Origin of the sequence: Lelliottia sp. RWM.1 (genome assembly GCF_016859735.1) — a bacterium.
Taxonomy (GTDB): Bacteria; Pseudomonadota; Gammaproteobacteria; order Enterobacterales; family Enterobacteriaceae; genus Enterobacter.
The window spans coordinates 1-57,671 of the sequence record NZ_WLVC01000020.1; the positions used below are offsets into that span (position 1 = coordinate 1).

General features: G+C 52.6%; 52 protein-coding genes and 4 tRNA genes (1 of these 56 running past the window's edge). 25 read left to right on the top strand and 31 right to left on the bottom strand.

What is annotated here, in order from left to right:
* Positions 1–143: 143 nt before the first annotated feature.
* Complete coding sequence (gene udp, locus GF617_RS14975; RefSeq protein ID WP_181621353.1) at positions 144–905, bottom strand: uridine phosphorylase; 762 nt, start codon at positions 903–905, stop codon at positions 144–146.
* A gap of 255 nt (positions 906–1,160) precedes the next feature.
* On the opposite strand from udp, the gene GF617_RS14980 reads away from it, so the two are divergent.
* The 9 genes from GF617_RS14980 to GF617_RS15020 all read left to right on the top strand — a co-directional run bounded on the left by GF617_RS14980 (position 1,161) and on the right by GF617_RS15020 (position 10,398).
* Complete coding sequence (locus GF617_RS14980; protein WP_181621354.1) at positions 1,161–1,964, top strand: dienelactone hydrolase family protein; 804 nt, start codon at positions 1,161–1,163, stop codon at positions 1,962–1,964.
* A 250-nt stretch (positions 1,965–2,214) separates the two neighbouring features.
* Entirely contained in the window at positions 2,215–2,883 is a 669-nt protein-coding gene (locus GF617_RS14985) for a cysteine hydrolase family protein (RefSeq protein ID WP_203452000.1), read from the top strand.
* Between the two features lie 56 nt (positions 2,884–2,939).
* Positions 2,940–3,737 (top strand): DUF2877 domain-containing protein, encoded by a 798-nt coding sequence (locus GF617_RS14990; protein ID WP_239006486.1) that lies wholly within the window; start codon positions 2,940–2,942, stop codon positions 3,735–3,737.
* Positions 3,738–3,825: 88 nt separating this feature from the next.
* Positions 3,826–5,385, top strand: a complete 1,560-nt coding sequence (gene fdrA / locus GF617_RS14995; RefSeq protein ID WP_203452002.1) for an acyl-CoA synthetase FdrA — start codon at positions 3,826–3,828, stop codon at positions 5,383–5,385.
* Complete coding sequence (locus GF617_RS15000) at positions 5,382–6,803, top strand: DUF1116 domain-containing protein (protein ID WP_203452003.1); 1,422 nt, start codon at positions 5,382–5,384, stop codon at positions 6,801–6,803. Before fdrA ends, GF617_RS15000 begins: the two co-directional genes overlap by 4 nt.
* Complete coding sequence (locus tag GF617_RS15005) at positions 6,800–7,759, top strand: carbamate kinase (RefSeq protein ID WP_181621361.1); 960 nt, start codon at positions 6,800–6,802, stop codon at positions 7,757–7,759. The genes GF617_RS15000 and GF617_RS15005 overlap by 4 nt, the downstream gene beginning before the upstream one ends.
* 18 nt (positions 7,760–7,777) lie before the next feature.
* Positions 7,778–8,167: a glutamyl-tRNA amidotransferase gene (locus GF617_RS15010; protein ID WP_181621363.1), complete on the top strand. Its 390-nt coding sequence runs from the start codon at positions 7,778–7,780 to the stop codon at positions 8,165–8,167.
* A 24-nt stretch (positions 8,168–8,191) separates the two neighbouring features.
* A complete protein-coding gene (locus GF617_RS15015; protein ID WP_181621365.1) occupies positions 8,192–9,415 on the top strand; it encodes a cytosine permease in 1,224 nt (407 codons plus the stop codon).
* Positions 9,416–9,492: 77 nt separating this feature from the next.
* The gene (locus tag GF617_RS15020) at positions 9,493–10,398 is read left to right on the top strand and encodes a LysR substrate-binding domain-containing protein (protein ID WP_181621367.1); all 906 of its coding nucleotides are present in this window, start codon (positions 9,493–9,495) and stop codon (positions 10,396–10,398) included.
* A gap of 34 nt (positions 10,399–10,432) precedes the next feature.
* Here GF617_RS15020 and metE read toward each other — a convergent pair whose 3' ends face one another.
* Positions 10,433–12,694, bottom strand: coding sequence for a 5-methyltetrahydropteroyltriglutamate--homocysteine S-methyltransferase (gene metE, locus GF617_RS15025; RefSeq protein ID WP_181621369.1), 2,262 nt, complete (start codon positions 12,692–12,694; stop codon positions 10,433–10,435).
* Between the two features lie 237 nt (positions 12,695–12,931).
* Between metE and metR the strand changes: the two genes are divergently transcribed.
* Positions 12,932–13,885, top strand: coding sequence for an HTH-type transcriptional regulator MetR (metR, locus tag GF617_RS15030; protein WP_181621371.1), 954 nt, complete (start codon positions 12,932–12,934; stop codon positions 13,883–13,885).
* Here metR and GF617_RS15035 read toward each other — a convergent pair.
* From GF617_RS15035 to pldB, 3 genes are all read right to left on the bottom strand, one after another.
* Positions 13,773–14,672 carry a carboxylate/amino acid/amine transporter gene (locus tag GF617_RS15035; protein WP_181621372.1) on the bottom strand — a complete coding sequence of 300 codons (900 nt, stop codon included), beginning with the start codon at positions 14,670–14,672 and terminating at the stop codon, positions 13,773–13,775. The genes metR and GF617_RS15035 overlap by 113 nt on opposite strands.
* A gap of 82 nt (positions 14,673–14,754) precedes the next feature.
* Positions 14,755–15,555, bottom strand: coding sequence for a sugar/pyridoxal phosphate phosphatase YigL (gene yigL / locus GF617_RS15040; RefSeq protein WP_181621374.1), 801 nt, complete (start codon positions 15,553–15,555; stop codon positions 14,755–14,757).
* A gap of 25 nt (positions 15,556–15,580) precedes the next feature.
* Positions 15,581–16,573, bottom strand: a complete 993-nt coding sequence (gene pldB, locus GF617_RS15045) for a lysophospholipase L2 (RefSeq protein WP_203452004.1) — start codon at positions 16,571–16,573, stop codon at positions 15,581–15,583.
* Positions 16,574–16,682: 109 nt separating this feature from the next.
* On the opposite strand from pldB, the gene rhtB reads away from it, so the two are divergent.
* The 7 genes from rhtB (at position 16,683) to GF617_RS15080 (ending at position 25,176) form a co-directional block, all read left to right on the top strand.
* Positions 16,683–17,303, top strand: a complete 621-nt coding sequence (rhtB, locus tag GF617_RS15050) for a homoserine/homoserine lactone efflux protein (protein WP_181621376.1) — start codon at positions 16,683–16,685, stop codon at positions 17,301–17,303.
* Between the two features lie 501 nt (positions 17,304–17,804).
* Positions 17,805–18,287 carry a hypothetical protein gene (locus GF617_RS15055; RefSeq protein WP_203452005.1) on the top strand — a complete coding sequence of 161 codons (483 nt, stop codon included), beginning with the start codon at positions 17,805–17,807 and terminating at the stop codon, positions 18,285–18,287.
* A gap of 103 nt (positions 18,288–18,390) precedes the next feature.
* Positions 18,391–19,065: a hypothetical protein gene (locus tag GF617_RS15060; RefSeq protein WP_203452006.1), complete on the top strand. Its 675-nt coding sequence runs from the start codon at positions 18,391–18,393 to the stop codon at positions 19,063–19,065.
* 57 nt (positions 19,066–19,122) lie between these two features.
* Entirely contained in the window at positions 19,123–22,323 is a 3,201-nt protein-coding gene (locus GF617_RS15065) for an ESPR-type extended signal peptide-containing protein (protein WP_203452007.1), read from the top strand.
* A 36-nt stretch (positions 22,324–22,359) separates the two neighbouring features.
* Complete coding sequence (locus tag GF617_RS27140) at positions 22,360–23,307, top strand: YadA family autotransporter adhesin (RefSeq protein ID WP_203452008.1); 948 nt, start codon at positions 22,360–22,362, stop codon at positions 23,305–23,307.
* A gap of 58 nt (positions 23,308–23,365) precedes the next feature.
* Positions 23,366–24,193 (top strand): OmpA family protein, encoded by an 828-nt coding sequence (locus GF617_RS15075; RefSeq protein ID WP_203452009.1) that lies wholly within the window; start codon positions 23,366–23,368, stop codon positions 24,191–24,193.
* A 5-nt stretch (positions 24,194–24,198) separates the two neighbouring features.
* Positions 24,199–25,176 carry a hypothetical protein gene (locus GF617_RS15080; protein ID WP_181621382.1) on the top strand — a complete coding sequence of 326 codons (978 nt, stop codon included), beginning with the start codon at positions 24,199–24,201 and terminating at the stop codon, positions 25,174–25,176.
* A 40-nt stretch (positions 25,177–25,216) separates the two neighbouring features.
* Here the strand turns inward: GF617_RS15080 and rhtC are convergent, their stop codons facing one another.
* The 3 genes from rhtC to pldA all read right to left on the bottom strand — a co-directional run bounded on the left by rhtC (position 25,217) and on the right by pldA (position 28,688).
* Entirely contained in the window at positions 25,217–25,837 is a 621-nt protein-coding gene (rhtC, locus tag GF617_RS15085) for a threonine export protein RhtC (protein ID WP_181621383.1), read from the bottom strand.
* A gap of 61 nt (positions 25,838–25,898) precedes the next feature.
* On the bottom strand, positions 25,899–27,728 hold the full coding sequence (gene recQ / locus GF617_RS15090; RefSeq protein ID WP_203452010.1) for an ATP-dependent DNA helicase RecQ: 1,830 nt from the start codon (positions 27,726–27,728) through the stop codon (positions 25,899–25,901).
* Positions 27,729–27,818: 90 nt separating this feature from the next.
* Complete coding sequence (pldA, locus tag GF617_RS15095) at positions 27,819–28,688, bottom strand: phospholipase A (protein WP_181621386.1); 870 nt, start codon at positions 28,686–28,688, stop codon at positions 27,819–27,821.
* A 164-nt stretch (positions 28,689–28,852) separates the two neighbouring features.
* Here pldA and yigI point away from each other — a divergent pair, with 164 nt between their 5' ends.
* Both yigI and rarD read left to right on the top strand, forming a co-directional pair.
* The gene (gene yigI / locus GF617_RS15100) at positions 28,853–29,320 is read left to right on the top strand and encodes an acyl-CoA thioesterase YigI (protein ID WP_181621388.1); all 468 of its coding nucleotides are present in this window, start codon (positions 28,853–28,855) and stop codon (positions 29,318–29,320) included.
* Between the two features lie 52 nt (positions 29,321–29,372).
* The gene (gene rarD / locus GF617_RS15105; RefSeq protein ID WP_181621389.1) at positions 29,373–30,269 is read left to right on the top strand and encodes an EamA family transporter RarD; all 897 of its coding nucleotides are present in this window, start codon (positions 29,373–29,375) and stop codon (positions 30,267–30,269) included.
* A 43-nt stretch (positions 30,270–30,312) separates the two neighbouring features.
* Here the strand turns inward: rarD and corA are convergent, their stop codons facing one another.
* The 8 genes from corA to GF617_RS15140 all read right to left on the bottom strand — a co-directional run bounded on the left by corA (position 30,313) and on the right by GF617_RS15140 (position 37,241).
* Positions 30,313–31,263 (bottom strand): magnesium/cobalt transporter CorA, encoded by a 951-nt coding sequence (gene corA, locus GF617_RS15110; RefSeq protein WP_181621390.1) that lies wholly within the window; start codon positions 31,261–31,263, stop codon positions 30,313–30,315.
* A gap of 149 nt (positions 31,264–31,412) precedes the next feature.
* Complete coding sequence (gene ysgD / locus GF617_RS27530) at positions 31,413–31,658, bottom strand: YsgD/CorL family protein (RefSeq protein WP_375290399.1); 246 nt, start codon at positions 31,656–31,658, stop codon at positions 31,413–31,415.
* A complete protein-coding gene (uvrD, locus tag GF617_RS15115; protein ID WP_181621392.1) occupies positions 31,619–33,781 on the bottom strand; it encodes a DNA helicase II in 2,163 nt (720 codons plus the stop codon). The genes ysgD and uvrD overlap by 40 nt, the downstream gene beginning before the upstream one ends.
* Before the next feature lie 78 nt (positions 33,782–33,859).
* Positions 33,860–34,576: a 5-amino-6-(5-phospho-D-ribitylamino)uracil phosphatase YigB gene (gene yigB, locus GF617_RS15120; protein WP_181621393.1), complete on the bottom strand. Its 717-nt coding sequence runs from the start codon at positions 34,574–34,576 to the stop codon at positions 33,860–33,862.
* On the bottom strand, positions 34,576–35,478 hold the full coding sequence (xerC, locus tag GF617_RS15125) for a tyrosine recombinase XerC (protein ID WP_181621394.1): 903 nt from the start codon (positions 35,476–35,478) through the stop codon (positions 34,576–34,578). The genes yigB and xerC overlap by 1 nt, the downstream gene beginning before the upstream one ends.
* Entirely contained in the window at positions 35,475–36,182 is a 708-nt protein-coding gene (locus tag GF617_RS15130; protein WP_181621395.1) for a DUF484 domain-containing protein, read from the bottom strand. Before GF617_RS15130 ends, xerC begins: the two co-directional genes overlap by 4 nt.
* A complete protein-coding gene (dapF, locus tag GF617_RS15135) occupies positions 36,179–37,003 on the bottom strand; it encodes a diaminopimelate epimerase (protein WP_203452011.1) in 825 nt (274 codons plus the stop codon). The genes GF617_RS15130 and dapF overlap by 4 nt, the downstream gene beginning before the upstream one ends.
* 34 nt (positions 37,004–37,037) lie before the next feature.
* Positions 37,038–37,241, bottom strand: coding sequence for a lipoprotein (locus tag GF617_RS15140; RefSeq protein ID WP_181621396.1), 204 nt, complete (start codon positions 37,239–37,241; stop codon positions 37,038–37,040).
* A gap of 138 nt (positions 37,242–37,379) precedes the next feature.
* Between GF617_RS15140 and cyaY the strand changes: the two genes are divergently transcribed.
* Positions 37,380–37,700: an iron donor protein CyaY gene (gene cyaY, locus GF617_RS15145; protein WP_181621397.1), complete on the top strand. Its 321-nt coding sequence runs from the start codon at positions 37,380–37,382 to the stop codon at positions 37,698–37,700.
* A gap of 91 nt (positions 37,701–37,791) precedes the next feature.
* Here the strand turns inward: cyaY and cyaA are convergent, their stop codons facing one another.
* Entirely contained in the window at positions 37,792–40,335 is a 2,544-nt protein-coding gene (cyaA, locus tag GF617_RS15150; protein ID WP_203452012.1) for a class I adenylate cyclase, read from the bottom strand.
* Positions 40,336–40,682: 347 nt separating this feature from the next.
* On the opposite strand from cyaA, the gene hemC reads away from it, so the two are divergent.
* From hemC to GF617_RS15175, 5 genes are all read left to right on the top strand, one after another.
* Positions 40,683–41,624: a hydroxymethylbilane synthase gene (gene hemC, locus GF617_RS15155; protein WP_181621399.1), complete on the top strand. Its 942-nt coding sequence runs from the start codon at positions 40,683–40,685 to the stop codon at positions 41,622–41,624.
* A complete protein-coding gene (hemD, locus tag GF617_RS15160) occupies positions 41,621–42,361 on the top strand; it encodes a uroporphyrinogen-III synthase (RefSeq protein ID WP_181621401.1) in 741 nt (246 codons plus the stop codon). The genes hemC and hemD overlap by 4 nt, the downstream gene beginning before the upstream one ends.
* A gap of 21 nt (positions 42,362–42,382) precedes the next feature.
* A complete protein-coding gene (gene hemX / locus GF617_RS15165; protein ID WP_181621403.1) occupies positions 42,383–43,573 on the top strand; it encodes a uroporphyrinogen-III C-methyltransferase in 1,191 nt (396 codons plus the stop codon).
* A 2-nt stretch (positions 43,574–43,575) separates the two neighbouring features.
* Positions 43,576–44,775 carry a protoheme IX biogenesis protein HemY gene (gene hemY / locus GF617_RS15170; protein ID WP_181621405.1) on the top strand — a complete coding sequence of 400 codons (1,200 nt, stop codon included), beginning with the start codon at positions 43,576–43,578 and terminating at the stop codon, positions 44,773–44,775.
* Positions 44,776–44,946: 171 nt separating this feature from the next.
* Complete coding sequence (locus tag GF617_RS15175) at positions 44,947–46,155, top strand: MFS transporter (protein WP_203452013.1); 1,209 nt, start codon at positions 44,947–44,949, stop codon at positions 46,153–46,155.
* A gap of 506 nt (positions 46,156–46,661) precedes the next feature.
* On the opposite strand, the gene GF617_RS15180 is transcribed toward GF617_RS15175, so the two are convergent.
* The 14 genes from GF617_RS15180 to wzzE all read right to left on the bottom strand — a co-directional run.
* Positions 46,662–46,738, bottom strand: a tRNA-Pro gene (locus GF617_RS15180).
* Positions 46,739–46,781: 43 nt separating this feature from the next.
* Positions 46,782–46,868: transfer RNA gene (locus tag GF617_RS15185), tRNA-Leu, on the bottom strand.
* A 20-nt stretch (positions 46,869–46,888) separates the two neighbouring features.
* A tRNA-His gene (locus tag GF617_RS15190) sits at positions 46,889–46,964 on the bottom strand.
* A 64-nt stretch (positions 46,965–47,028) separates the two neighbouring features.
* A tRNA-Arg gene (locus tag GF617_RS15195) sits at positions 47,029–47,105 on the bottom strand.
* Between the two features lie 102 nt (positions 47,106–47,207).
* On the bottom strand, positions 47,208–48,593 hold the full coding sequence (locus GF617_RS15200) for an amino acid permease (protein WP_181621408.1): 1,386 nt from the start codon (positions 48,591–48,593) through the stop codon (positions 47,208–47,210).
* A gap of 193 nt (positions 48,594–48,786) precedes the next feature.
* Positions 48,787–49,527 carry a lipopolysaccharide N-acetylmannosaminouronosyltransferase gene (gene wecG, locus GF617_RS15205; RefSeq protein ID WP_181621410.1) on the bottom strand — a complete coding sequence of 247 codons (741 nt, stop codon included), beginning with the start codon at positions 49,525–49,527 and terminating at the stop codon, positions 48,787–48,789.
* A 12-nt stretch (positions 49,528–49,539) separates the two neighbouring features.
* The gene (gene wzyE / locus GF617_RS15210) at positions 49,540–50,892 is read right to left on the bottom strand and encodes an ECA oligosaccharide polymerase (RefSeq protein WP_203452014.1); all 1,353 of its coding nucleotides are present in this window, start codon (positions 50,890–50,892) and stop codon (positions 49,540–49,542) included.
* Positions 50,889–51,968, bottom strand: coding sequence for a TDP-N-acetylfucosamine:lipid II N-acetylfucosaminyltransferase (locus tag GF617_RS15215; protein WP_203452015.1), 1,080 nt, complete (start codon positions 51,966–51,968; stop codon positions 50,889–50,891). Before GF617_RS15215 ends, wzyE begins: the two co-directional genes overlap by 4 nt.
* Positions 51,965–53,215, bottom strand: coding sequence for a lipid III flippase WzxE (gene wzxE / locus GF617_RS15220; RefSeq protein WP_203452016.1), 1,251 nt, complete (start codon positions 53,213–53,215; stop codon positions 51,965–51,967). The genes GF617_RS15215 and wzxE overlap by 4 nt, the downstream gene beginning before the upstream one ends.
* Position 53,216: 1 nt before the next feature.
* The gene (gene rffA, locus GF617_RS15225) at positions 53,217–54,347 is read right to left on the bottom strand and encodes a dTDP-4-amino-4,6-dideoxygalactose transaminase (protein WP_181621416.1); all 1,131 of its coding nucleotides are present in this window, start codon (positions 54,345–54,347) and stop codon (positions 53,217–53,219) included.
* Positions 54,348–54,351: 4 nt separating this feature from the next.
* Positions 54,352–55,029 (bottom strand): dTDP-4-amino-4,6-dideoxy-D-galactose acyltransferase, encoded by a 678-nt coding sequence (gene rffC / locus GF617_RS15230; protein WP_203452017.1) that lies wholly within the window; start codon positions 55,027–55,029, stop codon positions 54,352–54,354.
* Positions 55,026–56,288, bottom strand: a complete 1,263-nt coding sequence (gene wecC / locus GF617_RS15235; RefSeq protein WP_181621418.1) for a UDP-N-acetyl-D-mannosamine dehydrogenase — start codon at positions 56,286–56,288, stop codon at positions 55,026–55,028. The genes rffC and wecC overlap by 4 nt, the downstream gene beginning before the upstream one ends.
* On the bottom strand, positions 56,285–57,415 hold the full coding sequence (gene wecB, locus GF617_RS15240) for a non-hydrolyzing UDP-N-acetylglucosamine 2-epimerase (protein WP_181621419.1): 1,131 nt from the start codon (positions 57,413–57,415) through the stop codon (positions 56,285–56,287). Before wecB ends, wecC begins: the two co-directional genes overlap by 4 nt.
* A 57-nt stretch (positions 57,416–57,472) precedes the next feature.
* Positions 57,473–57,671 carry the final stretch of an ECA polysaccharide chain length modulation protein gene (gene wzzE / locus GF617_RS15245; protein WP_181621420.1) on the bottom strand. The gene runs 848 nt beyond the window's last position, so only the last 199 of its 1,047 coding nucleotides appear in the window; its start codon lies off the right edge, out of view — the gene reads right to left on this strand; it ends in the stop codon at positions 57,473–57,475.

The following is a 57,671-nucleotide window of genomic DNA, read 5'->3' on the forward strand; positions in this document are numbered from 1 at the left end:
TTGTGGTGAGTAAGCAGAGATATTCCGGCATGGGCATTCTTCAGGCTATAGCCTTACAGGAGCAATCACCACCTCCCCAGGAGGTGGTTTAAGGGTGACAATAAAAGGCCGAACATGTCGGCCTTTTATCTCAGAAATGCGAATTAGATCAGACGACGAGCCGCTTCAACCACAATTTTCACTGCATGGCTTTCAGTTTGTTTCATGGTTTCTGCATTCGGGATCTCCTGCTGAGTACGGTTGACGATAACGCCCGCCACCATACCGGCACGCAGACCCTGGCTCGCACACATCGTCAACAGCGTTGCAGATTCCATTTCGTAGTTCATCACGCCCATAGACTGCCACTCTTCCATTGAGCCTTTGAAACGGCTCACCACACGGCCAGAGAAGGTGTCGTAACGCTCCTGGCCTGGGTAGAAGGTATCAGAAGAGGCGGTGACGCCAATGTGGGTCGTTGCACCAATCGCTTTCGCTGCATCAACCAGTGCAGTTGTGCATTCGAAGTCAGCAACAGCCGGGAATTCCATTGGTGCAAAGTGCAGGCTTGCCCCGTCCAGACGCACAGATGCCGTCGTCACCAGTACGTCACCGACGTTAATGTGCGGCTGGATAGCCCCGGTCGTCCCAATGCGCAGGAAGGTGCGAATGCCCAGTTGTGCCAGCTCTTCCACTGCGATAGAGGTGGATGGGCCGCCAATACCGGTTGAACATACGATCACGGCTTTACCGTCCAGCTCTGCACGCCAGGTGGTGAACTCGCGATGGGATGCCAGCTTAACCGGCTTATCCATCAGCGCGGCGATCTTTTCCACACGCTCAGGGTCACCAGGGACGATAGCGAGCGTGGCCCCTTGTAAATCATTTTTAGTGAGGCCGAGATGAAAAACATCAGACTTAGACATAGGTGACTCCTCTGTGGGTCGGTTAGTCAGAAGAAGTAAAACGGTACTTTACAGAAGCACCAGGCTTAATTTCGTGACTGACATCACCATGAATGAAAATTCTTGCAGTTAATTTCCATAAAATAGTGATTTACATCACATTAACAAGTTATATCGTAAGGTGTTGCACAAAAGATAGACCGTTTCGGGCACTGTGAGTTGTTACCCTGGTGTCTATATTTACCTTTGCGTTAACTCATTGGTACGGAGAATGCCATGACTGAAAAAACACGTTTTGCACCTGCAGCGGCCCCGCATGCTTCAACAATCATCTCAACCCCGGAAGATGCCATCAGCGCAGGTGAAACATCTATACCCTCGCAGGGTGACAATATGCCTGCTTACCACGCACGCCCGAAATCAGCCGAGGGGCCTCTTCCTATCGTGATCGTGGTTCAGGAAATTTTTGGAGTCCACGAACATATTCGCGATCTGTGCCGTCGACTGGCGCAGGAAGGTTATCTTGCCGTTGCGCCGGAACTCTATTTCCGCCAGGGCGATCCCAATGATTACGGTGATATCCCGACGCTGTTCAATAATCTGGTAAGCAAAGTACCAGACGCACAGGTGTTGGCCGATCTGGACCATGTTGCCAACTGGGCTGCCCGTAATGGCGGCGATCCCCATCGTTTGATGGTAACGGGTTTCTGCTGGGGTGGACGCATCAGCTGGCTCTACGCCGCGCACAATCCACAGCTTAAAGCAGCCGTGGCGTGGTACGGGAAACTGGTGGGAGAGAAAACGCTCAACTCACCTAAGCAACCAGTTGATGTCGCCATTGATTTAAACGCCCCTGTGCTGGGCTTGTACGGCGGCGAGGATACCAGTATTCCCGTTGATACCATTGAGACGATGCGCCATGCACTCCGTGCTGCAAACGCGAAGGCGGAAATCGTAGTGTATCCGGAAGCAGGTCACGCGTTTAACGCGGACTATCGCGCGAGCTATCACGAAGAGTCGGCAAAAGATGGCTGGCAAAGAATGCTGGCGTGGTTTGCTCAGTACGGGATTAAAAAGTAGCCGCCCTGAAACAGGTGTGTTTGCTCACACTATTTCAACAATTTTTTTAATTCAAAAAACGTACAGCATCGATTTTTTTGCTGCTGTACGTGAAGTTATGACCCTCTTCACAGTCATTTACCTCCCCCTGTCCGAATGCAAAATTTTCGTTGCTATGCGCCAAACTTTTTTCCTGTTTAACCCCTCTTTTCTCCTGGATACTCAGTAGCAGAACGAACGGAACGGTTGATTTTCAAACAGGAGATTTATCATGACGCAATCCGCATTTCACGCTCAACCTTTTGCTTTACCTTTTGATCTTAATGCCACTGCACTCGTTATGATCGACATGCAGCGCGACTTTGTCGAAGCTGGCGGCTTTGGTGAAGCGCTGGGTAATGATGTCTCGCTAGTCCGAAGCGCAATTGAACCTTGCAAAAAGGTTCTGGCAGCAGCGCGCAGCATGGGGTTGATGGTGATCCATACACGTGAAGGACACCGTGCAGACCTCAGTGATTGTCCATCGGCCAAGCTTACGCGCGGCGGTAAAACCTTTATCGGTGAAGCAGGTCCGATGGGGCGTATTCTGGTTCGTGGCGAAGCAGGTCATGACATCATTCCTGAGCTTTACCCTATTTCTGGCGAGCCGATCATCGACAAACCCGGTAAGGGCGCGTTTTATCAGACCGACCTGCATCTGATTCTACAAAACCACAGTATCAAAACGCTGATTGTGTGTGGCGTGACGACCGAAGTCTGTGTAACGACCACCGTACGCGAAGCCAATGACCGCGGCTATGAGTGCATCATCCCTGAAGATTGCGTGGGCTCCTACTTCCCGGAATTCCAGAAATACGCACTGGAAATGATCAAAGCTCAGGGCGCAATTTTCGGGTGGGTGAGTGACGCAAATGCCATTATTGAAGGGCTGAAAGGGTAATCCCGATGCTTCCTGCGTGCTCGCTAGGGTATCTCTTTCCGGCCAAAGCAACAGCAATGCTTAAGGTTCACAGCGTATTTCAGCACGCACTGAATCTGCGTTCAGAAGAGGGAGAGCTCCTAACCCTCTTGTGCGCAAAGAGATACCAGAATCTGGCCGATGCCGCACGCGTCGCCCTGCCGGAACATTGGGACTGGCGTCAGGAAATTACGCATTCTGCGCCCGTTTTCTTAACCGGCGGTATTCTGCAGGCTCAACGTTTTGCGGTGGATCTGAAAGCGGCAATCGTATGGCAGTCCAACGTCCAGAAGCGTTGCCTGGACTCCGAAGCCGGGACATGGCTCCAGCACCACTATCCGCTTCTGAATGCTCAGCTACGACAGTTTTGCCTGAAACATCAAATCGACAGTGCTTTGCAGTGGCAGGAGAGCGCGATGTATCAGGGGCTAAAGCCGCAGGAATCAGCGGAACAGCTTGAACAACAGGTTCCCCGGTTGATCGGCTACGGTAAAGGATTAACGCCAGATGGTGATGATTACTTACTGGGCTATCTGGCGGCGCTGCGGCCCTGGCATCTCCCTCCCGATGTTGAAGCGCACCGCAACAGGTTGCAGCAATCTATTGAGCAGAATTTGCCGCGTACAACAGACATTAGCCAGCACTACTTGAGGCGTGCGGTACAGGGGCATTTCTCACAACCGGTTTGCGACCTGCTGAGGCAACTTAGTACGCATACGCCGTTGAAAACTTTTATCGCCTGTACAGAAAACGTCATGCAATTTGGCGCAACATCCGGCGCTGACTGTTTGGCCGGATTACTCCACGGCTTAAGAACACTGAACACATACTCCTGAGTGAATGGAATTTTCTCGTGGCACTGGCTGCCACGTGGATTCGCTGTATCTAAATCCAGCAATCAGGCAAAAAAACGGACATAACACAATGAAAGTTAAGCATAAAGTTTTCAGGAATCTTTATCAGGACTCCGTCTCCCTGATGCAGATTTCTGCGCAACTAAGCACATTGCCCGGCATACAGCAGGCCTCCGTCATCATGGGAACACCCACGAACCTGGAACAACTTAACGATGCAGGACTCGGCCACATGATTGAAGCGGAGCCGAACGACCTGGTGATTGCCGTCATGGGGGAAGATGCCCGGTGTACTGAAGCACTTACCCTCGCTGAGCAACGGCTGACCAGTAAACCAGAAGAAGGTAACAGCGATGGCGTAAAAACCCCTGAGCTGGTGAGCATCGAGATGGCGCTGGAAAAAGAGCCAGCCGTTAATCTGGCACTCATTTCAGTCCCTGGCGATTATGCCGCTGCCGAAGCCATCAAGGCGCTAAATCTCGGCATGAATGTGATGATGTTCAGCGATAACGTCAGCATTATGCAGGAAAAGTCGATAAAAATGCTCGCTCGTGAACGTAACCTCCTGGTTATGGGCCCTGATTGTGGCACAGCCATTATTAACGGGATACCGCTGGGTTTTGCTAATGTCGTTAAACGCGGTGAAATTGGCGTCGTTGGTGCATCGGGTACGGGTTTGCAGGAAATAACCTGCCGAATTGACCATCTTGGCGCAGGGATCTCCCAGGCACTTGGTACGGGCGGACACGATCTCAGTGAGGATATCGGCGGGATCTCCATGCTGTTTGGCCTGCAGACATTAATGGATGATGACGCCACTCGCGTGATAGTGCTGATTTCCAAACCACCATCCCCTGTGGTGACAGAGCGCATCCTGACGCTGGCGCAATCAGCCACTAAACCCGTTGTGGTGAATTTCCTCAGTGCCGACCCACACGCAATAACGCGTCCAAATGTGACTGCCGCGACCACACTTGCCAGCGCAGCCGATCTCGCGGTTGCGTTACTGAGTGAGCTGCCGCTACCAGAAACACATAGCGAATCGTCAGCGCAGGACCTGGCGATGTTGCAACAGGCCAGCGAGCGTCTGCCCCTTGCTCGTCAGATGATCCGTGGTGTCTTTGCGGGGGGAACGTTTTGCTATGAAGCACAGCTGATCTGCCAGCAAAACGGTTTTACGGCCTCTTCTAATACACCTGTGTCCGGTAATCATCCACTTACCGACCTCTGGCAAAGCCATCAACACACCCTCATCGACATGGGGGATGATGATTTTACCCGTGGCAGACCTCATCCAATGATTGACCCAACGCTGCGAAATCAGCGTCTGCTCACTGAAATGAACAATCCACATACCGCCGTCGTCCTGTTCGATCTGGTTCTGGGCTACGGCGCATCTGAAGCCCCGGCGGCAGAGTTACTGACCTTACTGGCCCGGACAGAGATGTCGCGAGCGCCTGTACTGATTGCCCATGTTTGCGGAACCGAGAACGACCCTCAGCAACGGAGTTATCAGGTCAATGCATTGCGCCAGGCAGGTGTCATTGTCGCCAACAGTAATGCACAGGCTGCTCATTGGGCCAGCATCGTGGCGCAGATCCAGCTTCAGAAGAAGGAACTCACTGCATGAATACCTTATTTAATCAGCCGCTAAAAGTGGTGAATGCCGGGCTACAAAGTTTCGCCAGTAATATCCAGAAAGTCGGTGGTGACGTAATCGCTCTGGCCTGGCAGCCCCCGGCCCTTGGCAATATTAACGCAGGCATGGACCTGGCTTCTCTGCTTCGTCATCCATTGGTTGAGCAGGCGAACAACATTGCGATGGAACGTTACCTCAACGCTCAACCCGTACTGGTTGATGTGATGTACGCCAGCGAAGCCATTCCTGAAATGTCTGAGCGTAAATGTATCCTCCACTCGGGTCCTCCCATTAGCTGGGAAAACATGTGTGGCCCTGTAAAAGGGGCGATTGTTGGCGCAATGCTGTTCGAAGGCTGGGCCACCAGTCATGAAGAGGCTGAGTGTAAGGTACTGACAGGTGAGATTCACCTTGAACCCTGCCATCACTACCATGCCGTCGGCCCCATGGCGGGGATCATTAGCCCATCAATGCCGCTGTGGGTTATCGAAAATAAAACCAACGGTCAGCGTTCATTCAGCAACTTCAACGAAGGATTGGGCAAGGTTTTACGCTTTGGCGCTAATAACGAAGAAGTTCTCAACCGCCTCTTCTGGATGCGCGATGAGCTCGCACCCGCCCTGAAAGCAGCGGTACGCCAGCTTGGCGAACTGGAGTTAAAACCCTTGATGGCTCAGGCTCTGCATATGGGGGATGAAGTCCACAATCGCAATGCGGCCGCAACCGGACTGCTGACCAAACGCCTGTTGCCTGCACTGCTGGCCTGTCATTTGCCGCTGGAAAATGTACAACGGGTAGTCGCATTCATTACGGGAAATGACCACTTCTTTCTCAACCTGTCGATGGCTGCCTGTAAAGCCATGATGGATGCGGCCGCCAACGTCCCTTTCAGCTCTATAGTCACTGTCATGGCACGCAATGGCGTGAACTTTGGTATCCGGCTTTCCGGTACAGGTGAGCGCTGGTTCCAGGCCCCCGCCAATGCCGTTGAAGGGCTATTTTTCCCAAGTTATGGCGTAGATGATGCCGCAGCCGATCTTGGTGACAGTGCAATCACTGAAACCGCGGGTGTCGGTGGTTTTGCCATGGCGTCTTCTCCGGCAATCGTGAAATTTGTTGGTGGCACTCCAGCCGATGCCACCAACAACAGCCGTCGCATGCAATCCATTACGGTCGGTCGCAACCCGGCATTTACGCTGCCAGCTCTGAATTTTGCGCCAACAGCGGCAGGAATTGATGTCCGCAAGGTGGTCGATCGCGGCATTTTACCGGTCATTAATACAGGTATCGCTCATAAGCAGGCTGGTGTCGGTCAGATTGGTGCGGGGATAACGACAGCACCGATGCCTTGTTTTGTCGATGCAATCACCGCACTGGCAGAGGCGGTTAGTAAGGGAGAGAAACAATGAGCAAACCTTTAGCCGTGGTTGCCGTCGGCGGCAACGCATTGATCCTTGACGATCGCCGTAACAGCATTCCCGATCAATACGAAGCCGTTAGGGAAAGTGTTAAACACATTACCGACATGATAGAGGCAGGTTGGGATCTGGTTCTCACCCACGGAAACGGCCCGCAGGTAGGTTTTATTTTACGTCGTTCAGAACTGGCAAGCAGTGAAGTCTCCCCGATACCACTGGATTATGCCGTCGGTGATACTCAGGGGGCTATTGGATATATGTTCCAGAAAGCGTTGCATAACGAACTCATGCGACGTGGCATTCAAAAACCGATCATCACGCTCGTCACCCAGACGCGGGTCAGCCAGCAAGATGAGGCGTTTATTCATCCGAGTAAGCCTGTCGGTGCATTTCTCGATGAAGCTACTGCGCAAGAACGCCAACAACAGTTGGGCTGGACGCTCATGGAAGATGCCGGTCGCGGCTGGCGGCGCACCGTTCCCTCCCCAGCCCCACTGGAAATTATCGAACGCGACACCATCGCTCACCTGGTGCAACAGGGTTATATCGTCATTGCCTGTGGCGGCGGCGGGATCCCGGTCGTACGCGATAAGCAGCAACAATTACAGGGTGTTGAAGCCGTCATTGACAAAGATCTTGCCTCTGCACTCCTTGCCAGCCAGTTAGGCGCTGATTTGCTGGTCATCCCCACTGGGGTTGAGAAAGTGGCAATCAATTTCGGTACTCCACACCAGCAATGGCTGGACACGCTGACTGTTACCCAGGCACGGAAGTTCTTACGGGAAGGACAGTTCGGCATTGGCAGCATGCAGCCGAAAGTCGAAGCCATTCTCAATTTTGTAGATAGCAGCCTTGAGCAAGGCAAGAAAGCCAGGGGGTTGATCACCACCCCGCAGGCCATCAAATCTGCGTTGGCTCATCAAAGCGGCACATGGATCACCCTTTAGTCTTTTTGGAGAAAAACGATGGAAACCACCTTATTAGCCGTGAACGGTACGCTGATGCGCGGCCTGGAGCTGAACAAAAACATGCAACAAGCAGGCGGCGTGTTCATTCGTGAAGACCGTACCGACGCCCATTATCGCTTGTGGAGTATCAACGATCGCCATCCGGGAATGATCCGTGTGACAGAAGGCGGAACACATGTCGCGCTGGAAATCTGGTCGCTGCCTCTGGCAAGTTTTGCTGACCTGCTTATGAGTGAACCCGCAGGATTGGCAATAGGAAAAGTGAAACTGGAGGACGGCAGCGAAGTGCTTGGCGTGCTGGCCGAAAACTGGCTTACGGAAGGCCAACGAGAAATCACTGAACTGGGAAGCTGGCGTCACTACACCGGACATGTCCATACGGCTTAACACGCGCTTCAGAGGGAACAAGATATGCGTAAAACGGAAGAGAAACTTAACACCGCATCTGGATTTCACATTGCCATGATCCTGCTGGGTATCGCAGTGACGCCAGTCCTGCTGTCATCCTCCAGTCTCGGCAACCAACTTTCCAGTAGCAGTCTGATTAGCGTGGTGCTGCTGGGGGGACTGATCCTGACCATCCTTTCTGCCATCACCATAAGCGTAGGCGAAAAGGCACGGCTACCTACCTACGGAATTGTGAAATACGCCTTTGGCGAGAAAGGGGCAGTCGCCATTAATATTCTGATGGCGATCAGCCTGTTCGGCTGGATTGCCGTGACCGCCAATATGTTTGGTCACTCTGTGCATGATTTACTGGCACAGCACGGCCTTGAACTTCCCCTCCCGCTATTAGTCGCCGCAGGTTGTGTCATTTTTGTCGCTTCGACGGCTTTTGGTTTTGCCGTTCTGGGAAAGGTGGCACAAATTGCCGTACCTGTGATCGCTCTGGTCTTGTGCTACATCCTTTATGTGTCCACACATGCCGGAGTGACGGTTCCCGCAACGATCACCAGTATGAACACCGGCGTTGCTGTCTCTACCGTGGTAGGAACTATTATCGTCCTGGTCGCAACATTGCCTGATTTCGGCAGTTTTGTGCATAACCGCAAACATGCCCTTATTGCAGCCTGCACGACGTTTCTTATCGCTTACCCGCTGCTTTATTGGGCAGGAGCAACACCGAGCGCGCTCAGTGGGCAAGGGTCATTACTGGGTGCAATGGCGGTATTTAGCGCAGTATTACCTGCTGCATTATTGCTGATTTTTGCCTGTGTAACGGGAAATGCCGGAAATATGTTTCAGGGAACACTGGTTGTTTCCACCCTGCTGACGCGCTTTCCAAAATGGCAGATAACCGTCGCACTCGGCGTATTGTCTGCTGTTGTCGGCAGCCTGGACATTATGGCCTGGTTTATCCCTTTCCTGTTGTTTTTGGGGATCGCCACACCGCCCGTTGCCGGGATTTATATTGCCGACTTTTTCCTGTATCGCCGTAATGGCTATCAGGAATCCGTCCTGACACGTGAACCCCCGGTTAAAGTGTTGACTTTTGTGGCATGGATCTTTGGCGCAACGGTTGGTTTTATGACGGTGAAAGGTCTGTTTACCCTGACCACCATTCCGTCAGTAGATTCCATTGTTGTGGCCTGCATCGCGTATGCCGTACTCAGCCGACTGAGCCAACGCCATTAATTCCCCGGTATAATTGGCACAGTCATCGCGGCTGAACTCGTAAGAGTTCGGCCGTTTTCTGCCAACAGGGACGCCTTATGTTCATCTCCGACGAAACCCTTCGAGTTATCCATCTGGTCGCCCGACACCAGAGCATCACCGTTGCCGCTGAGCAGTTAAACAAAGTGCCGTCAGCCATTAGCTACACCATAAAAAAAGCAGAAGAAAGTCTGGGCGTTGCGCTGTTCGAGCGTAAAGGCCGGTACATTGAAATCACCCCTGCCGGACGCTATTTTGTCGAGCACAGCAAAACCATTCTCGGTGATATGGAGGCGCTCAAACGCAATACCGTTCTGATCCACGACGGCGTTGAACGAGAACTGACAATTGCGGTAAATAACATTATCCCCTCATCCCTGCTGGTTACGTTCATCCGTGATTTTGAACACCAGTTTTCCTCAACCACGTTGACGGTCTGCCTGGAAGTTTACAACGGCTGCTGGGATGCACTTTACAGCAGACGAGCCGACCTGGTGATTGGTGCGCCGCATGCTGTCCCCAGCACCGAAGGCGTGATTAGCGAGCCTTTTGGGCAACTGGAATGGGATTTTGTCGTTAGCCCACAGCACCCTCTGGCGACAGAGCGTCACCCGCTGGAAAATGCTGAGCTGCGTCAGTACCCGGCAATATGTATCCGGGATACGTCGGTAAACTTTACCCCGCTACAGGCGTGGCTGCTTGAAGGTCAAAAGCCCCTGTTTGTACCGGACTTCACCACGGCTATCGCCCTTATCGAACAAAATGTCGGAATTGGCTATATCCCACATCATTTAGCCCTTCCTTTACTCAATAGCGGCAAGCTACTCAAAAAACCGATGCGTGAACACAAGCATGCAACCAAATTATTCCTGGCTGCACGATCGGACGGAATGGGGAAAGTGTGTCAGTGGTGTATTGAATATTTGAAAGGACCGTCACTCAGTGCAGCTGTAAACCCACACTAAGCAAAAACGGAGGCTTTCGCCTCCGTTACAGATGTTATGCCTGACGCAGATTTTGCGCGGCTTTCACCATGTTCGCCAGTGCTGCGCGGGTTTCCGGCCAGCCACGGGTTTTCAGGCCGCAGTCCGGGTTCACCCACAGGCGCTCTGCCGGGATACGCTGAGCGGCTTTCTGCAACAGGGCTTCAATCCACTCCACACTTGGTACGTTCGGGGAGTGGATGTCGTAAACACCCGGCCCAATTTCGTTCGGGTAGTCGAACTCTTCAAACGACTCCAGCAATTCCATGTCTGAACGTGATGTCTCAATGGTGATCACGTCGGCATCCAGTGCCGCGATGGAATCCATGATGTCGTTAAATTCGCAGTAACACATGTGAGTGTGGATTTGAGTGTCGTCCTTTGCCACCGCGGCATTGATACGGAAGGCTTCTACGCCCCATTGCAGGTAGGCATCCCAGTCGCTACGGCGCAGCGGCAAACCTTCTCGCAGTGCCGGTTCGTCAATCTGAATAATGCCGATACCCGCCGCTTCCAGATCCGCCACTTCATCACGTAACGCCAGCGCGATCTGTTTGGCGATGGTTTCACGCGTCACATCTTCACGCGGGAATGACCAGCAGAGGATTGTTACCGGTCCTGTCAGCATGCCTTTAACGGGTTTGTCGGTCAGAGACTGGGCGTACTTCGCCCACTCAACGGTGATGGCTTCGGGACGGCTGACGTCACCGATCACAACCGGGGGCTTCACACAACGGGAACCGTAGCTCTGCACCCAACCGTTTTGCGTAAAGACGAAGCCATCCAGATGCTCACCGAAATATTCCACCATGTCGTTACGTTCAGCTTCACCATGAACCAGCACGTCCAGACCTAAACGTTCTTGCTCAATAATCGCCTGCTTAATGTGTTCGGCGATACCCGTGCGGTAGTGATTCGCATCAAGGTTGCCCTTTTTGAAATCCAGACGCAGGCCGCGGATTTCTGTGGTCTGTGGGAACGAACCGATAGTCGTTGTTGGCCACGCTGGGAGATTGAAGCGGGCACGCTGGGCTTCAGCACGCACTTCATAGGCGTTCTGACGCTGGCTGTCCTGGGCGGTGATGGCCGCCAGACGTTTTTCTACTGCCGGGTTATGAACGCGAGCCGAGTGACGACGCGCCTGAATCGGTGCGCTCCAGTCAGTGATGGCCGCCGTATCGCCGCTATTCAGTGCGTCACGCAGCAGGGCCAGCTCTTCACATTTTTGCAGAGCGAACGCAAACCAGCTTTTCACTTCCGCATCCAGACGCGTTTCCACACTGAGGTCAATTGGGCTGTGCAGCAAGGAGCAAGATGACGCGACCCACAGATCGCGTTTGCCTACGATATCTTTAATCTGCGCATACTTCTCAGTCAGATCGGCACGCCAGACGTTACGACCATTCACCAGACCCGCAGAGAGCAGCCAGCCCGCTGGCAGGCGTTTGTGCAGGTCGGCAACATTATCTTTCCCGTGAACCAGGTCAACGTGCAGACCTTGCACCGGCAGTGCAGCGATAGTGTCGAGATTAGGCGTCACGCCTTCGAAATACGTCGTCAGTAGCAGCTTAACCTGACCCGCAAGAGCGTCATAAGCCGGTTTAAAGGCATTCAGCCATTCCTGCGGCAACTCCAGCACCAGAGCAGGTTCGTCGATTTGGACCCATTCAATACCGCGTTTTGCCAGTTCAGCCAGCACTTGCTTATACACTGGCAGAATGTCGTTGAGCAGACTCAGACGATCAAACTGCTCGCCCTTTACTTTACCCAGCCACAGGTAGGTTACCGGGCCAAGCAAAACAGGTTTGATCTTGTGACCCAGAGCCAGCGCTTCATCGACTTCATCCAGGATCTGCGTCCAGGTCAGACTGAACTGCTGACCTTTCACGAACTCCGGAACCATATAGTGGTAATTCGTGTTAAACCACTTAGTCATTTCCGCTGCTGCCGCTGGCTCTCCTGTTGGTGCGCGGCCACGGCCGATGCGGAACAGGGTATCGATATCTACCGATCCATCGTTGTTCTGATGACGAGCCGGCACATTGCCAAGCAGCAGGCTAGTGGTCAGAACATGGTCGTACCAGGCGAAATCGCCCACTGGCAGCAGGTCAATGCCCGCTTGTTTTTGCTGGTCCCAGTGACGAGCACGCAACTCGCGGCCCACTGCCAGCAGGTCTTCACGGGTGGAGTTACCCGCCCAGTAGCTTTCTTGCGCTTTTTTCAGCTCACGACGCAAGCCAACGCGAGGGAAACCGAGTGTGTGATTGCGGATTGTCATATTTTCTTCCTCTCATTAATTGTAAATCCTTTGGATTTTGAATTTAGGGAAGGCAGCAAGTTTGCTCATCTCCCGGATGCCTACAGCAGTAAGTGACCGGAGTGAATAAACGCAGCCAACGCGCTATAAATTTAAAAGACGAAGGATTTTAGCCGTCCAGATGTTTACACATCCATAATTGGCGGTTACTGTATATTCCTCAAGCGCAAAATGTTCATGGCGAAGTGAAGGACTTTCATGATCGAGATAAAACACCTGAAAACGCTACAAGCGTTGCGGAACTGCGGTTCTCTCGCGGCGGCTGCGGCCACGCTGCATCAGACTCAGTCTGCCCTTTCACACCAGTTCAGCGATCTGGAACAACGCCTTGGCTTTCGTCTGTTCGTGCGTAAGAGCCAGCCGCTGCGCTTTACACCGCAGGGCGAAATTTTGCTGCAACTGGCGAATCAGGTGCTGCCACAGATCGCCAGCGCCTTGCAGTCCTGCAACGAGCCGCAGCAGACCCGGCTGCGTATTGCCATTGAATGCCATAGCTGTATTCAGTGGCTGACGCCTGCACTTGAGAACTTCCACCAGAAATGGCCACAGGTGGAGATGGACTTTAAATCTGGCGTGACCTTTGATCCGCAGCCCTCTCTTCAGCAGGGTGAACTGGATTTAGTGATGACCTCGGACATTCTTCCGCGCAGTGGTCTGCACTACTCTCCGATGTTTGATTTTGAAGTACGCCTGGTATTGGCGCCGGATCATCCGCTGGCGAGCAAAACGCGCATCACTCCGGAGGATCTGGCGACCGAAACATTGCTGATTTATCCGGTGCAACGCAGTCGACTGGATATCTGGCGTCACTTCCTCCAGCCCGCCGGTATCAGTCCTAATCTGAAAAGCGTGGATAACACGTTGCTTTTAATTCAAATGGTGGCGGCAAAAATGGGCATCGCCGCCCTGCCGCACTGGGTAGTGGAGAGTTTTGAACGCCAGGGCCTGGTTGTGACCAAAACCCTGGGTGAAGGACTGTGGAGCCGACTGTACGCCGCCGTTCGGGATGGCGAGCAGCGTCAGCCGGTTACGGAAGCATTTATTCGCTCAGCGCGGAATCACGCCTGCGACCATCTGCCGTTTGTGCGGAGCGCGGAGCGACCCAACGGCGATGGACCCACAGCGAAGCCAGGATCACCGTTCCCCCAATAATGAAGCTCGGCCAGTGCGGTTGCTCCTGCCATATGGCCAGATTCACCAGCAAGCCAGCGGGCACATGAACGTTGTTCATGATGCCCAGCGTCCCGGCATCGACTTGAGTCGCACCGTAGTTCCACATGAAGTAACCCAGCCCGGATGCCACCACGCCCAGCCAGACCAGAATGCCCCACTGCACTGACGTGGTGGGCAGTTTCTGCGGATTCCCCAGCATAAACCACGCCGCGACCGCAACGATAGCCGCCCCCATATAGAACCAGGCAAAGGCGTTATGCTGCGGCATTGGACGGGTTTCCATCAGGCGCTTGTAGCCCACCATACCGATGGCAAAGCTGATATTTGCCAACTGGACAAACATCAGGCCAGTCCAGAAGTGATCGCTCACTTTGTCATAGCGAATAATGGCTGCACCGATAACAGCAAGCGCCGCACTCAGCAGGTATCCCCAGCGCAGCCTGCGCTTACTCAGCAGATCATAAATCAGCGTGATATAGAGCGGCGTGAGCACGGTGAACAGCAGGAATTCCGAGACGGAGAGGTAAACGTAAGCCCTGAAGCTGAAGAGATACATAATGCCAAGCTGCATCGCCCCGACCAGCATGTACAGCAAAAGGGTTTTTAACGTTTGCCCACGCGTACGCAGGAATGGCAAGAAGACCAGCGCCGCCAGCCCCACGCGCATCAGCACGGAGAAGTAGCTGTCGACGTGCCCGGCAAGGTATTCACCAATCAGGCTAAATGAAAATGCCCACAGAATAGTGGTGACAATGAGTAGCGCCACAATGCATGTCTCTCTGAATGAAGGACAGGCATTGTAGCGAACTCTTTAGTTGACAACTGAACGATATATGACCAAATGAAGATTATTCAAGGAACAGCTTGCGCAGGTAGTTAGGTACGGCGTTATCGGCATTTGTCCCAATGACTTCCAGCTCTGGGTGCAGATCTTTCAGTCTCTGGTGCGCATTCTCCATAATGCAGCCTTTACCGGCCATGGACAGCATTTCAGCATCATTCATGCCGTCGCCAAAGGCGATGCAGTCTTTCAGCTCGTAACCCATGCGTTTCGCCACCGCTTCCAGTGCATGACCTTTAGAGACGCCACCCGCCATCACTTCCAGACAGGTGAGCGTGGAGAAACTGACGTTCACGCGGTCGCCCCAACGCGCGTTAATCGCCTGCTCAAGCGGCAGCAACGCGTCATGGCTTTCACAGGTAAAGAAGACTTTGCTGACCCCTTCAGGCTCCAGCAAACCTGGCTCATATAGTGTGTAGTTAAATACTGCTTCTTTAAAGAAACGCATCTCATCCGGACGATGGCGGTTCATAAACCACTCATCGTCACGATAAACGTTCGTCACGATATCCGGATTATTGTGCACCACACCAAACAGGTCAGTCGCAATATCACGATCCAGGTTGTGAGCGAAAATCAGATTGCCATCGGTGTCGTGTACGCGCGCGCCGTTGGAGGTGATCATGTAGGCTTTGATGTCCAGATTATCGCGGATCTGCCCCACATCCACGTGGTGGCGGCCAGTGGCAAACACGAAATTCACACCACGGGCGGTCAGGAGTTTTAAGGTTTCTTTCGCATAAGGCGACAAGGTGTGATCGGGGGAAAGCAGCGTGCCATCTAAGTCAGATGCAACAACCTGGTACATAGGGAAATTTAACCTCAATAGAAAATCAGTTATGCCTGTTGAAAAATTCAACGATGGCGTTGAGCGCGACTGAGCGCATGGTGTCCTTTTCGAAAAGGATCTCATGGTACGCACCATTTATGACCAGCGGTTTACCCCCATCACAAGGGTATCCGGCTGCGGCGCGCAGTTCGCAAAAGCGATCATGCATGCGGTTATCAACCACACGTTCGTCTTCCGCCTGAAGTAATAATGTTGGCGTATTGTCATCATGCGTTCCTGCCAGCGCTTGTTCACCGGCAAGAATACCTTCCCGCACCCAATGATAAGTGGGACCACCGACGCGTAAGCGCGGTTCATCGGCATAAAAGCGCAGGTTACGACGATAGCGCTGCCGACTGTGCGTTAACACATTCATCGCAAATGGCAGTGCGCGCCAGCGGCCTGTACCAATGGCATACCCCTCACGAATACGCTGATGGCCCTCAGCCCAGTCGAGAATATGGCGTACCATCCAGTCAGGAAAACGCATCACGATGCCAAACATAGGCGCGCTCAATGCAATCGCATCACACTGGTGAGCATGGCGTTGCAAAAACAGCGTGGCAATTGCCCCTCCCATGGAATGCGCAAGGATATACCGTTTACGCCAGGGACCGGGCTGAACTTCTTGCTGCCAGAACGCAGCCAGATCATCGACATAGTCGCTGAAATGATCCACGTGACCACGGTGAGTATCCGACAACATCCTGCCGGAAAGCCCTTGTCCGCGATGATCGATAATCAGGACGTCAAACCCCATGTGGAACAGGTCATACGCGAGCTCGGCATATTTGACGTAGCTTTCGATGCGGCCAGGGCACACCACAATCACCCGGTCATTTTTTTCAGCACGAAAACGAACAAAGCGGACAGGAACATCGCCCACGCCCGTAAACCCGGCTTCTTCACGCTGATGCCAGAAATCGGTGAGCGGCCCCATAGAGAAAGCAGCAAATGCGTTTTCTCGTGTTTCCCAATCCTTTTTCTGCTGAAACATCGGGTTTCCACCCCTACAAGCCAAGAAATATCGTTTTTTCGTGACAGGTCACAAAATGACTCAACAATAGCGTATTGTGGCATAAAAACAGACGATTCGGGAGTTTCAAATGACCTTCGAGTGGTGGTTCGCTTATCTGCTGACATCCATCATCCTCAGCCTTTCACCTGGCTCTGGCGCAATCAATACTATGACAACCTCCATAAACCACGGCTATCGTGGTGCGACAGCATCCATCGCGGGTTTACAGACTGGACTGGGTATTCATATTGTGCTGGTTGGTATTGGTCTGGGGACGCTGTTTTCCCGTTCGGTGCTGGCCTTTGAAGTGCTCAAGTGGGCCGGGGCAGCGTACCTGATTTGGCTGGGCATTCAGCAGTGGCGTGCCGCGGGGTCAATTAACCTGAACACTCTCGCCCAGGTGCAAACTCGCGGTCGACTGTTCAAGCGTGCGGTGTTTGTTAATCTGACAAACCCGAAAAGTATTGTGTTTCTCGCCGCCTTGTTTCCACAGTTCATTATTCCTCATCAACCGCAGGTGATGCAGTACGTGGTTCTGGGTGCGACAACCATCATCGTCGATATTATCGTGATGATTGGATACGCGACGCTGGCACAACGAATTGCCGCGTGGATCAAAGGGCCTAAACAGATGAAGGCTCTGAACAAAGTCTTTGGTTCGTTGTTTATGCTGGTTGGTGCATTGCTTGCGTCTGCACGTCACGCTTAGCGTGATGCAACATGATGAAATCAAATACCGAAGCCGGCGGAATGTGCGTCGGCGAAACGATCGTCAATCGCTCGGGCAAAAGAAAATCCCCCGCCAACACATTCATATTAAGAAGCAAAAAAACCAACCGTCTTCGCATAAAATATAATATTCAAATAAACAATACTATTTTCAACCTCATAGTTTTTTCGCATCATTCTCTAAAAAACAAAAACACTCAACTCAGAATAAAAAACCAAAAATCATGATATTTTGGCATTTTTAGCTAACGTTGCAAACCCCAACCAAACAAAAATAACAATCTAATTTTTATATAAAAACCAAAACAAAACACCAAAAATATCGATAAACACATGTAATTACACTAATCACGCACTATCAACCTAAATATTTTCGCAAAATATCTCGCTAAAACACACGTATTGAAATTGCATGTACGGTCACTATAATTTTACAAAAGTTTATTTCAGGATATAACTCAATCATTGGATGATTATTAATATGGGCTACTCACCTTACGGTTTTTTGATTGAGATAGATGATACGGTACATATTGATGTAAAGAAAAATTGCATCTACCGATTTCACGATGCACAAAACAGTAGTGGTAAGCCCGATGACATCTCCATAGGTGTTTTATATATTAACAACACAATGATGAGTTTATTATCATACTTGCTTATTCATTCACAAAACAAATTCACCACAAAAGAAGAAGTCCTTAAGAACGTATGGGATGAACATAATTTAAGCTCATCAGGAACTCGCTTATGGCAGGTTTTCACCAACCTGAAGCATAAACTCCTGCTGCTCAATTTCCCGGAGGATTTTATCGAATATGAAAAACGAAAAGGATATATCATCCGACATGAAAATATTATGGCACTTTATTATCAAAACACAGACGAGAAGAAGATAAAAACGACTAATGCATCACATTCGCGCCGGTCGAGTGTTTTTATCAATCTACGACAGCATGCTTGACAGCAATATTAATTTTTAATTAGAAAACACCCAAATGTTATTTCATTAACGGGTGGGATTACGCCTGTTTCAATTGCATGTATTTTTACTGGAAAATAATTTTATGTTTGCAACACGCATTGCAAAACTGTGTTTATTGATATTGAGTACTTTGGCGGTAACACAAGAAATTGCAACCGCCGCAGAAACCAGCACTCGCGGCTCAGAAGCCTTTCTTCAGCTCGCAATCAGTTATGATTTATCAGGAAAACCTGAGCTCGCACGCCCAATATACGACCAACTCTCCAGAGACAATAATGCGGAATTATCCGCTGTACCTTCTGCGGTCAACTATATAGCACTAAATAATATCAAACTTGCAACAACATTGTTTTCCGCTATTGAACACAGCGCCCACTCACGGGACAGAAACTACGCTCAATTGTGGTCTTTGTGGCTCACAGCCTATCAATGGAAAGGCAGTAAAACGGCGCTAATAAAAAGAAACAAGCAGTATATCAACACCTATACATGGGACCTTCCCTGGGAACAACGTATTGCCAGGCTTTATGCCGGAGAGATTACCCCAGAAGCATTATTACTTTCCATCAGCAACTGGAATGTCAACGAAAAAATGAAAAGCGATGTGCTTACGGAAAGCCTTTTCTTTGCTAATTCTTACCTGGAATTTGTTGATAACAATACGTCTCTGGCAAAAGAGTTATTTACACAATATCAACATGCACTAAATAACAGTTCACTTGAGCAACCATTACTTCTCAAAAAATACGAAAAGTAACGTCTTAATCATGTAATAACCCCCCGTTGTTATTTAACAAAAATGGCAGGAGCCACAATGAACAAGATATATCGACTCGTCTGGAATCCAGCATTACGGATCTGGGTTGCCGTAAGCGAATTTGCCAGAGCAAACGGTAAAGGGAAAATGGGCCGAACTCGTTTAAGCGCCACCGCAGGCATTATCGGTGTCTTAACACTTATTCCAGTACAACATGCCAGTGCTTATGAAACGGCCGGGGGAAGAAACAACGGTGACGTAGATTCCGTTGCCATTGGTCCAAATTCAAGTACAGGAACCACTATCACACTCGATGCCGGAACCATTACCACCGGGAATACCAATATCAACCAACAGGTCTTATCAAACGTCGCGATTGGTGAATCTGCTGAGGCCACAATGGGTGGTATTGCCATGGGTGACCATGCCAGTGCAGATACTGTGGATGCACTATCTCCAGGCAATAGCATCGCGATTGGCTCTTATGCGTCAGCATCCAAAAGCGGCGGTGCAACCGCCATCGGCGCAGCCTCTGTAGCGGACGGGCAAAATGCTATCGCGTTTGGTACAGGTTCACAATCTAACCGCAGTGGCGATATTGCTATTGGGGCAAACTCCACCTCCGGTACAGTAGCCGGGACACCGGTTTTATCCGATTCAGAGGGAGAGAATATCTCTTTGGGCAACTGGTCCACCGCCTATGGCGGCCATGCGCTGGCAATTGGTAGCCGCTCAGAAGCAACGGCAGAGTTCAGTACAGCTTTAGGCACTGGCAGTCAGGCATCAGGCGATCATGCTCTGTCAATTGGTAGCGATGCAACTTCCTCAGAAGCAAACTCTCTGGCCATCGGTACTAATGCAACGGCATCTGAACTTTCTGCATTAGCGATAGGCACTAACGCATCTGCATCTGGTACAGCAGCCTTGGCTATCGGAGCAAACTCAAACGCCAGCGATCAACAAAGTTTCGCAATGGGCTTCAAAGCCCAATCGACAAAAATAAATGCTGTTGCCGTAGGTACACAGGCAAAAGCCCAGGCGGACCAGGCTCTGGCATTTGGCTATAACTCATCAGCAACCAAAACAGATGCCGTTGCAATGGGCTCTAACGCCAAATCTCAGGGACTCTCGTCTATCGCGTTAGGTACTAACGCAACCGCGGCAGCGGAAAACAGTGTCGCACTGGGTTCAAACTCACTTACCGAAGCAGCCATTGCAACCGAGAGTACGGTTATCAATGGGAAAACCTATAATTTTGCCGGTATCGCCCCACAAAGCACCGTCAGTATCGGTAAGAAAAATGCTGAGCGTACGCTTACGAATCTTGCTGCGGGTCGTATTAGCGATACCAGTACCGATGCCATTAACGGTTCGCAGCTGTATGCCACCGATCAGGCAATCGACGATCTCGCTGATATTGCGGTGAAATACGACACCAATCCGGACGGTTCGGTTAACTACAACAGCGTCACCCTGGGGGGCGACACCTATAACAGCACCACCAAAACCGGTGGCACAACCATCACCAACATCGCCCGTGGCGTTGAAGACAGTGATGCCGTCAATATGTCCCAGCTCAACGAAACCAATGCGGACGTTGCGGACATCAACACCGTTATCACCCATTTCGCCGGCGATACCAGCACCACCTTTACCGACCAGAACGGTATCGGTATTCGCTATGTCCGCACCAATGAAGCCGGTCTGGCCGAATCGGATGCCTTTGCTAACGGACAGGGCAGCTCTGCTGTCGGTTATAACGCCACGGCTTCCGGCGAAAGCAGCCTCGCACTCGGCCGTGAAGCTAAAGCGAACTTCGCCGGGGATGTGGCTCTGGGTTCAGATGCTTCCACCGGGGCCACCGTCGCCACTTCCGGTGTCACCATTAACGGCGTGGATTATGTCTTTGCCGGCACTGCGCCCGTCAATACGGTCAGTATCGGCAGTACAGGTCATGAACGCACCCTGACCAATCTGGCCGCGGGCCGCCTCAGCGCCTCCAGCACAGATGCCGTCAACGGTTCACAGCTGTATGCCACCAACTCCGCCATTGGAGACCTGACAGACGATATTACTGACCTGGGTGATATTGCGGTGAAATACGACACCAACCCGGACGGTTCGGTTAACTACAACAGCGTCACCCTGGGGGGCGACACCTATAACAGCACCACCAAAACCGGTGGCACAACCATCACCAACATCGCCCGTGGCGTTGAAGACAGTGATGCCGTCAATATGTCCCAGCTCAACGAAACCAATGCGGACGTTGCGGACATCAACACCGTTATCACCCATTTCGCCGGCGATACCAGCACCACCTTTACCGACCAGAACGGTATCGGTATTCGCTATGTCCGCACCAATGAAGCCGGTCTGGCCGAATCGGATGCCTTTGCTAACGGACAGGGCAGCTCTGCTGTCGGTTATAACGCCACGGCTTCCGGCGAAAGCAGCCTCGCACTCGGCCGTGAAGCTAAAGCGAACTTCGCCGGGGATGTGGCTCTGGGTTCAGATGCTTCCACCGGGGCCACCGTCGCCACTTCCGGTGTCACCATTAACGGCGTGGATTATGTCTTTGCCGGCACTGCGCCCGTCAATACGGTCAGTATCGGCAGTACAGGCCATGAACGCACCCTGACCAATCTGGCCGCGGGCCGCCTCAGCGCCTCCAGCACAGATGCCGTTAACGGTTCACAGCTGTATGCCACCAATGCGGCGATCTCTGCGATCACCGACTCCGTCAATGTGCTCGACAACAGCGGGGTCAAATACGACACCAACCCGGACGGCACGGTTAACTACAACAGCGTCACCCTGGGGGGCGACACCTATAACAGCACCACCAAAACGGGCGGTACGACAATGACCAATATCGCTTACGGCGTGAATGCCAGCGATGCGGTCAACGTACAGCAACTCACTGATGCAACCAGCAATATGTATAACAACGGTGTGAAATACTTCCACGCGAACTCCAGTAAAGCGGACTCCGTCGCAGAGGGTAATGATTCCATTGCCGTTGGCCCGGCCTCGCACGCTCTTGGTGATAACTCTATTGCCATGGGAAGTGAGGCGAAATCGACTGGCGCGGGAAGCACAGCGATGGGTCAGAACGCCCAGGCTAATGGTGCAAACAGCATTGCAATGGGTACAAACGCCGTTGCCAACAACGAGGGCGACGTCGCGCTGGGTTCTGGGTCGACGACCCAGGAAGCCGTAGGAACCAGTGGCGTAACCATTCGTGGCACTGATTAAACCTTCGCCGGAACATCACCGAAAGGCACAGTCAGTGTGGGCAGTGAAGGCAATGAACGAACCATTACCAATGTTGCTGCGGGACGAATCAGTGCAGACAGCACCGATGCCGTAAACGGCTCACAGCTGTATGCCACGAATCAGGCGATTGAAAGCATCAACACTAACATGTCGCAAATTAGCAATAGCGGCGTGAAGTATGACGTGAATGCCGACGGCACAACCAACTACAACAAAGTCACAATGGCCGGTGATGCTTACGACGAGTCGACTCACACTGGCGGAACCACCATCACAAACGTAGCAGATGTGGTCAATGCCAGCGATGCCGTGAACAAGCATCAACTGGATGTGGTGAATCAAAACGTCACCAATATCGCAGAAGGCAAAGACGGTATGTTCCAGGTGAACAATACCAGCAACCTGCCGAAGCCAAAACCAACAGGCGAAAACGCGATTGCAGGGGGTGCAGGTGCAAGCGCCAGCGGTAATAACAGTATGGCGATAGGTACGAGTGCAACCTCCACCCACACCAATTCTGTCGCACTGGGTGCAAATTCCGTTACCGATCGTGATAACAGTATTTCTGTTGGCTCTGCAGGAAGCGAACGTCAAATCACGAATGTGGCAGCAGGTACAGCAACCACCGATGCCGTCAACGTAGGTCAGTTGAAGCAAGGTATCAACAACGCTAACGCCTATACCAACAGCAAATTCAACGATCTGAAAAATATGATTTCCGATCAGGACGACAAGCTGAGTGCCGGTATTGCAGGCGCAATGGCAATGGCGGGACTGCCTCAGCCTTATGCGCCAGGCGCGAGCATGTTCAGCATGGCTGGCGGCACATATGGCGGTGAGTCAGCCGTCGCAATGGGTGTCTCCACCATCTCGGATAACGGCAAATGGGTCACCAAATTGTCAGGCTCAACCAACAGTCAGGGTGATGTTGGTGGTGCTGTTGGCATCGGTTATCAGTGGTAAGTCGAACCTAACTATCATCCCCGGCCGCGAATGCCGGGGATACTGAAGAGAAAACGTAATGAATTATAGTAAATACACTCGTCTGGCATTATTGGTTGGCGGCCTGGCACTCTTATCCGGCTGTACCCGTTCCATTAGTAATGTCACCTCAGAAGGGAAAACGAATGCACCGGTATTCCCTGACAAATCAGATGCCGTTCGGGCTGAAGGCAGTTTTGTGAATGTGGACAATCTCAAACAGATGCGCCACGGGTTAACCAAAGCGCAAGTTTATGAGCTGATTGGCGTTCCGCATTTTGACGAAGGTGTTCTGCACGTGAAGGAGTGGGATTACATTTTCAACTTCACAATGGCTGATAAATCCGTCCGCACCTGTCAGTACAAAGTGCTGTTTGATTCTGATATGAAAGCACAGAGCTTCTTCTTCCTGCCCGAAAATTGCCTGACACCTCAGGCCGCCATCAAACCTGCTGCAGTAGCTCCCGTCACAGCAAGCCCTGCACCTGTGCATAAAGAGTTAAGTGCCGAAAGCCTGTTCGCATTCGGCAGCGCTAAACTGAGCGCGGACGGTGTGGCTCAAGTCAACCAACTGGCAAATGAGCTGAGTGACGACGTGCTCAGCGGCAATCAACTGATTGTGACGGCCTACACCGATCGTATTGGCAAACCGGCCAGCAACCTTGCGCTTTCTCAGGCTCGCGCGGAATCCGTCAAAACACTTCTGGTTGAGAATGGCATACCGGCTAGCCACATCATCACCAAAGGAATGGGCGATGCGATGCCGCGAGTGAATTGCCCAGGGAAAACCTCCCCGGCAGTGATTGAATGCCTGGCTCCCAATCGTCGTATGACGCTGGACATTGTGGCAGATCGTTCAGGTAAGTAATGGATATGCGCATAACTCATATCATCAAGACCGCCATTGGCGGTCTTTCTTTGCTGGCTTCAGCCTCTGGCTTCGCGGCATCAGAAAACTTGCCCGTCAATTACGTCAGTATTCCGGCCTATAACCTGATTACCGATACCTTGTTTAATTTGTCGCCAATGGAGGCGGGTAAACGCAATCCATTTTTGATGAGTCTGGTTTGCGACCTTGCACGGGGTGATATTTCACAACAAGACGTTGCCCAACGCCTGAGCCATGAAAAGATTGATCCTCAAAAACTGATGCAAACCGGCACGATAGGTGTCCTGATCCTCATGGGAGAACCGTCTGACCGCCAGCTTGCTTGTGCGGCTTATCTGGCGACATCACTGTTTTTACCCACCAATACAGCGGCCTATTTCCGGAAAGTGGAACAGATTGTGCCTGTTGAAGGACAACCGAAAGAAAAGCAGGAGAAATCGAGCTGGCTTCCCTGGAAGTCATCGAAAGAACAGACGCCAGCCCCGCAGGAGGTGAAGAAAGAGCAGACTGTTTTTAATCAATCCCGGTTTATACAGGATAAAAAAAACCAGCTTGCAGTCGCTCGTGCAACCGCACAACTGTACGGTGTTATAGCGCAAAACATACCGAATAAAGTCGCTGTAGATTGGGCAACCCGGCAACAACAGATAACAGAGATTGCCAGGTTATATGCAGGCGACTATCTGAAGTCTGTTACCAGCTTTTACAACGCGGACGTCAAAAACCCACTCACGCTGGAGCAAATCACCCGCAGTGGGTATAGCGTGCGTAATTCTACTGGTCACAGGATTGTTAAAACGGGCGACGAGATTCAACTCTTTTATCAGGGTGTAGTCTGGTTGGGTAATGGCATGATTTTGGGCAAAGACTATTTTGTCGATATCACGTTATTCCCCGCTACCACAAAACGGGTTGCTGCGCCTGTGGTCAGAACAGGCGCCGCGACGACAAAGAAAAAATAACATCCAAAGCAGGGTGCTCTAACTACAGAGCTCCCTGCTTTTAGCGAGAAATAATGAGATGAATACCGAAGCCAGCAAACAGTGCACCGGCAAAGCCGTCAATCCACTTTGCCAGACGCTGATAACCACGACGCATTGATGGTAAGGCAAACAGGCTTGCCACCACGGTAAACCAGGCGAAGGTTTCCAGAACAATCAGCAAGAAAATGCCCCAGCGCGCACCCGCACCGACATCGTCTCCCACAAACAGTGAGAACACAGAGCCAAAGTAAATAATGGCTTTCGGGTTCGCGAGATTCGTCAGCAAACCTTTAACAAAGCTACGCCCCGCAGTTGCCAGCTCAACTTTCGGCTCGGCAACGGTATTTTCTTCTTTCTTGAGCGCCCCGCGCAGCATCTGGTAGCCCATCCAGCACAGATACAGACCACCACCGACCATAATGATGTTATGCAGCCAGGCCATCTTCGCGAGGATCAGGTTAAGACCAAGCAACGCAACGGCTGCCCACACCATGACGCCCATAGTGATACCGAGCACACCCATCATCGCCTCTTTACGAGAACGACTAACAGCCGTTTGCGATACGAAGAAAAAGTCAGGTCCAGGGCTCATCAGCGCAACGATATGCACCAACGCCACAGTGAGGAATAGCATTAACATAATTAACTCGCGGGGAAATAATACAGTGAGTCACCATCCTGGCACTTTTTCGCCGGACTGACTACTCCTCATCATCACCATCCGCGTGAGAGCGGATAAGCGCCATAAATTCTTTACCAAAACGTTCCAGCTTACGTGTACCAACACCGTTAACACTGAGCATTTCACTGGCGCTCAGCGGCATTTGCTCAGCCATTTCGATCAGCGTTGCGTCGTTGAACACAACATAAGGAGGGATATTTTCTTCGTCGGCGATAGCCTTGCGCAGCTTGCGCAGCTTGGCAAACAGCTTGCGGTCGTAGTTACCACCGTAAGACTTCTGCATCACACGCGGTTTCAGCGCAATCACACGCGGTACGGCAAGCTTCAGCTCGATATCCCCCCGCAGCACCGGACGCGCGGCCTCAGTGAGTTGTAATGCCGAGTGCTGGGCAATATTTTGCGTGGCAAAGCCGAGATGAATGAGCTGGCGAATGATACTGACCCAATGCTCATGGCTTTGATCTTTGCCGATGCCGTAGACAGGCAACTTATCGTGGCCCATATCGCGAATACGCTGGTTATTCGCACCTCGCAGCACTTCCACCACATAGCCCATCCCGAAGCGCTGATTAACGCGATAAATGGTGGAAAGCGCTTTGCGCGCATCCATTAGCCCATCATATTGCTTAGGCGGATCGAGGCAAATATCACAGTTACCGCAAGGTTCATGGCGGCCTTCACCGAAATAATTGAGCAGAACCAGACGACGACAGGTTTGCGCTTCAGCAAACGCGCCCATCGCGTTGAGCTTGTGGCGCTCGATATCCTGTAACTGGCCCTGGGGTTTCTCTTCCAGGCAACGACGTAACCACGCCATATCCGCCGGATCGTAAAACAGCATGGCTTCAGCAGGCAGGCCATCGCGCCCGGCACGCCCGGTTTCCTGGTAGTAGGATTCGATGTTCCGGGGAATATCAAAGTGCACCACAAAACGCACATTGGGTTTGTTGATGCCCATCCCGAAAGCCACCGTCGCAACGACAATTTGCAGGTCGTCGCGCTGGAATTTCTCCTGCACATCGGCACGGATATGGTTTTCTAACCCGGCATGGTACGCCGCAGCGCTAAAGCCACGGTTTTGCAGACGCGCGGCTGTGTCTTCCACCTTTGCGCGGCTGTTGCAGTAAATGATGCCAGACTTACCACGTTGTTCCTGAACGTAACGTAAAAGCTGATCCAGCGGCTTAAATTTTTCCATCAGCATGTAGCGGATGTTTGGACGGTCAAAACTACTCACCTGAATGAAAGGATCGTTCAACCCAAGCAGGCGAACAATATCAAGGCGAGTCGTGTCGTCCGCGGTTGCCGTCAGCGCCATGAAAGGCAGCGCCGGGAAACGCTGACGCAATTGACCTAATGCGGCATATTCAGGACGGAAATCGTGCCCCCATTGCGAGATACAGTGCGCTTCATCAACTGCCAGCAACACTGGATTCCAGTGCGCCAGATGCTCAAGGAAGTTGTCCAGCATCAGACGTTCAGGCGCAATGTACAACAGGCGGATCTGTCCAGTGCGGCAACCCGCCATCACCTCTTGCTGCTGTTCACGAGTTTGTGTGGAGTTCAGGCAAGCCGCCGCAACACCGTTGGCGAGCAGTTGATCCACCTGGTCTTTCATCAGCGAGATAAGCGGGGAAACCACGACCGTGAGGCCGTTAAGTACCAGCGCAGGAACCTGATAACACAACGACTTTCCGCCACCGGTTGGCATAACCACCAGGCAATCACGGCCTTCCAGCACGGTTTCAATGATGGTTTCCTGGCCAGGGCGGAACTGCTGATAGCCAAAGGTTTCATGCAAAACCTGTTTAGCCAGCGACTCCTGATTCAATACTTCCGCCTGCGCCACGTTAACCCCATATGCCAGAAATAAAACAGGCGCTATTTTCAGCGCCTGAGAGAGAAACTTCAACGTTTAACGCAAAAACATTCGAGGGGTCTAGAAAATATCGTTCAGCATCACGCCCACACCGACGCGGGTTTGATTGAAGTTGTAATCAATCAGTGACTCGCCATAGCCGCTATATACCTGCGTATAGAGACGCACATGCTTACTGACTGGATAGCTTAAGCCCACTTCCGCACCACCGTAGCCCGTGTTCCAGTTATATTGTCCCTTCGCACTGAGCACCGCATCACCTAGCTGGTAGCCAATTTTAAGCTGGTAGTATCCCATGTATTTGGTGATATCCGGGTTGTCATCGGTATCGCCAACCACGTACCAGGGCTTAACTTCCACCATCCAGTTGCCGTTTTGCGCCATCAAACGAGTATAGAGACGGTTCCAGCTTCGGGAAGTCGGGTCCGCGCGACCGTTAGAATCATGGTTGAAGCCCATTTCAACGTCGCGTAGCGTCCAGCCGGCAAACTCGTAATCTGTCGCAAACCCGAGGAAGAGCTGCGGTTCGTAGTTAGTTTCACGGAACGGCGAGGACTCCCCGCTGTTAGAAAGCTGCCACCAGGACTTTTGCGTATACGATGCTCCCAGCACCGAATTTGGCCCTAAAATACCGCGCCAGAATGGAAAAGCCAGGCTCAGCTGATACTTCACTTCATCTTTACGCGCATTATCAGACCAGTTATAGGAGCTAATCGCCTCTTTGTTGATGTCACTGGTCCAGGTGTAGAGCAGATAGTTGGTGTCATACGGGTAGAGCGTGAACGGATTGTCATGCTCCTGAAGAAGGTTGGCGATGATACTGCCATGTACGTCTGGCGTATCGTGGACCTCTTTTACTGTCGCTTCCTGCGCATATGCTGTGAAGGGCAGCGTAATCGCCACCAGTAACCAACCCAGATACGTCCGCATCGGTGGTGTTCTCCTGAAAAACAAATAAAGCCATGAATAGTTATATGGCGGACATTCTACAGACTTCCGCACCAACTTCCGCCTCCTGGTTTCTGAAAGTGGAATTCCTTATGCTTGAGGCATAAAATCAACATTTTATTAACAATAAAAGGACGCCACTTCTCATGTCAGCCACGCTTACCGCTGAAGAAGCACTAAAACTCGTGGGCGAGATCTTTGTTTACCATATGCCGTTTAACCGCGCGCTGGGGCTGGAGCTGGAACGCTACGAAAAAGCCTTTGCCCAGTTAAGTTTTAACAACCAACCGATGATGGTGGGAAACTGGGCGCAAAGTATTTTGCACGGTGGCGTGATTGCCTCCGCCCTGGATGTTGCGGCAGGGCTGGTTTGCGTGGGCAGTACACTGACGCGCCACGACACGATTAATGAAGATGAACTACGCCAGCGCCTGTCCCGTATGGGGACCATTGATTTACGCGTCGATTATCTTCGTCCAGGACGGGGAAATCGCTTTACAGCAACCAGTAGCCTGTTGCGCGCGGGTAACAAGGTTGCCGTCGCCCGTGTCGAATTGCACAACGAAGAACAGGTCTATATCGCCAGCGCAACCGCCACTTATATGGTGGGTTGAGACGGCAAAATCGGGTAAAGTGACTGCACTTTCTTGTAATGGATTTTTCCCGATGGATGCTAAACAGACGCGGCAGGGCGTATTACTCGCCCTTGCCGCTTATTTTATTTGGGGTGTCGCACCGGCGTACTTCAAGCTTATCGCTTACGTACCAGCTGACGAAATCCTCACCCACCGAGTTATCTGGTCATTTTTCTTTATGATCGCACTGATGAGCATTAGCCGTCAGTGGTCAGGCGTGAAGACGTTGCTGAAAACCCCGAAGAAGATCTTCCTGCTGGCACTTTCTGCGGTGCTGATTGGGGGAAACTGGTTACTGTTCATCTGGGCGGTGAATAATCACCACATGCTGGAAGCCAGCCTGGGCTATTTTATTAACCCGCTGGTCAATATTGTACTGGGGATGATTTTCCTCGGTGAACGCTTCCGCCGTATGCAGTGGCTGGCTGTTCTGCTGGCCTTCTGTGGCGTCCTGGTCCAGCTCTGGACGTTTGGTTCGCTCCCCATCATTGCACTGGGATTGGCGTTCAGCTTTGCCTTCTATGGTCTGGTGCGTAAAAAAATCGCCGTTGAGGCGCAAACCGGGATGCTATTCGAAACCCTGTGGCTGCTACCGCTGGCAGCAATTTATCTGTTTGGCATTGCTGACAGCGCCACCAGCCATATGGGCAGTAACCCATGGTCTCTGAACCTGATGTTAATGGCGGCGGGTGTGGTCACGACGATCCCGCTGTTGTGCTTTACCGGCGCAGCGACCCGCCTGCGTCTGTCCACCCTGGGTTTCTTCCAGTACATCGGCCCAACGCTGATGTTCCTGTTAGCCGTCATGTTCTACGGCGAAGTGCCGGGGGCGGATAAGATGGTGACATTTGCCTTTATCTGGGCCGCACTGGCGATATTCGTCGCAGATGCGATTTATACACAGCGCAGGGCGCGCAGAGGATTGTAGCGGTGTTGTAGGGCGGGTAAGCACAGCGCCACCCGCCAGATTTTTACAGCCAGTTACGCCGTTTAAAATAGAGATACGGCGCAAGCCCGGCGAGGATCATAAAGATAATCGCGCCAGGGTAACCAAAGCTCCATCTCAGCTCTGGCATAAACTCAAAGTTCATGCCGTAGCTCGACGCCACCAGTGTCGGTGGCAGGAAGACAACAGAGACCACCGAGAAGATCTTGATGATGCGGTTCTGCTCAATGTTGATGAAACCCATCGCCGCCTGCATCAGGAAGTTCACCTTCTGGAACAGGGATTCGTTGTGCGGTAGCAGGGATTCGATATCGCGCAGGATCTCACGTGCTTGTTCCAACTGCCCACCCGGCAAACGCGCCTTACGCACCAGGAAGTTCAGCGCACGCTGGGTATCCATCAAACACAGACGCACTTTCCAGCCGATATCTTCCTGTTCAGCCAGGGTAGACAGGGCTTCATCGTATTCATCGCCCTGATGGCCTTCCATGATGACGCGGCTCAGCTTTTCCAGGTCGCTGTAAATGTTTTCGATTTCATCCGCCAGCTGTTCGATTTTGGTTTCGAACAGATCCAGCAGCAATTCATACGCGTTACCGTCGACCATCGCCTGGTTACGGGCACGCATACGGTACAGACGAAATGCAGGCAATTCGCGCTCGCGCAGAGTAAACAGGCGACCGTCACGAATAGTAAATGCCACGGTGGAGTTACCCGCATGGTCTTCGGCATCTTCAAAGAAGAAGAAGGAGTGAATATGCAGACCGTCTTCGTCTTCAAAAAAACGAGCGGATGCTTCGATATCTTCCAGTTCTGGACGGGTTGCCAGGCTTTGCCCTAGCTCAGATTGTACGCGAAGGCGTTCATCGTCGTCCGGCTCGACCAGATCCACCCATACGGCATCAATGAGGGGCTGTGACTCCTCGGCTTCAAGCCGAGTCAGTCGGTTATTTTCGAGTTGAAATGCGCTCAACATGACCGGGACTCCCAATGCAAAAAATATCGGACAGTTCGGTGGGCACACAGAAACAAATTGGGTTTCAGACCATTAAACAGCCTGACTCAGCGCGACGGGAAAAACAGGTCGCTGACAACCACTAAGGCCATCAGCAAGAGGAGATAGCCTTAGGAGTTGTTCCTGGTTGACAGGGAATTGAGCCAGTATCTACTGGGTGTGTCCAAGGCGAATGTCCTCTTAGCGTAATCGTGCGCGCATGTTACGCCAGCAATAATAGCGGCGTCAACACGCAACGAAACGCTGAAGGGCATTAATTGACCTTCAGCATATAAGGCTAGCAGAATATTACAAAATAATGATATTTTTCTGAAAGTTAGACTGTTTCCAGTCGGGCGTAGGCTGCCACCAGCCATTTGATACCTTGCCCCTGAAACGCCACTTGCAACCGGCTATGCTCGCCGCTGCCCTCCAGATTCACGATAGTGCCTTCACCAAATTTCGCATGGCGAACGCGCTGGCCCAGCTTGTAACCGGTATCGTTTTCCGAGACAGGCGTTCCCATCCGCTGATGGTTTACCGGGCGGCTAATACTGGCACGCAGACGCACCTCTTCCACGCACTCTTCCGGCAGCTCGCCGATAAAGCGTGATGGGCGATGATAGACCTCTTTGCCGTATAAGCGTCGGGTTTCCGCATAGGTCAGCGTCAGCTTCTGCATCGCACGGGTTACACCCACATACGCCAGGCGACGTTCTTCCTCCAGACGCCCACCTTCATCCAGCGACATCTGGCTTGGGAACATCCCTTCTTCCATTCCGACGATAAACACCTGCGGGAACTCCAGACCTTTAGCCGAGTGCAGCGTCATCAACTGCACCGCATCCTGCCAGGTATCCGCCTGCCCTTCTCCCGCTTCCAGCGCAGCGTGAGAGAGAAACGCCTGTAACGGCATCAGGTCTTCGTCTTCTTCGTTGTAGCTGAACTGGCGCGTTGCCGTCACCAGTTCCTCTAAGTTTTCGATACGCGTCTGGCCTTTCTCGCCTTTTTCTTGCTCATACATCGTACGCAGACCGGAATCTTTCACGACCCGGTCGGTCTGGACATGTAACGGCATATCGGCGGTTTCTTGCGCCAGCGCATCGATAAGCTCAAGGAAACGTTGCAGTGCACTGGCAGCCCGTCCAGCCAACGCTTTTTCCTGCAATAGCTCACGACATGCCTGCCACAGCGTGAGCTGACGATCACGGGAGGCCTGACGCACCACGTCCAGCGTTCTGTCGCCAATGCCGCGGGTCGGCGTATTCACTACGCGCTCAAACGCCGCATCATCATTGCGATTGGCAATCAAACGCAGGTAAGAAAGCGCATCCTTGATTTCCTGACGTTCGAAGAAGCGCATACCGCCGTAAATACGGTACGGCATGCTGACCTGCAACAAGGCCTCTTCCAGCACACGCGACTGGGCGTTGCTGCGGTAGAGGATCGCACACTGTTCCAGCGCACCACCGTTGTCCTGCCAGGTTTTGATGCGATTCACGACGAAGCGGGCTTCATCGAGCTCGTTGAACGCACAATAGATAGAGATCGGCTCACCGTCGACGCCATCAGTCCACAGTTTTTTGCCCAGACGCCCATTGTTGTTTTCAATCAGGGCGTTTGCGGCGCTCAGAATATTGCTCGTCGAACGGTAGTTCTGCTCCAGACGAATGGTTTCTGCGCCAGGGAAGTCTTTAAGGAAACGCTGGATGTTTTCGACCTGCGCACCGCGCCAGCCATAAATTGACTGGTCATCATCGCCGACAATCATTACCTTGCCGGTATCACCTGCCAGCAGGCGGATCCACGCGTACTGAATGTTGTTGGTATCCTGGAATTCATCGACCAGGATATTGGTGAAGCGCTCGCGATAGTGCTGAAGAATGTGTGGCTTGTTGAGCCACAATTCATGCGCCCGCAGCAGCAACTCGGCAAAATCCACCAGACCTGCGCGATCGCAGGCTTCCTGATAGGCCTGATAAACCTTCTGCCAGGTCTGCTCGACCGGGTTACCAAAGCTCTGAATATGGTGCGGACGCAGCCCTTCGTCTTTCTGACCATTGATGTACCACATGGCCTGGCGCGGCGGCCATTGCTTCTCATCCAGGTTCATCGCCTTGATGAGACGCTTAAGCAAACGCAGTTGGTCTTCGCTGTCGAGGATCTGGAAATCCTGCGGCAAATTCGCGTCCATATGGTGCGCACGCAGTAAACGGTGCGCCAGCCCGTGGAACGTGCCGACCCACATACCGCCCTGGCTTGTTCCCATCAGTTGGGCAATACGGTGGCGCATTTCCGCCGCCGCTTTGTTGGTAAACGTCACCGCCATAATGGAATATGGCGAACAGTTTTCCACGCTTTGCAGCCAGGCGATGCGGTGAACCAGTACGCGTGTCTTACCACTGCCCGCCCCGGCCAGCACCAGCATGTTGGTGCGCGATGCGGCAACCGCTTCACGCTGTTTATCATTAAGGCTGTCGAGCAGGTAAGAAACGTCCATTGGCACCGCCAGAAGTCATCTGCCCGGCAGCACTTTTTCTGCCGGACATACTGTTAATTTATACAATACTGCTGGTGATTATATCAGCGTGGTGAGGGATGCCAACCGCGAAATTTCGACGTGTGGCAGCAGGCGGCTATCATTGGCTTGCATCAGATCGGCGTTTTCTGGTTTGATCCAGCACGCCTGCATTCCACAGCGAATTGCACCGGCGACGTCTGTCGTCAGGTCATCGCCGACGTGGAGGATCTTTCCAGGCGTCAAGGCGAGCTTTTCCGCCGCCAGATGGTACATATCGTTAAATGGCTTCGCACGTCCGTCAGGGCCAGCACGCAGGACAAATTCAAAGTAGTCACCCAGGCCAAACAGCTCTGGCTGGGCATTACCGTTGGTAATCGCCACCAGCGGCCATTTTTCGGCAAGCTTTGCCAGTGTGTCGTGGGTTTCCTGCGGCACATCGATACGGCTACGCCATTTAGCAAAGTTCTCCATCGACGCTTCTGCACCAATGGCAGCATCGTGCGCACTCATGCCGGCGTTTAACATCGCTTGTTCAACCGCACGACGACGCCACTCTGTGACATCATGATAAATATCCGGCTCCGTTTCACGCAGCGCCTGGCGTAAACGCTGAAAGTCTTTGTTTTGCATCTCTTTCAATGCCGGATGATAGTTCTGCACAAACGCCAGCGATTCCTGTTCGGTACGCAGGATCACCTGGCGGTTGTCATAAAGAGTGTCATCAAGGTCAAACGTTAGTGCTGAAATCTGACCTAATGGGCGGTAAAAACGCATTATTTCCCCCGTTTGGCGCGTGGATGCGCCGCGTCATACACCGAGGCGAGGTGTTGAAAGTCTAAATGGGTATAGATTTGAGTCGTGGATAAATTGGCATGGCCCAGCAACTCCTGTACACCACGCAGATCGCCACTCGACTCAAGCATATGGGTCGCAAAAGAGTGGCGCAGCTTGTGGGGATGAACATGGCTGTTCAGCCCTTGTTTGATGCCCCATTCGGCAAATCGTTTCTGCACATTACGCGCAGAGATCCGCTTACCGAGTTTCGACAAAAAGAGTGCATTCTCCTCTGCACCAAACAATCCGCGTAAATCCAGCCAGTGTTCGATCCAGGACACCGCATTGCGGCCAATCGGCAAGCGGCGCTCTTTGCTGCCCTTACCCATCACCCACACTTCCCCCGTGTCGAGATCGAGATGTTTAAGATCGAGATTCACCAGCTCCGACAAACGCAGTCCGGCCCCGTACATTACCTCCAGCATCGCCCGATCGCGGACAGCCAGCGGATCGTTCAGATCGATATCCAGCAGCCGATTCACATCGTCCACATCAATATTTTTAGGCAGATGGCGTGGCGCTTTTGGCGTAGCAATACCCTTCGCTGGGTTGGCCTTTAAGCTCCCCTGGCTCACGAGCCAGTCAAAGAAGCTACGCAGTGCAGAAAGACGCAGTGCCAGGCTTGCCGGGCCTAATCCTTTACGCCGGCTACGTACCACAAAAGCACGCACGATCGCAGCGTCACATTGTTGCCAGCTTTTCAGGCCGAGCTCTTCGGCAATCTGCATGATGGCATCAAGCTGACGCTGATAGTTCAGCAGCGTGATCGGGCTGAGCTGGCGTTCAACACCCAGAAAACGCAGAAACCGCGTAACGTCAGGGGTAAGCAGTCCGTCCGTCATATCCGTTCAATCCAGCGCTCCAGTAGCTCAGGCAACATCAGCGCAATTTCCTGCAACAGGTGTGTACCTTGCCCTTGCTCGTAATGATGTGCATCGCGACTGGTGAACAACATAACGCCCAGATCGCCATCTCGCCCCATCAACGACATCGCCACCGAACCTATCGCTTTGGCCTCCGGCAGTACCACCAGCAGTTCGGGACCATTCAATGGCCCAAGATAGTGATGCTCATGGCCCAGACGCTGGATACGCAGCGGCTCAAAGGCCTGACGGCTGATTGCCAGATGGGTGAAACCGGATGGGGCGCCAATACGCCAGCGGTCCGGGAAGAGCCGAAGCGTGGCCCCAGCCAACCCTAGCTCGCGCGCCCAGCGATGGAAACGGCTGAGGAACTCGTCAAGGCTGTGTGCCGACGCCAGACGTGCCTGCAAATGCAGCAGACGATAGAACAGGCTTTCGTTATTACTGGCCTGCTCCATCAATAGCGTCATGTTTTCTTCGAGCTGATTGATATGGTTGCGGGCCCGAGCCATGTGCCATTCGACCAGTGACACCGTTTCGCGAACCGGATGCGGCACGCGCATCTGTTCGACGACGCGTGCATTGCGGATAAAAAACTCAGGATTGCGCAGCAGGTAATCAACAACAGCCCGGTCGTCCAGTTCTGTCACCGTTTCCTGCAGTTCTTCCCCTGGCTGTTTCATAGATGAATAAACCCGTCATAGACATGTGCCGCCGGGCCAGTCATATACAGTGGATGACCCGGTCCTTTCCAGGCGATATCAAGACGACCACCTGGCAATTCCACGCGAACCTCTTCTGCCAGCAACCCCTGAGAGATGCCAACTGCAACAGCAGCACAGGCCCCACTACCACAGGCCTGTGTTTCGCCAGCGCCGCGCTCGTAAACACGCAGACGGATATGCTCGCGTTTCACCACCTGCATGAAACCGATATTAGCTCGCTCCGGGAAGCGTTCATGGCTTTCCAGCACCGGTCCAAGCGTTTCTACCGCAGCAATATCGACATCTTCCACCTGAATCACGCAGTGTGGGTTACCCATTGAGACGACGCCGCACAATACTGTCTGCTCGGCTACACGCATAATATAGGTCTTTTCCGCTTTGTTAGCGCGAAACGGTACGGCTGATGGCTCGAAGTTAGGTTCACCCATGTTCACTCGCACCAGGTCATCGTCGCTCACACTTAACACCATACGGCCATTGGCGGTACTGACACGTATGTCACGCTTATTGGTCAGTCCTTTCAGACGGACAAAGCGGGCAAAGCAACGCGCACCATTGCCGCACTGTGATACTTCACTGCCGTCAGCGTTAAAAATACGATAGTGAAAATCGAGATCGGGATCGTACGGCGGCTCAACCACCAGCAGTTGATCAAACCCTACACCCAGATGTCGATCAGCCAGACGGCGGATCAGCTCCGGGGAGAAAAAGACATTCTGCGTTACCGCGTCGACGACCATAAAATCGTTGCCAAGGCCATGCATTTTAGAGAACTGCATCATTTGCTCCATTGCGCGGTACAGAACGTAATTGTCAGTAATTCACCTGAGTCGGGCCACCGTTATCACCACGATCGTTAGTGTCCGGCGAAGCTGACTCAATGCTGCTGTGCACAGGTTTGGTGGGCGGTGGCGCAGTTTTATCCGCAGGAGGGAAATACAGCGGTCCCTTAAGCCCACAGCCGGTCAGGCTAAACAGAGTGATGAGAACGGCAAGCGTTCGGAAAACGTTTTTCATTATAAGTTGCCCGTAAGTTCATACTTTCTGTTTTCTATCATCGCAGGAGGAGACACAAAAGCAAGAGTTTGCCGCTTTCCTGCAACGGGAATTATTTAGCGTTATACTGCCGCCATCACGAAAAACAGGAACAAAACCATGAACGACAGTGAATTTCATCGCCTTGCCGACACCCTGTGGATGACCATCGAAGAGCGCCTGGACGACTGGGATGGCGACAGCGATATCGATTGCGAAATCAACGGCGGTATCCTGACCCTAAGTTTTGAGAACGGCAGCAAAATCATTATTAACCGCCAGGAGCCGCTTCACCAGGTCTGGCTGGCTGCCAAGCAGGGTGGCTACCATTTCGATCTAAAAGGTGACGTGTGGGTGTGCGACCGTAGTGGCGAAACATTCTGGGATCTGCTGGAGCAAGCCGCGACTGCGCAGGCGGGTGAAAAGGTCAGTTTCAGGTAAGTTTTTTGCCCGGTGGCGCTACGCTTACCGGGCCTACGATGGCTCGACCATAGGCCGAATAAACAAAGCGCACCCGGCGCAGTAGCTCAAATCAGGAGAAATACTGCTGGAGCAACGGTGTCGTATCCTGACTGGCAGGAACCGCAGGTGCAACGGCCTGAGTACGGAACGGAATGACCTGCGCACGCCCGTCGACATTCACAATCTGATAGAACTGCGGCAAGTTAAAGTTGATAAAACTGGATCCGTAGGTGAAACGATCGTGTGAAGATGAGTAGAAGCGGCTAACGTCACGCACCAACTCTTCTTTACTGCCTTCGCAGTGGTGATACACCTCTGCACGGTTGGTTTCATCCAGAATATAGATATTAAACCCGGCTTCATCGCCCACTTCTTCGAAGAAGAACTGAATAATCCCTTCGCTGGCAAAGCCGTCCACCACCTGTGGTAGCTTGACGTGATTCGTTTCAACCTGCACGGAGAGCCCATACAGCTTGTTGTGCGAAATCGCACCGTAGAACTCAATGGCGTTTTCCAGTTTCTGCACAGAAACATTCAAACGCTCGAAGAACAGTCCCCACGTCTGACCAGAGACACGCAGCGCTTTGAAGCGACCGGTTTCCTGACGGGTACTGGAGAGACGCAGTTCAATGCACTCAGAGACAAGTTGCTGCACGCGGGTGCGAATCAAACCACGCAGGTGCTGGCTGTAGCAGAAAACTTCAACGCTGTCCGGCGGTGCGGCATCCTGGTGCATCTTACCGAGAATGGTTTTCAGCGCTTCAATCATCGCTTGCTCACCGTTGAAGTGCAGGGTACGCACTTCGTTCCACGAGTTGCGGTACAGCAGGTCTACGCTACCCACCAGGCAGTTTTGCTGCTCGCCAAAGCTAAAGACATCCAGCTTACGGAAATCAAAATGAACGACCTGATTGCGGAATGCCGCCGTTGGGTCATATTCCAGATTGACGATAATCGCCAGATGGCGAATTTCACATGGGCTGTAGAGCGCTTTTGGCGTCGGCGCAGGCAGGCGCAGCGGGAAATGGTGCGATACGTCAGCGACCATCTCCTGTAATTTTGCTAAATCGACGACCTCGTTGCCTTTAATAAACAGGCGAGTACGCGAAGTCAGCAGGCCGTTGAACCAGGCCCAGGCCACCAGCTTATTCAGATAACGGTTATATTCCAGCGGCTGATGGCTGATGATCGAGTCCATGCTTGGCGCACGGTTGTACAGATACCAGCCAGTACGATTCGCACGCCCTGGCGGGACATAAATAAAGGTCAGATTGGGTTCTGAAAGATCAGGCGAAATTTGCGGGTTAACCAGCGTCACTTTCCCCGGCAACGCTTCAAACGCGGCATACAGTTTACGGGTCAAAACACCGATATCCTGCGGGCTGGCGGAAACGCTGAGGTTATTGCGGCGCGCAAAACGAATCAGGTTACGGTAGCTCTGCATCATCGCATCAAGCAGTTCGTTGTGCGCTTCTCGCACCTGGTCGATTTTCCAGTTTGCGCGGTTGTCGAGCATAGACAGACGTTCTTCGTCCCATCCCCACTCTTTGACTAACTGACCAACCACTTCACGACGCCAGCCAACGCAAGCGCGTTCGCGGCTGAGTTTTTCGCAGACTTTTAAATAGAAACATCGACGCACCAGGTCAAGACGCGTGGTGTCATCAATGGCTTTCAGGTATTCGGTGACGCGTTCGAGCATCATGCAGTAGGCATCGAGACCGAAAGAGACGATCTCGCCATCATGCAGACGCTGTTTAATATCTTTCGCCAGCAGGCGCGGCGTGGGGTATTCCCAGGAATAAGCTTCCAGTAACAGCGTCTTAAGAACTGCTTTGTACGGTGAGTCGATACTTTTATACAGCTGCCAAAGACTTGCGCCAAAATACTCTTCAGCGGACAGAGAGCTAAGGCCCCCCAGATCCAGCCATTCGTTCGGCGTCAGTACACCCTGTGCATACAGCGACATGACGTAATCGTCGTAATGCTCTTCTTCTTCACACGGAACCATATTCCACAGAATACGCTTCCCGGCCAGACGAACAGCCGTACGATAAAATTCATCCAACAGCAAAATGTGCTGGGTCGAGCCGCAGTCTTCACCACCAAGACTGCCGCTTTCGTTATGACGGAAACGGTTCTCATCAATCAGGAAGAAACTCACTTCCACACCGAGCGATGCTGCCCAGCTTTCCAGCAGGCTGCATTTACGTTGTAACAGCTGGCGTTCTTCGTTATCGAGCCAGGATTGATGGCAGACCCAGATATCCAGATCAGATGAACAGCTTTGCCCTACCGAAGAGGTACTTCCCATTGAGTAAACGCCGGTAATCGGCAATTCACCTTTTGGGGACTCCTGTGGCGGCATGCCGCGGTAGAGTTCCAGCTCATTCAAATAGTGCTGTTGGGTTTCATCAGGCGTGAAAAGGCAGATGCCCTGGGGAACGTTACCATCGAGGTAACCCGGCATCAGCGGATGGTGATAGTGCAATAATGTAGGCAGCAGACTGTAAACCTGTTGGAAAGCAGGTCCCATGGCAGCAAGCGCGCGATCCACACGCAATTGATTTATGGCATCCAGTCTCTGTTTCAGAGTCTCAATATAGAGGTACAAGACATATCGCCTGATGTTTCCGGGTGTCGCAATCATTCATAAATCGAATGATGACGGACCCGCAGTATTTCAAAAAGATAACCGTTACCTTTTTTCGTCCTTATCTTTATGGTGGTACAGACGAAAAAATGGTCTAAAACGTGATCAATTTAACACCTTGCCGATTGACCGTAAAGAAAGATGCGCTACATACAAGTGTAGCACCATTCTGTACGTGTAAATTCCTGAATACGGCTGTGGGTGACAAGAATGCCGCCCTGTCCCTCTGCTCTTCATCAACCGTAAAACTGCCATCCCAGAGTCAACAATGTTAGGATGGTCAACGGTTGATAATGACGGTAACAAGCATGTTAGACAATGTTTTGAGAATTGCCACACGCCAAAGCCCTCTGGCACTTTGGCAGGCACATTATGTTAAGCAGCGCCTGGAAGCTTGCCATCCTGGGTTGAGCGTTGAGCTCGTGCCGATGGTCACGCGCGGCGATGTGATTCTTGATACGCCACTGGCGAAAGTCGGCGGAAAGGGATTGTTTGTCAAAGAGCTGGAGATGGCTCTGCTTGAGAACCGTGCCGATATTGCCGTCCATTCTATGAAAGATGTGCCTGTTGAGTTTCCTGAAGGGCTGGGACTGGTGACCATTTGCGAGCGCGAAGATCCGCGCGATGCGTTTGTCTCTAACCAGTTTGGCTCACTCGATGCATTGCCAGAAGGCAGCATTGTTGGCACGTCAAGTTTACGCCGCCAGTGTCAACTGGCTGAACGTCGTCCGGACCTGATCATTCGTTCCCTGCGAGGCAATGTGGGCACGCGGCTGAGTAAGCTGGATAACGGTGAATACGATGCCATTATTCTTGCCGTCGCAGGGTTGAAACGTCTTGGACTGGACTCTCGTATCCGTGTGGCGTTACCGCCAGAACGCTCTCTCCCGGCGGTTGGCCAGGGAGCGGTGGGGATTGAATGTCGTTTGAGTGATGAGCGAACTCGGGCTCTGCTCACGCCACTGAATCATGACGATACCGCCATCCGTGTGAAAGCAGAACGCGCGATGAATACGCGCCTTGAAGGTGGATGCCAGGTTCCCATTGGCAGCTATGCTGAATTGATTGATGGTGAACTGTGGCTACGCGCGCTGGTCGGCGCACCGGACGGTTCGCAAATGGTTCGCGGTGAACGTCGTGGTAATCCGCGCGATGCTGAACAACTAGGCGTGTCGCTGGCTGAAGAGTTACTCAACAACGGGGCCCGCGAAATTCTGGCTGACGTGTATAACGGAGAACCCCCTGCATGAGTATTCTTGTCACCCGCCCTTCTCCCGCAGGAGAGCAATTAGTGAGCCGTCTGCGCGCACTGGGGCAGGTGGCCTGGAGTTTTCCGCTGATCGAATTCTCCCCTGGTCGGGAGCTGTCTGTACTCACCGGCCATTTGAATACCTTACAGGAAGGCGACATGCTCTTTGCTCTCTCGCAGCATGCCGTCGAGTTTGCCCATGCGCAGTTACAGCAGGAAGGTAGCGTCTGGCCAACCGATCCCCGTTACTTCTCCATCGGGCGCACAACCGCGCTGGCCATGCATACCGTTAGTGGGATCGATGTTCGTTACCCGTTAGATCGGGAAATTAGCGAAGTCTTGCTACAATTACCTGAATTACAAAACATTGCCGGGAAGCGAGCGCTCATTTTACGCGGGAACGGTGGACGTGAGCTGTTAGGTGAAACACTGTCTGCACGCGGCGCTGACGTGACATTCTGCGAATGCTATCAGCGCTGTGCAAAATATTACGATGGTGCAGAAGAGGCGATGCGCTGGCATATGCGCAGCGTTAATACACTGGTCGTCACCAGTGGTGAGATGCTGCAACAGCTCTGGTCACTCATCCCGCCATGGTATCGTGAAAACTGGTTACTCCGCTGTCGGCTTCTGGTCGTCAGTGAGCGTCTTGCGAACCACGCCCGGGAACTGGGCTGGCAAGATATTCGGATCGCTGAAAACGCCGACAACGATGCGCTGCTGCGCGCATTACAATAACTCTCATAATGGGAAGCCATAATGACGGAACACGAAAAATCCTCCGCCGTGGTTGAAGAGACCAGGGAGACTGTGGACATCACACCACAGCCAGAGAAAACTGAGAAAACAACTGAGAAAAAAAACAGCAGCAACAAAACCAGCCTGGCTCTGAGTGCGATTGCAATTGCAATTGCCCTGGCAGCAGGCGTAAGCCTGTACGGCCTGGTGAAACAGCAAGGCTCTAACCAGACCGCCACCAGCGATGCATTGGTTAACCAAATCACCGCCCTGCAAAAAGCGCAGGAGACGCAGAAAACCGAGCTGGAAAGTGTCATTAAGCAGCAAGCGACCCAGCTTGCTGATGCCAACCGTCAGCAAGAACAACTGGCGAAACAGCTCGATGAAGTCCAGCAGAAAGTGGCAACCATTTCAGGTTCTGATGCCAAAACCTGGTTACTTGCACAAGCTGATTTTCTGGTCAAACTGGCCGGCCGCAAGCTGTGGAGCGATCAGGATGTCACAACAGCGGCCGCACTGCTGAAAAGCGCAGACGCGAGTCTGGCGGATATGAACGACCCGAGCCTGATTACCGCGCGTCGTGCCATTACGGAAGACATTGCCAGCCTGGCGGCGGTATCACAGGTCGATTACGACGGTATTATTCTTAAGGTCAATCAGCTCTCGAACCAGATTGATAACCTCCAGTTGGCAGATAATAACGACGACGACTCCCCGATGGATTCCGACGGCACTGAGTTGTCCAGCTCACTCAGCGAGTGGCGCGTTAACCTGCAAAAAAGCTGGCAGAGCTTTATGGATAGCTTCATCACTATCCGCCGCCGTGACGAAACGGCCGTACCGTTGTTAGCGCCGAATCAGGATGTTTACCTGCGCGAAAACATCCGTTCTCGCCTGCTGGTCGCTGCACAGGCCGTACCACGCCATCAGGAAGAGACGTACAAACAGGCACTCGATAACGTCTCCACGTGGGTGCGGGCTTACTACAACACCGACGACGCCACCACAACGGCATTCCTCGAAGATGTGGATAAGCTGAGCCAACAAAACATCACCATGAACGTGCCGGATAAACTGGAAAGCCAGCCGATTCTGGAAAAGTTGATGCAGACGCGCGTGCGTAACCTGCTGGCACAACCAGGTATCCCGGCAGAGCCAGATGCCGCCGCAGCACCAGCGCCAGCAACTGAAAGCGCCCCTCAAGGAGAGTAACCATGTTAAAAGTCTTATTACTCTTCTTATTGTTGATCGCCGGGATCGTGCTTGGGCCTATGCTTGCGGGCCATCAGGGTTATGTCCTGATCCAAACCGACAGCTACAACATAGAAACCAGCGTAACAGGCCTGGTGATCATTTTGATCCTCGCCGTCGTCGTGCTGTTTGCCGTTGAATGGCTTCTGCGCCGCATCTTCCGCACGGGCGCACACACCCGTGGCTGGTTTGTGGGCCGTAAACGCCGTCGCGCACGTAAGCAAACAGAACAAGCGCTGCTTAAACTGGCCGAAGGTGACTATCAGCAGGTTGAAAAGCTGATGTCGAAGAATGCCGACCATGCTGAACAACCGGTAGTGAATTACTTGTTGGCGGCAGAAGCTGCACAACAGCGTGGTGATGAAGCACGGGCAAACCAGCATCTTGAGCGCGCCTCTGAATTGGCATCCAACAATCAAATTCCGGTGGAAATTACCCGCGTTCGTCTGCAACTCGCACGCAACGAAAACCATGCGGCACGGCACGGCGTTGACCGCCTGCTGGAGATCACACCTCGTCATCCGGAAGTGCTTCGCCTGGCAGAGCAAGCTTATATTCGTACCGGAGCCTGGGGCTCGCTGCTGGATATTATCCCGTCCATGGCGAAAGCGGACGTCGGTGATGATGAGCACCGTGATGCGCTGCAACGTCAGGCATGGATTGGTCTGATGGATCAAGCGCGTGCCGATCTGGGCAGCGATGGTCTGAAAAATTGGTGGAAAAATCAGAGCCGCAAAACACGCCAACAAATTCCATTGCAGGTGGCGATGGCGGAACATCTGATCGAGTGTGACGATCATGACACCGCGCAGGCGATCATCCTTGACGGCCTTAAGCGCCAGTATGATGACCGACTGGTGATGGTGATCCCACGGCTGAAAACCAATAATCCGGAGCAACTGGAAAAAGTGTTACGCCAGCAGATCAAAACGGTGGGCGATCGTCCGCTGCTGTGGAGTACGCTGGGCCAGTCGCTGGTGAAACATGGCGAATGGCAAGAGGCGAGCCTGGCTTTCCGTGCTGCACTGAAACAACGCCCTGATGCGTTTGACTACGCCTGGCTTGCCGATACCCTGGATAAGCTCCATCATCCCGAAGAAGCCGCCGCAATGCGCCGCGATGGCTTGCTGCTCACGTTGCAAAACAACGCTGCGCAGCAGTGATAAATCAGGAGGCCGTCCGGCCTCCTTTTTTTATGTTTCATCTCCTGCTACAGTCTTTCCAACGTCATCAGGAAATTCACCCGCCAATGTAACGATGTCTTTTCATTAACTTTTTCCCGTACACGCGCAAATTGTCGCGTGGAATAAATCGTTTTTGAAAGGATCGTTTTCATGAACTCGCTTTTGTATGCGCTGATCGAAGCGCTACGCAGTCATCGCTGGCTGCGCATGTTGGCCTGCGCCTTCATCTTTACCTCTGTGGGCAACGGCTTAACCCAGGTCGTCGTTTTTGGTTTGCTGTTACGCTGGCAAGCCCCTGCCTCTTTACTCACTCTTGCCTATTTTTTTGCAACGGTTCCGGGCTTTATCGGTAGCCTGATAGGGGAAAAACTGTGCCAGCGATTTTCTCCAGTCACTTTACTGGTTCTGGCCGAACTGCTGGGTTTACTGGCCCTGCTTTTTCCTCTGTTGGGTATCCAGTATCACAGCATACCGGCGCTACTGGCAGTGCAATCGACTGAAGCTCTGCTGGGCGGAATGATCTGGCCCGCACTTACGCTGCTGTTCAAACGCGGGCTCAAGGAAGCAGAGCTCCCGGCAGCCACCTGCCTTGAGAATGTGATTTTTGCCTCTCAGGTGCTGTTAGGAACCGGGCTCGGTGTCGTATTGTTCCAACAGGTTCCAACGCTCTCTTTGCTGGTGATAGATGCTGCCAGTTTCATGGGATCGCTGCTGATGTTGATGCTTGCCGGGAGAGCCTTCACGGCTCAAGCCATCCCTTCATCCGTAGAGGGTAAACCAGAGACACTGCGCTGGCGGATGCTCACTACGCAACAAAAGCGCAGTCTTCTGCTGTTGCCCGCACTTGCCGCCGTCGGTTCACCGGCAATGGCTCTGCTTCCGGCCCTGGCGCAACAAATCCATCCTGCAGACGCGCCAGGACTTGCCCTGCCTTTGCTCTTCGCCCGTAGCATGGGTCAGCTCTGCGGCCCGATGCTGCTAAAAAGAGACAGCCTCGCGCGCTTTACCGCAAAGAACCGGTTACTGCTGCTCTGCCTGAGCATATTTTTAGTCGCATATGGTGTAGTACCGTTTTTAGCAGGTGGGCAGACGATAGCGCTGGGGATGATCTTTGTTGCTCACCTGGCATCAAATATCGTTTTTGCCGCAGGAACATTTGGTGTACTGAGTCGCTTTCAGGCAGCGCAAATCTCAGCAGCCAGCGGGAAAACCTGGCGTTGGCAAACAATCAGTGCGTCGCTTTTTACCGGCATCGCTGCGCTGGCGGCGGCTGAACTGGGGGCCATTCAGGCGTTGTATCTTGTCTCGGCGGGCGCACTATTTCTTGTTGCCTTCACCCTGATCCATTTCCGTGAATAAGACATAAAAAAACGCCTGCTAAAAAGCAGGCGTTAAAACAGGTCTATAAGACAACATATTGGTGCTTCACTCAACGTTGTGTCCATGGTGTCTGATGAGGCCGAAGCGACATCTGTCAGTGGACGATAAGCACCGTAAACGGCTCTGCGTCATTCCTGAGTTTATGAGGCCCGGAGGCGAGCATAAGAGATGGAATGAGCATCTACCCGGATATTATTGCACGTTACGTGCCAGAGTTGCACCAGAGAGTTGTACGACGCACAACATTTTAAGATAAAAGGAATTTTTTCGGCGCGGCGGATGCGCAAAGGACAAGGAGGGTCAGTAAAACGTTAAGACTGTTGCCTGAGAGCGACAACAACGCGGGACGCATAGAATATTTATTTATTTCAATTGGTTATTCGTCGTCGTTCGGAGACAACCAGAAAGGTGTTGTCGGGAAATGACAACAGAAGCAGAAATAACACACAGAAAACAAAAAACCCCGCCGAAGCGGGGTTCAAAATTGGTCGGCGAGAGAGGATTCGAACCTCCGACCCACTGGTCCCAAACCAGTTGCGCTACCAAGCTGCGCTACTCGCCGAAATACTGCTTTTTTGAATTTTTAGTTCAACTCTTTAAAGTCGTGGTGCGAGGGGGGGGACTTGAACCCCCACGTCCGTAAGAACACTAACACCTGAAGCTAGCGCGTCTACCAATTCCGCCACCTTCGCATTTCACAACTTTTAAATAATGGGGTGGCTAATGGGATTCGAACCCACGACAACTGGAATCACAATCCAGGGCTCTACCAACTGAGCTATAGCCACCACTGCTTTATTCTTTCACGCGGTACTGTCTACACAGACCACCGCAGCTCCAGCACCGGGTAAATGGTGCGCCCGACAGGATTCGAACCTGAGACCTCTGCCTCCGGAGGGCAGCGCTCTATCCAGCTGAGCTACGGGCGCTTAGCGCCGTTGCGGGGCTGGATATTACGGAGGTCTCGGTCTGCTGTCTAGTGCTTTTTTAAAAAAAGATCGCGTTTGGTTATGGTTTGCACATTTTGCCGCTTATTCCTTCACTTTTTGCGTGGAGGCATGGCGTCCAAGCCCAAAGAGCTTATAACCAAGGGTCACGGCGGCCAGGAAGATAACCCCGACAAACAGCGACATGCGGGTATCTTCGTTAAAATACATACCGATTAACACGCAAATCAGGAACGCCATCGTTAAATAGTTCGCCCATGGGAACATAATCGAGCGGAACGGATGGCTGGCAATCGCCTGCTTATGTGCCTGACGGAAGCGCAACTGGCTAATCAGAATAACGAACCACGGAATCATCCCCGGCAGCACGCTGGCGCTATATACATAGACAAACACGCGCTGCGGATTAGGGATGATGTAGTTCAGGCATGAACCGACCAGCAGAATGACGATCGACACGGCCACACCCGCCACGGGCACACCTGAACGGGACACTTTCCCCATCACCGCAGGCAGCTGATTATTTTTCGACAAGGCATAGAGCATACGCCCACAGCTATACATACCGCTGTTACAGCCAGACAGTGCTGCCGTCAGTACCACGAAGTTAATGATCCCGGCCGCGGCGGTGATCCCAATCTTCGCAAAGGTCAGAACAAACGGGCTACCCGTCGTGCCGATCTCATTCCACGGGAAGATGGTCACGATGACAAAGATTGCACCCACATAGAAAATCAGGATACGCCACAGAACCTTGCCTACCGCGCTACGCAAAGTCACCTGAGGGTTTTTCGCTTCACCTGCGGTGATACCAATAAGCTCTACGCCCTGGTAAGACGCAACAACGATACAGAGCGCTGTCAGGAAGCCTTTCCAGCCACCCGCAAAGAAGCCACCATGTTCCGTCAGGTTGCCAAAGCCAATCGAGTGGCCGCCATTACCAATCCCGAAGAAAATCACGCCCAGGCCAACGATAATCATCACAATAATGGTCGTGACCTTAATCATCGCAAACCAGAACTCAATTTCACCATACAGACGTACTGCGGCCAGGTTGGCTAGCGCCACCAGCCCCACAGCGATGAGGGCGGGTATCCATTGCACCATGTCCGGGAACCAGAACTGGACATAGACCCCTATCGCGGTGATCTCTGAGATACCTACCGCCATCCACATAAACCAGTACGACCAGGCCGTGAGATAGCCGAAGAACGGGCTCATATAACGATGCGCATAAACAGCGAATGAACCGGCAACCGGCTCAAGGAAGAGCATTTCGCCCATGGATCGCATGATGAAGAAGACGAACAGTCCGGCGATGATATACGCCAGAAGTACGGAAGGACCTGCCCATTTGAGCGTGCTTGCGGAGCCCATAAACAGGCCCACACCGATAGTGCCGCCCAGCGCTATCAATTCAATATGTCGAGCTTCCAGCCCACGCTGAAGCTCAGGTTTTTTCTCTGCCATAAATCCTCGGTTGTGTTTGCTGTTGCCCGGCTTTTGCCGGTTATTATTTTTGGGTACTGAAATACGGGGGGAATGGTTTCTTAAATTCTGCCAAATGGCAAACGATGCATTAAAAAAATGAATGCATTGCACATAAACACAGCAGTTTTGCAGGGGAGTTGCAGCGCGAATAGCATATCGCGCTACATTCTGATTACATTTTCCCGGAGTAATGCCAGCCGAGATAGCGCAGTAGTCGAATCTGTCGTTTGATACGGGTGGGTTGCGACAACAGGCGGTACAGCCATTCAAGCCCCAGGTTTTGCCACACCTTCGGCGCACGTTTGACATGGTCGGTAAAGACATCATACGTGCCGCCAACGCCCATATAGAGCGCATCCGGATACACCTGGCGACAATCCCGCATCAGGATTTCCTGGCGGGGTGAACCCATCGCGACGGTGACAATCTTCGCGCCGCTGTCGCGCACACGCTCGAACAAGGCCTGCCTTTCTTCCGGTTTGAAATAACCATCCTGGCTACCCACAATGTTAACATTCCACTGGTTACGCAGCTTCAGTTCCGTCTGGGTCAGCACTTCAGGTTTACCACCAATCAGGAAAACAGGCGTTCCCTCTGATCCAGCACGCGCCATCAACGCTTCCCAAAGGTCAGCCCCCGCCACGCGGGAAACATTAGCGCCAGGATACTTTTTACGGATGGAGCGAACCACACTGATCCCGTCAGCATATTTGAACTCGGCGGCTTCAATCAGGCCCCGGACTTCCGCGCTGTCCTCTACCGCCAGTATTTTTTCCGCATTGATGGCCACAAGCGTGCCCGATTTTATCTGCCCGTTAGTGCACAGATAATCCAGTGCGTGTTGCATATCACGCCAGCCAATGAGCTGTAGGCCGCGCAATGCATAAAGCGGCGCGGAAGTTGTGTCAGTCATGATTATCCTTACTCAGACTTGCGAAAGTGTTCTGCTGCCTCTGGGCTCACGCGGGTGAACAAGCCCTGCCCTGTCAAACAGCCAATACAGCAGTTTTGCTAACAGCAAGCAGACGCCAAAAATCGCCATGAAGAAAACGACACGCGAGACAAATGAATCCAGCCCTTCTCGCGCCAGAACGATCATGTTGAAAATGGCCCCAAAACAGAAGCTATGTAAAATCGCCGCTTTGTAGCGATTTATTTCTTCATTCCCACACGTATAAAGCCAGTCAAACCACTTGATAATCAACCCGACAGCAATTGCACCGGGCAGAATAAACCACACTCCCCCCATCACGACCAGGGAGCCAATTAATGTTGGCGAGATAGCCAGACCTGAATGGTTGTTCAGTACTTCCCAGGTAAAGTAGTTCGCCGTATTGAGCACGATGCCCGGCCGGTCCGGCCACAGCCATGTCGGAATAAAGACATAGAAATCACGCACGATGGGCGCTAACCCCTGGAAATCAATTTTATCGTAGTTTTGCAGGAGCAATGCCAGGTTTTCCCATGGCGAGAAGGTATCGCGCGTGAGATACAGGAAAGTATAAAACGCTTCATCACCGCTCACGTTCAACCCGTAACGTTTAAGCGCCAGCCAGAACATGCCGACAATCCCAAACACCCCGGCGGCAGCCAGCATCCACAGGGAGATCCAGCCGCGAATGATGCCGATAAACAGGAAGATGGCAAAGGCAATGATGATGTTAGCGCGTGTCCCCCCCACAATCATGTAGGTCAGCACGCCGAAGGCAACTGTACTGACGAGGAAAAACAGCCAGGCCCTGTAATCCTGACGCAGAAAATAGACCACCAGCATCGCCGGGATGAAGAAGTAGAAGAACCGCTTCAGAGCCACGCCTGAGACTTCAGCCGAGAAAATCTGGCTGTATGACTGCAATCTGAACAGCAAGAAACCGTTATGCATGAAGAAGATGCCCACACTCACGAGAGCAATAATCATCAGCATCACCCAGGTCAGATGCGTCTCAACTCGGTTCATCGTAAACAGTGCACGACGCGGCGCAGCATCTTTCGCAGACCGTAGCCGTGTTTTGTAGGTGACGTAATACACCGCGTAGAAACAGCTCGCAGAAAGTAACGCCTGCATCAAAATTTCAGGGGGAGCAACCCCTACGTCAAACCGGAAAACCAGAACAGCGGTCAGCGGAAAGCCAAAGTAAAAGGTCAGCAGATACAGTAGCGAAAAAAACACATTGAAGTTAAAGCGTACGCGCCGGAATTCGAACCAGGTCAGTACAGCGATGAACATCGCGCTCAGAAGCCAGACCACCAACAAGCCGCTAAATTGCAACTGGGTCATGCCTTGTCTCCTGAAGCGATACGCAGTGCGCGATGCCACGGCGAGAGATAGTTTGGGCTAAAGAAGTCGATGGTATTTTTATCCACCGATGCCAGTTGGCGCTGCGCTTCGCGCACGACTGCCTCATTGAGATCATCTGTCGTAAACAGAACCGGAAGATGCTGTTCTGCCATGTCCTGCCAGAACGGGTTGTCGCGGTTTAGCACGCAAGGTATACCCGCCTGGATCAACAGACACAACGTTCCAATCCCCTGCTGACGAGCAAAGATGAAATACCCCAGGTCGCACTTTCGCAACAGCGTAAGGTAATCATCAAATTCCAGCTTATCGCGGAGAATTTGCAAGTTCTCCACGCTAAACAGTGCAAGACCTGAGGCCCTGACTTCCTGGATATAGGCGTCGTTATTTGCCGGATAACCCATTGGCACGATGACATTGACCGTATCACCAAACTGCTGGTGTACCGCCTTCAGCGCGGCAATATGGTCATTACTGCGATCGCCGGAGTTGCCCACCAGAATCGTCAGCTTGCCCGTACGCTGCGTGTCGTTTGCCATCGCGTTCAGTGCCGGGTTCATCCGGGTCGGGAAATAAAGCAGCTCACCACGCACATCGGGGTGCTGTTTGGCAAAATAATTGAGATCGCCGCGCGTGGCGAAAACACACCCCACCCGGCCCTGCGCCAAACGACGCAATGGGTAAAAAAGGCGGAATTTCCAGCCACGGGAAACTTCATACAGATCCCCGCCCCAGATATGCCAGCTACATTGTGAGGGCTTAATCCCGCCATTCAGCAGCGCCAGCCACAGGCCGGTATTGAACTGCCCATGGAAGAAGAAGCGCTGTTCGCGATTCGCTTTTGCTTTTGTCACCACCGCTTTTGCCAGCGCAGCCTTATCCGGCCAGAAAGTCACGTTTAGCGCCGGGTTCGCCGCGCTCAGGCCATTATCCTGGCCCGCAACCATAAACTCGCGGGCGTCGGCACTGCCGGCAGCCAGCTCATCATTGAAGAACCGCAGAACGGTCTGGTTATGGTGTGGGATATCCGATCCCAGGATGTGAATCAGTGCAGTCATGCGCGTTTACGCCAAAGTAAAAATACGCCGCAACAGGCGGCGAAATAGACAATATAGGTTGCCATATAGGCCTGTGCTGCCCCCAGTGCGCCATGCGCAGGGATCAACCAGTGAGAGAACGCAGTCAGTAGCGAAAACTGGCTGATCTCCGCCAGGATATACAACCGTAGAGACGCTTTGGCGATCACCAGATAGCCGAATACATAAGCGCCCACTTTCAATACGTCACCGACCAGTTGCCAGGCAAAGAGATCGCGCATGGCCGTAAATTTCGCAGAGAACAGCAGCCAGATGGCGACATCGCGCAGCAGCCAGACGCTAAAGCTGGCAACCGCCACGGCCGGTAACACAAAGCGCAGCGAGCGGCCTATCTCACGGGTAATCTCTTGCCGGGAGGCCAGGCGCGATAAGGTTGGCAGCAACCAGACGCTAAAGGAGGCAGTAATAAACTGAAGATAGGCATCCGAAATACTGCTTACCCCCTGCCAGATCCCCACCTCATCCCAGCTGTAATGGGCGGCCAGCAGGTTTCGCATCATCACGTAAGCGACAGGCAACGTGACAGAAGTGATGAGCGCCATCAGGGTAAATTTACCTAACTGTCCCGCTAGCGCCTTATCCCATTGAGGCTTCAGATAATGCAGCGGGATGGTCTTTCTGCGCATCAGCATAAATGCGGCCGGAATGACCACCAGAGCGGGAACCAGAGCCAAACCGAGTAACGCCCCTTCATAACCGCCCAGACGATAGCAGGCATAATAGGCAATCACCCCAATGATACTGCCCAGGATCAGCGCGAGTGCATTTCCGGCAGCATCCCGGAAACCCTTCATCAGTGCCAGCAGCAGGTTTGCCCAGGCAATCCCCATTTGAACCAGTGCAACCAGACGTACCAGTCCCTGGTAATGCGAATGACCAAATAAGCCCTGGCTAATTGGCCCGGCTGCCAGTAAAAACACGACAGCCAGTAGTGTTGAAAACCCCAACACCATGGCTGATGACGTCCCAACCACCGAACGCAATTTTGCAGCATCATCATGATGCTGTGCGACATACTTGGTCACGCCGTTAAAAATGCCCGCACCAGCCAGCACACCAAGCACCGTGACCAGTTGCCGGAAATTACCTGCCAGCCCTACACCTGAAGGGCCATACGAGACAGCCAGCAGCTTGAAGACCAGTAGACCTGCGCCAATTTTTACAAGTGTGGACGCGGCGGTCCACACCGATGCTTTTGCCAGAGACATATCAGCCGAAATAACTCAGGAGGGAATTAATCACCGTGCGCTGGTTTACCGGCGCGAGGTTGTAGAACAGAGGCAAACGAAGCAAACGCTCACTTTCTTTGGTGGTGTAACGATCTTCTCCAGCAAACATACCGAAGGTTTCTCCGGCAGGGCTGGAGTGCAGTGGAATGTAATGGAATACCGCCAGAATCTCAGCTTCTTTAAGGTAAGCAATCAGATTGCTACGATCGTCGTTATCACGCAACTTGATGTAGAACATATGGGCATTGTGAACACACTCTGTCGGGACAGTCGGCAGCTCGATACGCCCGGCATTAGCCAGCGGTTCAAGCGCATCGTAATAGTTTTGCCACAGCGCCAGGCGTTGCTGATTAATACGTTCAGCCGCTTCCAACTGCGCCCACAGATAAGCGGCTTGCAGGTCCGCCATCAGGTAGCTTGAGCCAATGTCGCGCCAGGTGTACTTATCCACCTGTCCACGGAAAAACTGACTGCGGTTCGTCCCTTTTTCGCGGATCACCTCAGCACGCTCCACCAGCGTACGATCGTTAATCAGTGTCGCACCGCCTTCACCTCCGGCGGTGTAGTTCTTGGTTTCATGGAAACTAAAGCAGCCAATATGGCCAATCGTCCCCAGAGCACGCCCTTTATAGGTCGACATCACACCCTGCGCGGCATCTTCGACCACGAACAGGTTATGCTTTTTCGCGAGTGCCATAATGGTATCCATCTCGCAGGCCACGCCCGCATAATGAACCGGCACAATTGCCCGTGTTTTATCGGTAATTGCCGCTTCAATCAGCGTTTCATCGATGTTCATGGTATCCGGGCGGATATCGACAAACACGATTTTAGCCCCACGCAGAACAAAGGCGTTCGCCGTAGAAACAAAGGTATAGCTTGGCATGATCACTTCATCGCCCGGCTGGATATCCAGCAGCAGGGCAGCCATCTCCAGTGACGCCGTACAGGATGGCGTCAGCAGCACCTTAGCACTGTGAAAACGTTGCTCCATCCACTGTTGGCAGCGACGGGTAAAACCACCATCACCACAAAGCTTGCCGCTGCCCATCGCAGACTGCATATAGTCGAGCTCAGTGCCCACAACGGGAGGCGCATTAAATGGAATCATCTTGTCACCTGTATAACCAGTAAGCGGTGGCGTCAACGTTGGCCCCACTCGCAATATAACGTTTAAGCGCGGCAATATTCCCCGCCTGGGTTGCCACCCGCAGAGTCGAAAGCTGCTGTTGCTCCGCCCAGTACAACGCTGCCTGCATGAGTTTTTCCCCCATGCCTCGCCCCGCCAATAAGCCAATACGGCCTTCGCTCTCATTGAGCTTACGCAGAGAGACAAACCCCTGAATCTGACCTACTGTGCCGCGAAAAATCAGACAAATATGATCAAACGTGCCTTTTATCGCATTCTCGATCCACTGGGCATAAAAGCGACCGCTGTCATCAGGCGCATACCAGGGCGCACGAAAACGGCTCTGCGCAAATGCCTGGGCTGCCATCTGGCGCAGTTCAGGTATATCCTGCTCCGTAGCAATTTCTGCGCCAGGTGCATCCTGATGGGTGACACAAATGGCAAGATCGACCTCACCTTCAACCAGTTGAAATCCGTGTTTTTGAAGCGCATCTAGCCAGTCAGTGCGTGTCGCCGGGATCTTGGCCTGCAAGCGTTGCCAGGGGGTGAAGTCCGACTCTGATAGCGCTGGTGCATCATTGCGCAGGCGTAAGATCGCTGAAGGCAGACCGAAAAAAGAACTTTCCCAGTGAAGAGGTTCAACGACGCCATTGAGATCACTCAACGCCACACGCCTTTTGTATCAACAACATAGTGTTGAGTAACGGCATCACCAGAGGTTGCTTTGAACTCTCTGTGATCCACCAGTAAGACCAGAATATCCGCTGTCGCCAGGGCGTTATTTAACGCCGTCAGTGTACAGCGGCCTGTCAGCTTGGCAGGTAATTCATGAATGTTCGGCTCTACAACCAGCGTTTCACCGCTGTGCCAGTCGGTAATCATCTGCACAATTTCCATTGCAGGACTTTCACGCAGGTCATCGATGTTCGGTTTGAACGCCAGGCCAAAGCAGGCAATTTTCAGTTCGTTTGCGCGTTTACCGCTCTCTGCCAGGCAGTCCGCCACCGTGGTTTTCACCTGATTCAAAACCCAGTGCGGTTTGCTGTCATTTACTTCACGCGCGGTGCGGATCAAACGCGCCTGTTCCGGGTTCTGTGCAACGATAAACCACGGGTCGACGGCGATACAGTGACCACCTACGCCCGGCCCGGGCTGGAGAATGTTTACGCGCGGATGGCGATTTGCGAGGCGAATCAATTCCCAGACGTTAATTCCCTGATCGGCGCAAATCAGTGACAGCTCGTTCGCGAAAGCAATGTTCACGTCACGGAAACTGTTCTCCGTCAGTTTGCACATTTCAGCGGTGCGGGAGTTCGTCACCACACATTCACCCTGCAAGAAAATCTTATACAGCTCACTGGCGCGCGCGGAGCAGGATGGCGTCATACCACCAATCACGCGATCGTTTTTAATCAACTCAACCATAACCTGCCCTGGAAGCACGCGCTCCGGGCAGTACGCGATATTGATATCCGCCTGTTCCCCCACCTGCTGTGGGAAACTTAAATCAGGACGCGCCTCTGCCAGCCACTGAGCCATCAGCTCCGTCGCGCCAACGGGAGAGGTGGATTCCAGAATCACCAGCGCCCCCTTTTTCAGTACAGGCGCAATGGATTTTGCCGCTGCCTCGACATAAACCATGTCGGGTTCATGTTCACCTTTAAACGGTGTCGGGACAGCAATCAAAAAGGCATCAGCTTCAACTGGGGTGGTACTGGCTCTCAGAAACCCACCCTCAACAGCCTGTTTGACTACGCTGCCAAGATCCGGCTCCACGATGTGGATTTCGCCACGGTTGATGGTCTCCACCGCACGCGGATTAATGTCCACACCGACAACCTGTTTTTGACGAGAGGCGAAGGCTGCCGCAGTGGGCAGACCAATGTAGCCAAGACCAATGACAGAGATGGTAGTAAAACTCATAGCGATACCTGATTGTGTTTTAGCGCGTGCAAAATACGGCCGCAAGCCAGCCCATCGCCGTAAGGGTTATGAGCGCGGCTCATTGCCTGGTATTCTTCGTCATTGTGCAGTAAGCGCGTAACCTCTTCGATGATGCGGCTCGTCTCCGTTCCCACCAGACGAACCGTGCCAGCGTCTACCGCTTCAGGACGTTCAGTGGTTTCACGCATCACCAGTACGGGCTTACCAAGCGACGGCGCTTCTTCCTGAATACCACCGGAGTCGGTCAAAATTAACCAGGCGTGGTTCATCAACCAGACAAACGGCATGTAATCCTGCGGTTCGATCAGGTGTACGTTTTCCACGTGGCCCAGGATACGGTTAACCGGCTCACTGACGTTCGGATTGAGGTGTACCGGATAGACAATCTGCACATCATCATTTTGCGCGGCGATCTCTGCCAGAGCATGACAGATGTTTTCAAACCCGCTGCCAAAGCTTTCACGGCGGTGGCCCGTCACCAGAATCGTCTTCTTACCGTTAGTCAAAAACGGATAACGTTCAGTGAGCTGACTTTGCAGGCTATCATTCGCCAGCACGCGGTCCCGTACCCAAATCAGGGCGTCAATCACGGTGTTTCCGGTGACCACAATTTTGCTGTCAGCAATGTTTTCACGCAGTAAGTTCTGACGTGAATTTTCCGTTGGTGCGAAATGATACATCGCCAGATGCCCGGTGAGTGTACGGTTTGCCTCTTCCGGCCACGGAGAGTAAAGATTTCCGGTGCGTAGCCCTGCTTCAACATGGCCAACCGGGATACGTTGATAAAATGCGGCCAGGCTGGTCGCGACGGTCGTGGTGGTGTCACCATGCACCAGCACGACATCCGGCTTGAACGACTCCAGAATCGGCTTAAGCCCTTCCAGAATCCGACACGTAATTTCAGTCAATCCTTGACCCGGTTTCATAATATTCAGATCGTAATCCGGGACGATAGAAAAGAGAGTTAAGACCTGATCAAGCATCTCCCGATGCTGGGCTGTGACACAAACCTTTGCCTCAAAATCAGGATCGCTGGCCAACGCATGAACCAGAGGAGCCATTTTGATGGCCTCCGGTCTGGTTCCAAATACGGTAAGTACTTTCACATCAATTCTCTTCGATTAGCCGATGAAGGCCATCAGCCTTCATCGTAGACAGCCTTCTTAATTCACACGGCGTCGTGATAACGCCACTCCTGCGCCAATCAGCACGCCAACAATTCCCCACATAATCATCAGGAATGCTCGACGTGGACTATCGCGTTTTACTGGTTCTTCAGGCGTTCTCAAATAACGATAAGTCTGAAAACGTGGATCCAGTGTTGGACCCACATTCAGGGTATTGAGCATCGCGCGATTCTGA

What these genes read in the sequence shown, in the direction of transcription:
- GF617_RS15055 (WP_203452005.1), top strand. Translation starts at nt 17,805, where the DNA reads ATGGGCTACTCACCTTACGGTTTTTTGATTGAGATAGATGATACGGTA.
- dapF (WP_203452011.1), bottom strand. Translation starts at nt 37,003, where the DNA reads ATGCAGTTCTCTAAAATGCATGGCCTTGGCAACGATTTTATGGTCGTC.
- yigI (WP_181621388.1), top strand. Translation starts at nt 28,853, where the DNA reads ATGTCAGCCACGCTTACCGCTGAAGAAGCACTAAAACTCGTGGGCGAG.
- GF617_RS15060 (WP_203452006.1), top strand. Translation starts at nt 18,391, where the DNA reads ATGTTTGCAACACGCATTGCAAAACTGTGTTTATTGATATTGAGTACT.
- metR (WP_181621371.1), top strand. Translation starts at nt 12,932, where the DNA reads ATGATCGAGATAAAACACCTGAAAACGCTACAAGCGTTGCGGAACTGC.
- rffA (WP_181621416.1), bottom strand. Translation starts at nt 54,347, where the DNA reads ATGATTCCATTTAATGCGCCTCCCGTTGTGGGCACTGAGCTCGACTAT.
- wzxE (WP_203452016.1), bottom strand. Translation starts at nt 53,215, where the DNA reads ATGTCTCTGGCAAAAGCATCGGTGTGGACCGCCGCGTCCACACTTGTA.
- hemC (WP_181621399.1), top strand. Translation starts at nt 40,683, where the DNA reads ATGTTAGACAATGTTTTGAGAATTGCCACACGCCAAAGCCCTCTGGCA.
- GF617_RS15215 (WP_203452015.1), bottom strand. Translation starts at nt 51,968, where the DNA reads ATGACTGCACTGATTCACATCCTGGGATCGGATATCCCACACCATAAC.
- GF617_RS15000 (WP_203452003.1), top strand. Translation starts at nt 5,382, where the DNA reads ATGAATACCTTATTTAATCAGCCGCTAAAAGTGGTGAATGCCGGGCTA.
- cyaY (WP_181621397.1), top strand. Translation starts at nt 37,380, where the DNA reads ATGAACGACAGTGAATTTCATCGCCTTGCCGACACCCTGTGGATGACC.
- GF617_RS15175 (WP_203452013.1), top strand. Translation starts at nt 44,947, where the DNA reads ATGAACTCGCTTTTGTATGCGCTGATCGAAGCGCTACGCAGTCATCGC.
- yigL (WP_181621374.1), bottom strand. Translation starts at nt 15,555, where the DNA reads ATGTACCAGGTTGTTGCATCTGACTTAGATGGCACGCTGCTTTCCCCC.
- ysgD (WP_375290399.1), bottom strand. Translation starts at nt 31,658, where the DNA reads ATGGCTGGTGGCAGCCTACGCCCGACTGGAAACAGTCTAACTTTCAGA.
- GF617_RS14990 (WP_239006486.1), top strand. Translation starts at nt 2,940, where the DNA reads ATGCTTAAGGTTCACAGCGTATTTCAGCACGCACTGAATCTGCGTTCA.
- uvrD (WP_181621392.1), bottom strand. Translation starts at nt 33,781, where the DNA reads ATGGACGTTTCTTACCTGCTCGACAGCCTTAATGATAAACAGCGTGAA.
- pldA (WP_181621386.1), bottom strand. Translation starts at nt 28,688, where the DNA reads ATGCGGACGTATCTGGGTTGGTTACTGGTGGCGATTACGCTGCCCTTC.
- rarD (WP_181621389.1), top strand. Translation starts at nt 29,373, where the DNA reads ATGGATGCTAAACAGACGCGGCAGGGCGTATTACTCGCCCTTGCCGCT.
- pldB (WP_203452004.1), bottom strand. Translation starts at nt 16,573, where the DNA reads ATGTTTCAGCAGAAAAAGGATTGGGAAACACGAGAAAACGCATTTGCT.
- udp (WP_181621353.1), bottom strand. Translation starts at nt 905, where the DNA reads ATGTCTAAGTCTGATGTTTTTCATCTCGGCCTCACTAAAAATGATTTA.
- wecG (WP_181621410.1), bottom strand. Translation starts at nt 49,527, where the DNA reads ATGACTGACACAACTTCCGCGCCGCTTTATGCATTGCGCGGCCTACAG.
- GF617_RS15005 (WP_181621361.1), top strand. Translation starts at nt 6,800, where the DNA reads ATGAGCAAACCTTTAGCCGTGGTTGCCGTCGGCGGCAACGCATTGATC.
- GF617_RS15010 (WP_181621363.1), top strand. Translation starts at nt 7,778, where the DNA reads ATGGAAACCACCTTATTAGCCGTGAACGGTACGCTGATGCGCGGCCTG.
- GF617_RS15015 (WP_181621365.1), top strand. Translation starts at nt 8,192, where the DNA reads ATGCGTAAAACGGAAGAGAAACTTAACACCGCATCTGGATTTCACATT.
- xerC (WP_181621394.1), bottom strand. Translation starts at nt 35,478, where the DNA reads ATGACGGACGGACTGCTTACCCCTGACGTTACGCGGTTTCTGCGTTTT.
- GF617_RS15020 (WP_181621367.1), top strand. Translation starts at nt 9,493, where the DNA reads ATGTTCATCTCCGACGAAACCCTTCGAGTTATCCATCTGGTCGCCCGA.
- hemD (WP_181621401.1), top strand. Translation starts at nt 41,621, where the DNA reads ATGAGTATTCTTGTCACCCGCCCTTCTCCCGCAGGAGAGCAATTAGTG.
- corA (WP_181621390.1), bottom strand. Translation starts at nt 31,263, where the DNA reads ATGTTGAGCGCATTTCAACTCGAAAATAACCGACTGACTCGGCTTGAA.
- yigB (WP_181621393.1), bottom strand. Translation starts at nt 34,576, where the DNA reads ATGCGTTTTTACCGCCCATTAGGTCAGATTTCAGCACTAACGTTTGAC.
- GF617_RS14980 (WP_181621354.1), top strand. Translation starts at nt 1,161, where the DNA reads ATGACTGAAAAAACACGTTTTGCACCTGCAGCGGCCCCGCATGCTTCA.
- GF617_RS15130 (WP_181621395.1), bottom strand. Translation starts at nt 36,182, where the DNA reads ATGAAACAGCCAGGGGAAGAACTGCAGGAAACGGTGACAGAACTGGAC.
- GF617_RS15075 (WP_203452009.1), top strand. Translation starts at nt 23,366, where the DNA reads ATGAATTATAGTAAATACACTCGTCTGGCATTATTGGTTGGCGGCCTG.
- rhtC (WP_181621383.1), bottom strand. Translation starts at nt 25,837, where the DNA reads ATGTTAATGCTATTCCTCACTGTGGCGTTGGTGCATATCGTTGCGCTG.
- GF617_RS15065 (WP_203452007.1), top strand. Translation starts at nt 19,123, where the DNA reads ATGAACAAGATATATCGACTCGTCTGGAATCCAGCATTACGGATCTGG.
- wecC (WP_181621418.1), bottom strand. Translation starts at nt 56,288, where the DNA reads ATGAGTTTTACTACCATCTCTGTCATTGGTCTTGGCTACATTGGTCTG.
- GF617_RS15140 (WP_181621396.1), bottom strand. Translation starts at nt 37,241, where the DNA reads ATGAAAAACGTTTTCCGAACGCTTGCCGTTCTCATCACTCTGTTTAGC.
- fdrA (WP_203452002.1), top strand. Translation starts at nt 3,826, where the DNA reads ATGAAAGTTAAGCATAAAGTTTTCAGGAATCTTTATCAGGACTCCGTC.
- GF617_RS14985 (WP_203452000.1), top strand. Translation starts at nt 2,215, where the DNA reads ATGACGCAATCCGCATTTCACGCTCAACCTTTTGCTTTACCTTTTGAT.
- wzyE (WP_203452014.1), bottom strand. Translation starts at nt 50,892, where the DNA reads ATGACCCAGTTGCAATTTAGCGGCTTGTTGGTGGTCTGGCTTCTGAGC.
- GF617_RS15200 (WP_181621408.1), bottom strand. Translation starts at nt 48,593, where the DNA reads ATGGCAGAGAAAAAACCTGAGCTTCAGCGTGGGCTGGAAGCTCGACAT.
- rhtB (WP_181621376.1), top strand. Translation starts at nt 16,683, where the DNA reads ATGACCTTCGAGTGGTGGTTCGCTTATCTGCTGACATCCATCATCCTC.
- hemX (WP_181621403.1), top strand. Translation starts at nt 42,383, where the DNA reads ATGACGGAACACGAAAAATCCTCCGCCGTGGTTGAAGAGACCAGGGAG.
- metE (WP_181621369.1), bottom strand. Translation starts at nt 12,694, where the DNA reads ATGACAATCCGCAATCACACACTCGGTTTCCCTCGCGTTGGCTTGCGT.
- hemY (WP_181621405.1), top strand. Translation starts at nt 43,576, where the DNA reads ATGTTAAAAGTCTTATTACTCTTCTTATTGTTGATCGCCGGGATCGTG.
- GF617_RS15080 (WP_181621382.1), top strand. Translation starts at nt 24,199, where the DNA reads ATGCGCATAACTCATATCATCAAGACCGCCATTGGCGGTCTTTCTTTG.